Raw genomic sequence first — 56,686 nt, forward strand, 5'->3', positions numbered from 1 at the left:
GGTGCCGCCCCGGCGCGCGCCCCCCCCCCACCCCGAGGTCACATCACGTGCGGGAACGGGCCCCAGCCGTGGCCGAGCTGCTTGGGCGTGGAGAGCGCGAGGCCGTTGTTGGGGTAGTAGAGCAGGTCACCTGCGGCGTCGACGCCGAGCACGTCGGCGTGTCCGTCGCCGCTGAAGTCGGAGGCGAAGACCTGGCTGAACGGGCCCCAGCCGTGGCCGAGCTGCTTGGGCGTGGAGAGCGCGAGGCCGTTGTTGGGGTAGTAGAGCAGGTCACCTGCGGCGTCGACGCCGAGCACGTCGGCGTGCCCGTCGCCGCTGAAGTCGGAGGCGAAGACGTGCTTGAACGCGCCCCAGCCGTGGCCGAGCTGCTTGGGCGTGGAGAGTGCCAGTTTGTTGTTGGGGTAGTACCAGAGGTCGCCTCCGGCGTCGACGCCGAGCACGTCCGCGTGCCCGTCGCCGCTGAAGTCCGCGGCCATGACGTGCTTGAACCCGCCCCAGCCGTGCCCGATCTGCTTGGGCGTGGAGAGCGCGAGGCCGTTGTTCGGGTAGTAGAGCAGGTCACCTGCGGCGTCGACGCCGAGCACGTCCGCGTGCCCGTCGCCGCTGAAGTCGGCGGCCATGACCTGCTTGAAGGCAGCCCAGCCGTGCCCGATCTGCTTGGGCGTGGAGAGCGCGAGGCCGTTGTTCGGGTAGTAGAGCAAGTCACCGGCGGCGTTGACGCCGAGCACGTCGGAGTGGCCGTCACCGCTGAAGTCCGACACCCGTTCGAGGTCGGCCTCTTCGCCGCAGTTGCGGCTGGTGACGTTGCGCCAGGTTCGCGACGACCCGGTGTAGGTGACACCGTCGAACACCGCGGCGACGCGTTCCGCGCCCGCGTACCCCCAGGTGGCGCTGCCGTCGCCGTTGGCGTCGAAACCCTGCTCGTAGTGCAGGTGCGGGTGGCCGTTCGAGGTGGGCCCGCTCTTGCCGACCCGGCCGATCAGCTGGCCCTGCGCGACCCGTGCGCCGACCCCGACCGCACGCGAGTCCAGGTGCAGGTAGGTGGTGAAGTGGCCGCCGCCGTGGTTGATCTGGATCATGTGGCCGGCGTTGTCGTGGTAGGTGGACTTGTTCACCGTGCCGGCCGCCGGCGCCAGCAGCGCCGCGCCCAGCGTGCCCACCTGGTCCGGCTCGCGCACCATGTCCAGCGCGGGGCTGTGCGCCCAGGTGTCGAGCCGCCACTCCTGCCCGCACTCGAACGGCAGCTGGAACGACGGCGCCGCGTGCGCCGGTGACGCGAAGACGACGGCCGCCAGTCCGGTCGCGGCGACCAGACAAGCACTGGTGACGGCGCGGAATCGTGCCGTTCTCCCCCGTAACATTCGAGGTCCTCCCCATGGTCCTGTGATGCGTGGCAAGCCGGGCTCGTCCCGGCGGGCCACACCACAGTAGGAAGGCGACGACCGCTCGACTGTCCGGCGAACGCCCCACACCACGCCGGCTCAGTCGCGCCGGTCGTCCTTGGTCGCGCCGGTCTCGCGTTCCCGTTCGGTCGAGGCGAGGGCCTTCTCGGTCGTCTCGTCCGGGGGCACGCGGTGCTTGGCCGGCCGGAGGATCGAGAAGTGCGACTCGTCGCGCATCCGCTCCACCATGTGCGGGTAGTGCAGCTCGAACGCGGGCCGCTCGGACCGGATCCGCGGCAGCTCGGTGAAGTTGTGCCGCGGCGGCGGGCACGTCGTCGCCCATTCGAGCGAGTTGCCGAAGCCCCACGGGTCGTCGCGCTCGGCCGGGTCGCCGAACCGGTAGCTGCGCAGCACGTTCCACACGAACGGCAGCACGGACGCGCCCAGCAGGAACGCCCCGATCGTGGAGATCGTGTTCAGCAGCGTGAAGCCGTCGCTGGCGAGGTAGTCGGCGTACCGGCGCGGCATGCCGATGTTGCCCAGCCAGTGCTGGACCAGGAACGTCATGTGGAAGCCGAGGAACGTGGTCCAGAAGTGCAGCTTGCCCAGCGGCTCGTTGAGCATCCGCCCGGTCATCTTGGGGAACCAGAAGTAGATGCCCGCGTAGGTGGCGAACACGATCGTGCCGAACAGCACGTAGTGGAAGTGCGCCACCACGAAGTACGTGTCCGTGACGTGGAAGTCCAGCGGCGGTGAGGCCAGGATGATGCCGGTCAACCCGCCCAGCAGGAACGTGATCAGGAACCCGATGCTGAACAGCATCGGCGTCTCCAGCGTGATCTGCCCCTTCCACATGGTGCCGATCCAGTTGAAGAACTTGATGCCCGTCGGCACCGCGATCAGGAACGTCATCAGCGAGAAGAACGGCAGCAGCACCGCGCCGGTGGCGAACATGTGGTGCGCCCACACCGCCACCGACAGCGCGCCGATGGCGAACGTGGCGAAGACCAGCCCCTTGTAGCCGAACAGCGGTTTGCGGCTGAACACCGGGAAGATCTCGCTGACGATGCCGAAGAACGGCAACGCGACGATGTACACCTCCGGGTGGCCGAAGAACCAGAACAGGTGCTGCCACAGGATCACCCCGCCGTTCGCGGGGTCGAACACGTGCGCGCCCAGGTGCCGGTCGGCGGCCAGCCCCATCAGGGCCGCGGTGAGGATCGGGAACGCGATCAGGATCAGCAGGCTGGTGACGAAGATGTTCCAGGTGAAGATCGGCATCCGGAACATGGTCATGCCGGGTGCGCGCAGGCAGCACACCGTGGTCACCATGTTGACCCCGCCCAGGATCGTGCCGAGACCGGACACGGCCAGGCCCATGATCCACAGGTCCGGTCCGATGCCCGGCGCGTGCACCGCGCTGCTCAACGGCGTGTAGGCGGTCCAGCCGAAGTCCGCCGCGCCGCCCGGCGTGAGGAACCCGGCCATCACGGTCAGCCCGCCGAACAGGAACAGCCAGTACGAGAACGCGTTGAGCCGGGGGAACGCCACGTCCGGCGCGCCGATCTGCAGCGGCAGGATGTAGTTGGCGAAACCGAACAGGATCGGCGTCGCGTACAGCAGCAGCATGATCGTGCCGTGCATGGTGAACAGCTGGTTGTACTGCTCGGTCGACAGGAACTGCAGGCCCGGCCGGGCCAGCTCGCCCCGGATGAGCAGCGCCATCAGGCCGCCCGCCATGAAGAACATGAACGACGTCGTCAGGTAGAGCAGCCCGATCTGCTTCGGGTCCGTCGTCCTGAGCATGCCCAGCAGCACGGCGCCCTTCGACCGTCGACGGGCCGCGCCCGGATGGGTGATCACGGGTTCCGGCTTGAGCGCGGTCATGCCGCCTCCTTCTCACGACGACGTGAGCCAGACCACATGTTCCTCCGGTCCCGGGCGCGGGGCAAACGCTCAGCCCGGCCCCGGGGCCTTGACCTGCGGTTCCGTCCGGCTCTGCGGGATCGAACCCGGCGTCGCCGAGGGTGCGATCGAACCGGGCGCGATCGAACCGGGCGCGGTCGAACCGGGCGCGGTCGAGTCCGCTGTCGTCGAGTCCTGCGCGATCGCGCCGGAGGCCCGTTCGAGGAACCGCAGCAGCTCCACCGGGAACGGCAGCACCAGCGTCGAGTTCTTCTCCGCGGCCACCTCCACGATCGTCTGGAGGAGCCTCAGCTGGAGCGCGGCGGGCGTCTCGGCCATCGTGGCGGCGGCCTCGGACAGCTTCTTCGACGCCTGCAGCTCGCCGTCCGCGGTGATGACCCGCGCCCGCCGTTCCCGCTCGGCCTCGGCCTGCCGCGACATGGACCGCTTCATGGCCTCCGGCAGCGCCACGTCCTTGATCTCGACCCGGTCGATCTCGATGCCCCAGGCCAGCGCCGGGTTGTCGATCATCAGCTCCAGGCCCTGGTTGAGGCGTTCCCGGTTGGACAGCAGGTCGTCCAGCTCGCTCTTGCCGATGATCGAGCGCAACGACGTCTGCGCGACCTGGAGCATGGCGAACCGGTAGTCCTCGACGTTCACCACGGCCCGCACCGGGTCGACCACCTTGAAGTAGACGACCGCGTCCACGCGCACGGTGACGTTGTCGCGGGTGATGCCGTCCTGCGCCGGGATCGGCTGGGTGACGATCTGGAGGTTCACCTTCCTGAGCCGGTCGATACCCGGCACGACCATGGTCAGCCCCGGCCCGCGCAACGCGGGTCGCACCCTGCCGAAGCGGAAGACCAGGCCCTGTTCGTACTGCTTGACCACACGGGCGCTGCTCGCGAGCCCGACCGTGATCAGGCTCAGCACGCCGATGACGATGTCCAGGATCATGGCGACCATCTCCCTGGTCAGAGGGTACGCCCGGCATCCCGGCAGGCGGACGTTTCCTCCCCGGCTCGGAGGGGGAGTTAGGGTCGGTCGTATGCAGACCTGGTCATCAATTCCAGTCCCGCGGGTAGCGGGTGAGCCGCGTCCGCTGCGGCTGTTCGACACCGCCACCGGCGAGGTGCGCCCGACCGCCCCCGGTGACACCGCCAGGCTGTACGTCTGCGGCATCACCCCGTACGACGCGACCCACCTGGGGCACGCGGCCACGTACCTGGCGTTCGACCTGGTGCACCGGGTGTGGCTGGACAACGGCCACGACGTGCACTACGTGCAGAACGTCACCGACATCGACGACCCGCTGCTGGAGCGGGCCGAGCGGGACCAGGACGACTGGGTCGTCCTCGGCATGCGCGAGACCGCGCTGTTCCGCGAGGACATGGTGGCGCTGCGGGTGCTGCCGCCGCGCGAGTACATCGGGGCCGTCGAGGCGATCCCCGAGGTGGTCGAGGCCATCGCGAAGCTGCTGGCCGGCGGCGCCGCGTACAAGGTGGACGACCCGGAGTACCCGGACGTGTACTTCGACCGGTCGGCGACGGGTCGGTTCGGCTACGAGTCGAACTACGACCAGGAGACGATGAACCGGTACTTCGCCGAACGCGGCGGCGACCCGGACCGGCCCGGCAAGCGCCACCCGTTGGACGCCCTGCTGTGGCGTGCCGCCCGACCGGGTGAGCCGTCGTGGCCGTCCGAGCTGGGCGAGGGCAGGCCCGGCTGGCACATCGAGTGCAGCGCCATCGCGTTGAACCGGCTCGGCACGGCGTTCGACGTGCAGGGCGGCGGGTCGGACCTGATCTTCCCGCACCACGAGTTCTCCGCCGCGCACGCCGAGGCGATCACCGGCGAGCACCCGTTCGCGCGGCACTACGTGCACGCGGGCATGATCGGGCTGGACGGCGAGAAGATGTCCAAGTCCCGCGGCAACCTGGTGTTCGTGTCCAAGCTGCGGGCGGAGAAGGTCGACCCGAACGCGATCCGCCTGGCGTTGTTCGCGGGCCACTACCGCACCGACCGGCCGTGGAGCGCCGAACTGCTGGCGTCGGCCCGGTCCCGGCTGGCGACGTGGCGTCACGCGGCGTCCCTGCCAGCGGGCCCGAGCGCGGCGGACACCGTCGCCCGCCTCCGCGACCACCTGGGTGACGACCTCGACACGCCCCGCGCGTTGGCGGCGCTGGACGCGTGGGCGGCGGAGGCCCTGTCTTCCGGCGGCTCGGACGCCACCGGGCCGACGCTGTTCCGCGCGGCGGTCGACTCGCTGCTGGGTGTCGAGCTGTAGCGGTCGTTCTGTAGCGGTCGTTCGCCTCACGAGAATGGGGCCGCCCCCGAAGAGGCGGCCCCACACCCGTCAGTCGGCTCAGACGTCGAGCGTCCAGCTGTTGAGGGTGCCCGTGTCCAGCAGTGCCTGGTCACGGACGCGCAGCTTCCAGACACCCGCGGCGGCCTCGGACGAGGCGTTCACGGTGTAGGTCTGGTTGATGTTGTCGGTGCCACCGCCGGTGCGGTTGTGCAGGTTGTAGACCGTGCCGTCGGGTGCGACCAGGTCCACGATCAGGTCACCCTTGTAGGTGTGCCGGATGTCGACCGCCACGGTGGTGGTGGCCGACGCGGTGCCGCCGCAGTTCAGCGTGATCGAGCTGCTGACGTCGGAGTTGTCGCCGATGGCCACGTCCGTGCCGTTGGTCACCGGGTCGCACCCGCTGCCGACCGCCGCGACCGTCCACGTGAACGTGGTGGTGCCGGTGGCGGACGCCGAGTCGGTCACGGTCGCGGTCACCGAGGAGGAGCCGACGGTCGTCGGCGTGCCGCTGATCAGGCCGGAGGCGCTGATCGACAGGCCGGCGGGCAGCCCGGTGGCCGAGAACGCGTACGGCGCGGTGCCGCCGGCGGCGGTCAGCTGCAGGCTGACAGCGGTGCCGACGGTGGTCGTCTGGCTGCCCGGGTTGACCACTGACGGGGCGCCGGGGGCGCTGGTGCCGGTGTAGAGCAGCTTGTTCGGCGAGCCGGTGCCCGGACTGGTGACCTTGTCCGAGGTGGCGGCGGCGACGATCGCCGCGTTCACCGTCGGCGGGGTCGCCGTCGGGTTGTCCGCCAGGTACAGCGCGGCCGCGCCGGCGACGTGCGGCGACGCCATCGACGTGCCGCTGATCGTGTTGGTGGAGGTGTCGTTGGTCATCCACGCCGAGGTGATGCCCTCACCGGGCGCGAAAACGTCCGTGCAGGTGCCGAAGTTCGAGAACGAGGCACGCGCGTCGGTGCGGGTCGAGGCGTTCACGCTCAGCGCCTCGGCGACCCGCGCCGGCGAGTAGTTGCACGCGTTGGCGTTCGAGTTGCCCGACGCCACCGCGTACGTGATGCCCGCGGCGATGGAGTTGCGCACCGCGGTGTCCAGCGCGGTGTCCACGCCGCCGCCCAGCGACATGTTCGCGACCGCCGGCTTGACCGCGTTCTGGGTGACCCAGTTGACGCCGTTCACCACGCCCGCCGTGGTGCCGGAGCCGGAGCAGTTGAGCACCTTGACCGCGATGAGCTGCACGCCCTTGGCGACGCCGTGCGCGGTGCCGCCGACGGTGCCGGCGACGTGGGTGCCGTGGCCGTTGCAGTCGGTGTTGTTGGTGTCGACCGAGTTGAAGCCCCAGGTGGCCCGGCCGCCGAAGTCCTGGTGGGTGGTCCGGATACCGGTGTCGATGATGTACGCCCGCACGTTGCTCGCGGTCGTCGAGTAGTTGTAGGCGCTGTCCAGCGGCAGGTTGCGCTGGTCGATCCGGTCGATGCCCCACGACGGCGGGTTCGGCTGGACCGCGTCCACCGACACGGGCAGGTCGGCCTGCACGAACGCCACCCGCGGGTCGGCGGCGAGCCGCCTGGCCTGCGAGGCGGACAGGCTGGCGTGGAAGCCGTTGAGCGCGTGCTGCCAGGCCACCCGGACCCGGCCGCCGTACTGGTCGACCAGCGCGGACGCGGTCGACGCGGACGCCGACCTCGGCGACGCGGAGTCGTTCAGGGCCACGATGTAGGAACCGGGGACGGCGTCGTCGCGCTCGGCGCCGAGCACGGTGCCCTCGGCTGCCGCCACTCCGGTGTTCGCGAAGGCCAGCGCGGCGGCCGACACGGCGGCCAGGCCGAGCACGGCCAGTCTTCTGGTGGTTGTTCGAGCGTCTCCCATGGCAGGGTTCTCCCTCGGGCAGGGCTGCGCGGCCGTGCCTGGCGGGTGCGCCGGTCGGCCGAGCGTGCAGGGTTGGGGACGTTCGCGCGAACGAGTGGAGCGACCTGGTCACATGCATGGTCGGGACAAAACCGACCCACGAGTAGCCCCGTTAGTCGTAACTACGTCGAATCGGGACCGATCACTACGGTTCGACTCGCCCGAACGCCGGCGGGTCAGGAGCCCAGGTGCTCGTCCCGGTACGCCCGCCACTGCTTGAGCAGGTTCGGCAGCTGGCCGTGGACGAACTCGAAGAACATCAGCGTCTCGGCGATGCGCTTGCCGGCGGGCGTCTCGGCGCCGAGCGCGCCGATGCCCTCCCTGAGCGGTCCCTGCATGCGGCGCATCATCTCGTCCCGGCGGAACAGCGCCTCGTACCAGAGGTCGTCGAACAGGCGGTAGAGGTCACGGCGCGTGCCCGTCTCCCGTTCCCGGCTGACCAGGTTCACCTGGGTGAGGTACCGGATGGCACCGGAGATCGCGGCGGGCGACACCCGCAGCAGATCGGCGAGCTCGGCGGCGGTCATCTCACCGGAGTCGCTGGCCAGCAGGGCGACGAACACCCGTGACGGCATCCTCGGCATACCGGTCTGGGTGAACACCGAGGAGAAGCGCTCGATGAAGCGCAGCACCGCCTGGTCGTCCCGCTCGCCCACCTGTGTCACCGCCGGATCATCCCTTCGTGGTCCTCTGAACGGGTGGCAGTTTATACGCTTCCTTAACTTCACGACTTTGTGAATCGACTGTAGCTTGAGGCTCATGACAGCTGCGATATCCGTGTCGGGCCTGGTCAAGACGTTCGGCCCGACGCGTGCACTGGACGGTCTGGAGCTGACCGTCCGACAGGGGGAGGTGCACGGCTTCCTCGGCCCGAACGGGTCGGGCAAGTCGACGACTATCCGCGTCCTGCTGGGTCTGCTGCGCGCCGACGCGGGTTCCGCGTCGCTGCTGGGCGGCGATCCGTGGCGCGACACCGCCGAGCTGCACCGCAGGCTGGCCTACGTGCCGGGGGACGTGAGCCTGTGGCCGAACCTGACCGGCGGCGAGGTGATCGACCTGCTGGGCAGGCTGCGCGGCGGGCTGAACGAGAAGCGCCGGGCCGAGCTGCTGGAGCGCTTCGAGCTGGACCCGCGCAAGAAGGGCCGCACCTACTCCAAGGGCAACCGGCAGAAGGTGGCCCTGGTCGCGGCGCTGGCCTCGGACGTGGAGCTGCTGATCCTGGACGAGCCGACCTCCGGGCTGGACCCGCTGATGGAGGCCGTGTTCCAGGAGGCGGTCAACGAGTTGCGCGGCGAGCGGACCGTGCTGCTGTCCAGCCACATCCTGGCCGAGGTCGAGGCGCTGTGCGACCGGGTCAGCATCATCCGCAACGGCCGCACGGTCGAGACCGGCACGTTGGCCGACCTGCGCCACCTGACCCGCACCAGCGTCTCGGCGGAGCTGGTCGGCGCGCCCAACGGCCTGGCCGACCTGCCCGGCGTGCACGACCTGCGGGTGGAAGGGCTGCGGGTGCGGTTCGAGGTGGACACCGACCACCTGGACACCGCGCTGCGCGCGTTGGTCGGCAGCGGTGTCCGCACGCTGACCAGCCAGCCGCCCACGCTGGAAGAGCTGTTCCTGCGCCACTACGAGGACGAGCTGCCGGCCGGGGAAGTCAAGGGGGCGATGTCGTCGTGACCGGGCTCGGCTCGCTGGTGCGCCTGGCCCTGCGCCGCGACCGGCTGCTGCTCGCCGTCTGGATCGTCGGCATGGTCGGCATCACGCTGTCCACCGCGTCGACCGTGGGGGAGCTGTACGGCACGGCCGAGTCGCGACAGCAGTTGGGTGCCACGGCGGGCAGCAACCCGGCGTTCCTGGCGATGCTCGGCCCGCTGCACGACGCGTCGACCACCGGCGGCGTGCTGGCCTGGCGGTGGGGCGTGTTCGGCGCGCTGCTGGTCGGCCTGATGAGCATGTTCCTGGTCACCCGGCACACCAGGGCCGAGGAGGAGACCGGCCGGTTGGAGCTGATCGGCTCGGCCGTCGTCTCGCGGCACGCGCCGCTGGCCGCGGGCGTGGTGGTCGCGGTGCTGGCGAGCACGGTGATCGGCCTGCTCGTGGGGCTCGGCCTGGCCGGTCTGGGCCAGTCGTCGGCCGGGGCGTTCGCGTTCGGTCTGGCGTTCGCGTCCGTCGGCTGGGTGTTCGCCGGTGTGGGCGCGGTCAGCGCGCAGCTGTCGGAGAGCGCCCGCACGGCGAACTCGATCTCCGGCGGCGTGCTCGGCGTGGCCTACCTGCTGCGGGCCGTCGGCGACGCGGCGGGCGACCAGGGGCCGACGTGGCTGACCTGGCTGTCGCCGCTGGGCTGGCTGGAGCACACCAGGGCGTTCGCGGGGGACCGGTACTGGGTGTTGCTGCTCCCGGTGGCGTTGTTCGCGGTGCTGCTCGTGGTCGCCTCGACGTTGGTGACCAAGCGCGACATCGGCGGCGGCCTGGTGCCGACCAGGCTCGGCCCGGCCCGCGCGCCCGGCTCGTTGACCAGCGCGTTCGGCCTGGCCTGGCGGTTGCAGCGGGGCATGCTGATCGGCTGGACGATCAGCCTGTTCGTGCTCGGCGCGGTCTACGGGTCGGTCGCGCGCGGTGTGGAGGAGATGCTGGAGGCCAACCCGGCGCTGGAGAAGATCATCTCCCAGATGGGCGGCACCGGCGCGATCGTGGACGTCTACCTGGCGTCGATCATCGGCATCATCGCCCTGTTCAGCGCCATCTACGTGGTGCAGTCGACGTTGCGGCTGCGCGCCGAGGAGACCGAGTTCCGTGCCGAGCCGGTGCTGGCCACGCCGGTCAGCCGGTTCGCGTGGGTCGGCAGCCACCTGTTGTTCGCCACCGCCGGCACGGCCGTCGTGCTGGCCGCCGCCGGTGTGGGCGCGGGTCTGGTGCACGGCGCGCGGGTCGGTGACGTCGGCGGGCAGGTCGTCCGGCTGGCGGGCGCGGCGTTGACGCACGTGCCGGCGGTGTGGGTGGTCGCGGGCATCGCGTTGGTGCTGTTCGCGCTGGTGCCGAAGCTGTCGTCGGCGAGCTGGGCGGTGATCGTGGTGTTCCTGGTGCTCGGCCAACTCGGGCCGCTGCTCCAGCTCGACCAGTGGGCGATGGACCTCTCGCCGTTCACGCACATCCCGAAGGTGCCGGGCGCGGACGTGACCGCCGGGCCGCTGCTGTGGCTCACGGCGATCGCGGCGGCGTTGGTGGCGGTCGGGTTCGCCGGTTTCCGCCGGCGGGACGTCGGCTGAGGTCTGAAAGGACTCTTTCGAAAGAGTCCTTTCAGGTATACCGTCGGGGTAATGGATCTCCCACGGCCCCGACGGGTCACCGATGTCGACGCGCTGAAGGCGCTGGCCCACCCGCTGCGGGTGTCGCTGCTCAACCACCTCCTGGCGGTCGGTCCCCGTACGGCGAGCGAGTGCGCCGAGGCGGTCGGGTCGACCGCCTCCAACTGCAGTTGGCACCTGCGGCAGCTGGCGAAGTCCGGGTTCGTGGAGCGCGTCGAGGCCGGTGACGGGCGGGAACGGCCGTGGCGGGCCACCTCGGTCGGCTACGACGTCGGCGCGTTCGACGACGACCCGGAGGTCCGCACCCAGCAGGACGCCCTGCTCGCGCTGGGGCTCAACGAGGACAACCGGCTGGTGCAGCGGTTCCTGGACCGGCAGCACGAACTGCCGCGCGAGTGGCTGGAAGCCTCCGCGATGCACGGCTACACGGTCAACGTCACCGCCGAGGAGCTGATCGGCCTGCTCGGCATGATCGACGACATCCTGCGCCCGTACCTGGTGCCGGTGCGCGAGGACGTGCCCGAGGGCGCCCTGCCCGCCCACGTCGGTATCCGGGCCTTCCCGCGGTGAACGGGCCGCTGGGGGTGCCGGCCTTCCGCCGGCTGTGGATCGCGGGGTTCGTCTCCGAGATCGGCGACTGGGTGCTGCTGGTCGCCCTGCCGGTGTACGTGTACCAGCGCACCGGCTCCACGGCGGCGACCGCGACGACGTTCGTGGTGGCGCTGCTGCCGAGCCTGGCCCTGTCGCCGCTGGCCGGGGTGCTGGCCGACCGGTGGGACCGGCGGAAGCTGATGCTGCTGGTCAGCCTCGCCCAGGCGGTCACCCTGCTGCCGCTGCTCACCGGCGATCTGGTGCTGCTGAACGTGGTGATCGCGGTGCAGGCGGGGCTGGCCGCGTTGTTCGAGCCCGCCAAGAACGCGCTGCTGCCGACGCTCGTGCCGCGTGAGCAGGTGCCGGCGGCCAACGGGCTGGTGGGCCTGAACGGCAACCTGGCCCGGCTGGTCGGCGCGTCGCTGGGCGGCCTGGTCCTCGGGTACACCGGGCTGCCGGGTGTGGTGCTGGCGGACGTGGTGTCGTTCCTGCTCGCGGCGGCCTTGTTGGCGACGCTCGGCACCAGGGACCCGGCACGTGAGGCGGGGAAGCCCGCGTGGCGGGCCTGGCTGGACGGCCTGCGCGAGATCCGGGGCCCGCTGCGGCCGATGGTCGCCGTGGTCGGGCTGATGGCGACGAGCCAGGGCCTGTTCGTGGTGCTGTTCGTGGTGTTCGTGGCCGAACGGCTCGGTGGTGGCGCGGCCGAGGTGGGGCTCCTGCGCGGCGTCCAGGCGGTCGGCGGGTTGCTCGGCGGTCTGCTGGTCGGCGTGCTGGCGCGGAAACTCGCGCCGGGCAGGCTCCTGGGCGTCGCGTTGGTCGGCTTCGGCGTGGTCGCCGCGCTCGGCTGGAACGGGCCGCACCTGACCACCGCGCTGGTGTTCTATCTGGCCGCGTTCGTGGTGGTGGGCGTGCCGGGCGTGATCGCGGGCGCCGGGATGATGTCGGTGCTCCAACTGCACGCGGCCGACGAGGTGCGCGGCCGGGTGATGGCGACGTTCGTCAGCCTCTACGACGGCGGTCAGGCGCTCGGCATGGTGCTGGCCGGCGCCCTCACTCCCGTCCTCGGCCTGTCCGTGCTGCTCAACGCCCAGGCCGCGCTCTACCTCGCGGCCGGTGCGCTGGCACTGGCCACCCTCGACGTGAAGCCGCTGCCCGGTCGTCCCGGTCGTCTCAGCCGTCTCAGTCGTCGAGGAACGTGACGTCGACCCGGGCCGGCCGGTCCGGGTCGCTGACGATGTCGAGCGCGACGATCCGGCCGTGCGCGATGGCGCCACGTCACGTTCAGCGGCGCGCGGCGACCGTGTCAGGGCGTGACCGGTCGTGGTGGAGCAGCAGCACGGGTGGCACGGCCAGCACCAACCCGGCCGGCACGAGGAACGCGCTCACCGGGTCCAAGTGGTACAGCGGCACGAACGCCACCGGTGACACGGCACCGCCCAGGAACCGCAGCGACTGCACCACCGACACCGCACCGCCCCGGTTGCCGCCGTCCGCGGACAGCACCAGGGCGTTCAAGCCGACGATCACCGCCTGGCTGAACGCGCCCGCCACCGCCCACAGCACCCCGACCGCCACCACGGACGGCAGCACTCCGACACCGGCCAGCAGCACGCCGCCGACCGCCGCCCCGGACAACGCGCACCGCCGCGCCCCGAACCGGTCGATCGACCACCCGGTGAGCCGCGCGGTGAAGATCCCGACCAGCCCGAACCCGGTCAGCACCAGCCCGCGCTGCCCCGCGCTCAACCCGAACGAGTCACCGAGCCGCAGCGCCACCAGGAACGACAGCCCGCCCAGACACCCCCACGCCACGAACCCGACCGCGGCCAACCGCAGCGTCGGCAGCCGCCAGGCGCTGCGCAGACGTGGCCGGTCACCACCGCGCGGCGGGTCGGCGGGCAACCCCACCACCGCCAACGCGCCCGCCACCACCGCCGCGCCCACGAACGCCCACCGCCACGACGCCTCCGCCGCCAACCCGCTCAGCAGCGGCGCCGACGTCTGCCCGGCGGCCTGCATGGACGCGAACACACCCAGCGCGCGCCCCAGCCGGGCCTGCGGCGTCACCGCCGCGATCGTCGCCAACAGCAAGGGAGTGGTGAACGCGTTCGCCGCGCCCTGCAGGGCACGGCCGCCGATCAACACCGGGAACGACCACGCCACCGCGCACAGCACCGACGCCACGACGTACCCGCCGTACGCGAGCAGGACCGTCCGCCGTGCGCCCCACCGTTCACCGAACGTGCCCGACACCAGCATGAACAGCGCGAACGGCACCATGTACCCGGTCAACGTCGCCGCCGCCGACCCCGCCGAGACACCGAAGTCCGCACCGACCTCGGGCAGCACGGACGACGTCATCGCGCCGCCGAAGGGCCCCAGGAACCCGCCCGCGTACAGCGCCGCCAGCCGGACTCGGGCAGCCGGTCGCGGCTGGCCGGCCGGTAGGTCGCGGTCAGCCGGTCGCACCGGGTCACCCAATCACACCCGCTCAGCCGCTCGGATCCAGACAGCCGCTCGGACCCAGCTAACCGGTCGGTCGCGGGTCGGTCAGTTGGCCCTGGCGGCCGGTCGGACCAGGCAGTGGGAGTTGTCCACAGGAGCCGGCCTCACCGCCGAAATTGTCGGCCCCCTCTGGCAAAGTAAAAGCAGGGGTCCCCTTGGCGGGGACCCCTGCGAAGCCGTTGCGGTTCGCCGGTCAGGCGGCCCCAAGCGGCAGCCGGTCGGAGCCGGCTCACATACCGGTCGGCCCGCGCCCCGGCCCGCGTCCGCGCCGCCGCAGGTACCGCTCGAACTCGGCCGCGATGGCGTCACCGCTGGCCTCGGTGATCTGGATCTCCGCGTCCCCGCGCTCCTCCAGCGCCCGCACGTAGTTGCGCACGTCCTCGTCCTCGTCGGCCATCTCGCTGACCGTGCGCTCCCACTCCTCCGCCTGCTCCGGCAGCGCGCCCAGCGGCACCTCGACGTCCAGCACCTCTTCCACCCGGTGCAGCAACGCCAGCGTGGCCTTCGGCGAGGGCGGCTGGGACACGTAGTGCGGCACGGCGGCCCAGAACGAGATCGCCGGCACCCCGGCCTGCACGCACAGGTCCTGGAACACGCCGACGATGCCGGTGGGCCCCTCGTAGCGGGACCGCTCCAGCCCGTACTTCGCCGCCGCCGCCTCGTCGTACGCCGTGCCCGTCACCGGCACCGGGCGCGTGTGCGGAGTGTCCATCAACAGCGCACCCAACGTGACCACGGTGGTCACGCCCAGGTCCTCGATGTGGCCCAGCAGCTCGGCGGCGAACTTCCGCCACCGCATGTTCGGCTCGATCCCGTGCACCAGCACCACGTCGGTGGACGACCCCGGCGGGCGGCAGACCGACAACCGGGTAGTCGGAAATTCAACCCGTCGGGTGACGCCGTCCACCATGCGGACTGTGGGACGAGTCACCTGGAAGTCGTAGTAGTCGTCCGGGTCGATCTCCACCAGCGGCGTCGCATCCCACGTGAGTTGCAGGTGCTCGATCGCCGTGCTGGCGGCGTCGCCAGCATCGTTCCACCCCTCGAACGCCGCCACCATGATCGGATTGGTGAGCGGTTTGCTGGGGTCGAATGGGGTCTGGGCGGCCTCGTCCGGATCGGTCACGGCGTCAGACTACGACCACTGCCGCAGACGTGACGCCGTAGGCTTGGCGCATGTCGGATCGTGTCACGCCCCCTTTCCTGGGCGCGCTCGCCGACCGCGTGGTCGTCGCGGACGGCGCGATGGGCACCATGCTCCAGTCCGCCGACTTGACCTTGGACGACTTCGCAGGTCATGAGGGTTGCAACGAGATCCTGAACGTGACCCGGCCGGATGTCGTGCGGCAGGTGCACCGCGGTTACCTCGAAGCCGGCGCGGACGCCGTGGAGACCAACACCTTCGGTGCGAACCTGGCCAACCTCGCCGAGTACGGCATCGAGGACAAGATCTTCGAGCTGTCACGTCGGGGTGCCGAACTGGCGCGCGAAACGGCCGACGAGTTCGGCGGCAGGTTCGTGCTCGGCTCGGTCGGGCCCGGCACCAAGCTGCCCACCCTCGGGCACGCCCCGTTCGCCACTCTCCGTGACGCCTACGTCGAGCAGGTCAAGGGCCTGCTCGAAGGCGGCGTGGACGCGGTGATCGTGGAAACGTCCCAGGACCTGCTCCAGACCAAGGCCGCGATCACCGGCGCCAAGCGGGCGATGGCCGCGCACGGCGCCACCGTCCCGATCATCGCGCAGGTCACCGTCGAGACGACCGGCACGATGCTGCTCGGCTCGGAGATCGGCGCCGCGCTCACCGCCCTCGAACCGCTGGGCATCGACCTGATCGGGCTGAACTGCGCCACCGGCCCGGCCGAGATGAGCGAACACCTGCGGCAGCTCGCCAAGCACGCCCGCGTGCCGCTGTCGGTCATGCCGAACGCCGGCCTGCCCGAACTGGGCCCGAGGGGCGCGGTCTACCCGCTCGGCCCGGAAGAGCTGGCGCGTGCGCTGTCCGGGTTCGTCACCGAGTTCGGCGTCCGCCTGGTCGGCGGCTGCTGCGGCACGACCGCCGAGCACGTCCGCCAGGTCGTCGAAGCCGTCAAAGACCTCGGGCCCACGCCCCGCCGTCCGCGTCCCGAGCCGGGCGTGTCCTCGCTCTACCAGGCCGTTCCGTTCCGGCAGGACGCGTCGGTGCTGATGGTCGGCGAGCGCACCAACGCCAACGGCTCGAAGGCGTTCCGCGAGGCGATGCTCGCCGGCCGCTACGAGGACTGCGTCGAGATCGCCCGCGACCAGACCCGCGACGGCGCGCACCTGCTCGACCTCAACGTCGACTACGTCGGCCGTGACGGCGTGGCGGACATGCGCGCCCTCGCGACCCGCCTGGCCACCGCGTCCACGTTGCCGATCATGCTCGACTCGACCGAGCCGGACGTGCTCCGGGCCGGGCTGGAGTGCCTGGGCGGGCGCTGCGCGGTGAACTCGGTGAACTACGAGGACGGCGACGGCCCGGACTCCCGGTTCCAGCGGATCATGCGGCTGGTCCGCGAGCACGGCGCGGCGGTCGTCGGCCTGTGCATCGACGAGGAGGGCCAGGCCCGCACCGCCGAGTGGAAGGTCCGGGTCGCGACCCGCCTGATCGAGGACCTGACCGTGAACTGGGGCGTCCGGACCGGCGACATCATCATCGACGCGCTCACCTTCCCGATCTCGACCGGGCAGGAGGAGGTGCGCCGCGACGCCGTCGAGACCATCGAGGCGATCCGCGAGCTCAAGCGCCGCTACCCGGACGTGCAGACGACGCTGGGCATCTCGAACGTCTCGTTCGGCCTCGACCCGGCCGCCAGGCAGGTGCTGAACTCGGTGTTCCTGCACGAGTGCGTGCAGGCGGGCCTGGACACGGCGATCGTGCACGCCTCCAAGATCGTCCCGATGGCGCGCATCCCGGACGAGCAGCGCGCCGTGGCGCTCGACCTGGTCTACGACCGCCGCCGTGAGGGGTACGACCCGCTGCAAAGGCTCATGGAGCTGTTCGAGGGCGTCAGCACGTCGTCGAACAAGGCGTCCCGCGCCGAGGAACTGGCCGCGCTGCCCCTGTTCGCCCGCCTGGAGCGGCGGATCGTGGACGGCGAGCGCAACGGCCTGGAAACCGACCTGGACGCGGCGCTGCGCGAGCGGCCAGCGTTGCAGATCATCAACGACACCCTGCTCGCGGGCATGAAGACCGTCGGCGAGCTGTTCGGCTCCGGCCAGATGCAGCTGCCGTTCGTGCTCCAGTCCGCCGAGGTGATGAAGGCCGCCGTGGCGTACCTGGAGCCGCACATGGAGCGCTCCGACGACGACGGCAAGGGCCGCATCGTGCTGGCCACGGTCAAGGGCGACGTGCACGACATCGGCAAGAACCTGGTGGACATCATCCTGTCCAACAACGGCTACGACGTCGTCAACATCGGCATCAAACAGCCGGTCAACGCCATCCTCGACGCCGCCGAGGAGCACCGCGCCGACGCCATCGGCATGTCCGGCCTGCTGGTCAAGTCCACGGTGGTCATGAAGGAGAACCTGGAGGAGATGAACTCGCGCGGTGTCGCCGCGCGGTGGCCGGTCCTGCTCGGCGGCGCGGCGCTGACCCGCGCGTACGTCGAGAACGACCTCAGCGAGCTGTACCTGGGCGAGGTCCGGTACGCCCGCGACGCGTTCGAGGGCCTGCGGCTGATGGACGCGATCATGGCGGCCAAGCGCGGCGAGACGCCGACGGTCGACCCGGAGGGCGAGCGGAAGGCCGCCGAACGCAAGGCCCGCCGCGAGCGGTCGCTGCGCATCGCCGCCGAGCGCAAGGCCCTCCAGGAGGAACCCACCGCCACCGGCCGCTCGGACGTGGCGGTGGACGTGCCGATCCCGACGCCGCCGTTCTGGGGCACCAGGGTGGTCAAGGGCGTGCCGGTGGCCGAGTACTCGGCGATGCTCGACGAGCGCGCCACGTTCATGGGCCAGTGGGGTCTGAAGGGCTCCCGCGGCGGCAGCGGACCCACCTACGAGGAGCTGGTGGAGACCGACGGCAGGCCCCGGCTGCGGTACTGGCTGGACCGGCTCGCCACCGAAGGCGTGCTGGCGCACGCGGCCGTCGTCTACGGCTACTTCCCGTGCGTGTCCGAGGGCGACGACGTGGTGATCCTGAGCGAGCCCACGGTGGACGCGCCGGAACGCACCCGGTTCACGTTCCCCCGGCAGAAGCGGGACCGGCGGCTCTGCCTGGCCGACTTCTGGCGGCCCCGCGAGGCGGGCGAGGTGGACGTGATCGCGTTCCACCTGGTCACCATGGGGCAGCCGATCGCCGACTACGCCAACGAGCTGTTCGCCAAGGACTCCTACCGCGAGTACCTCGAGGTGCACGGCCTGGGCGTGCAGCTCACCGAGGCGCTGGCCGAGTACTGGCACCGGCGGATCCGCGAGGAACTGCACTGGGCGGACGGCGCGCCGGTCGCGGCGGAGGACCCGGACGACGTGGAGGAGTTCTTCAAGCTCGGCTACCGCGGCGCCCGCTACTCGCTGGGCTACGGCGCGTGCCCGGACATCGAGGACCGCACCAAGATCGTGGAGTTGCTCGAACCCGGCCGGATCGGGGTGGAGCTCTCCGAGGAGTGGCAGCTGCACCCCGAGCAGTCGACGGACGCGTTCGTGGCGCACCACCCGGAAGCCAAGTACTTCAACGCGTGACCACTGGGGGGAAGTCTTAGATGACGGTCGAGGCTGTGCTGTGGGACATGGACGGCACGCTGCTGGACTCGGAGAAGCTGTGGGACATCCCGCTCAACGAGTTCGTGGAGAAGCTGGGCGGCACGCTGTCGCACGAGACCCGGCAGGCGCTGGTGGGCTCCAGCACGGCCCGGACCATGGGGCTGCTGTTCGCCGAGGCGGGTGTCGTGCCGACGGACGAGGACCTCGTCGACGGCGCGGCGTGGATCAGTCGCCGCACCGAGGAGCTGTTCCGCTCCGGCCTGCCGTGGCGGCCGGGCGCGCCCGAGGCGCTGCGCGCGGTGCGGGACTCGGGTGCGCCGATGGCGCTGGTCACGTCGACCGAGCGGCGGCTGACCGAGGTCGCGCTGGACACCATCGGGCGGGACCTGTTCGACGTCACCGTGTGCGGTGACGAGGTCGACGGCCTCAACAAGCCGCTGCCCGAGCCGTACCTGAAGGCCGCACGGCTGCTCGGCGTCGACCCGACCCGCTGCGTCGCGGTCGAGGACTCGCCGACCGGGACGGCTTCCGCGGTGGCGGCCGGGTGCACGGTCCTCGTGGTGCCGTGCGACGTGCCGGTCGAGGAGGGCGAGCGCCGCGTGTTCCGCGAGTCCCTGATCGGGATGGACCTCGTGACGCTCGCCCAACTGCTCGACCGCTGAGCCGCTAGACCGCTGACACCTGCCGGGCTCGGCGCGTGGCCGGGTCGACCAGCAGGCCGAACACCACGCCGAGGCCGAGCCACAGCGTGGCCGTCTCGGCGAGTGAGGCCAACCGGAAGTCCCACAGCACGCTGCCCGGCATGTCCGCCGGGACCGCGTCCGGGGTGGCCGGGAACGCCACCAGCAGCACGACCACCGCCGCCACCACGGCCAACGCCACGGCGGTGCAGCGGACCGGCTGGGACAGGTGGCCCAACCGGGAGGCCAGGTAACTCGCGCCGAACGCGACCAGCAGCCCGGCCGCGATCAACCCCAGGTAGAGCACCGTGCGGTACTCCACCGTGTCCGGGTCACCCACCGCGGGCGGGTTCGCCGGGTACTTCACCGCCGGCAGCAACGCCGCCGTGCCGAACACCGCCGCCGACAGCGTCACCGCCCGGACGAACGGCGCCTTGGACGCGAACCAGCGCCGCGACCCCGCGTACGCGGTGGCGAACAACGCGCCGACGGCGACGCCCACCACCACCGCGGCGAGCACACCACCGACCACCTGCGTGCCGCGGCTGAACAACTCGCCGTGGTCGTGACCGGCGCCGGGCTCGGCCGGTCGTGCCTGTTCGACGGCCAGCGCCGCACGGATCGGCGCCTCGACCACGAACACCCCGACCAGGCCCGCGAGCAGCCCGGACACGGCACCCGCGCCGACACCGCGCAGCAGCAGCCCCTTGTACGTGGGCATGTCGTCCGGCCCTAGTGGCACGGGACGCCGAGCGCGTGGCGCCCGTCGTGGAAGAACTCGTGCACGGTCTCGGCGGCGTGGCCGAGCGCGATGCCGTTCTCCTGGAGCACCAGCCACGTCACGGTCAACGCGACCAGTGCGACGGCGTAGGCCCATTTGGGAATGGGAGTGACCCATTCGTCGGTAACTGCGGGGGTGTGCGCGGGGCTCGTCATGACGGCCTCCTCCATACCTCGTGGAAGGTCAACAACAACTCGCGCCGCAGCCGGTCTCCTGACTCCCGGATCGACACCGTCCCCGCGTCTTCCCAGCCGCTCCACGCGACCAGTGACGTTCTCGGCGGGTTGGCTCCCCGGTCACAGTGGCGAGGACCGCGCCGGATTCACACCGGCTTCCCGTCCACTGCGGCGCCCGAACCGTAGATGTCGATCGTGGGCCGGCACAACCGACCAGACGAGTTGTCGTCTTCGTCACGCCCCGGGGTCAGCGGGACGGCAGCGGGCAGTCGCCGCAGGTACCGCCGCCGTCGAGGCGGTAGTACAGGCAGCAGCTGCGCCGCCGGAACACGACCTCGCCGGGGAACGGGATGAACTCGCCGGTGCCCTTCAGCGGCGGGTCGGCGAACAGCTCCTCGCCCAACGCCACGCAGTCCGTCGCCATCCCGCTGCGGCTGATCGTGCGCAGCGCGCCCGCCATGGACGACGCCGCGTTGCCCCACAGCAGACCGCGCGCCACCGGCGTTGTCGAGCGCACCGCCTCCACCACCGGCTCCAGCGACTCGGCGATGTCCGTGCCCCCGACCGGATCCTTGAGGCGGACCTGGAGGCCGTCCGGGCCGTACCGCCACCACAGGTTGGCGGGCCGGATGTCGGGCGCGACCCCGTCGACCGCGCGTGCGGCGACCACCGGGGACAGCAGGCGGGCGGTGTAGCTCAGGAAGAACAGCGACGCGGCCACCCGCCGTTCGGACGTGCGGTACCGGGCGGCGATCCGGTCGAGCGCGTCGGGCAGGGCGGGGCCGTCCAGCAGCTCCGCGCCGTCGTGCCAGCCGCCGTCGGGCCGGCCGACGTCCAGGGCGAAGAACGGACTCAGGCCGCGGATCTGCCGCAGGGTGGCCAGGACTCGGGCGAACTCGGACACGTGGCCTAGTCTGCCGCCGTGGACGCACTGGGGTTGGGACTGGCCCTCGGCTTGGCCGCGAGCATCAGCCCCGGCCCGCTGTTGGTGCTGGTGGTGACGTCGGCGTTGCGCTCGGGCTGGAGGGCAGGCGCGCTGACCGCCTGCGCGCCGCTGTTGTCGGACGCCGTGGTCGTCGCCGTGACCCTGCTCCTGCTGGACCGCCTGCCCGCGCGGGCGCTGGGCGTGCTCGGGGTCGTGGGCGCGGTGTTCGTGGTGTGGAGCGGCGTGCAGACCGTCCGGGAGGCGCGGTCGGCTTCGCTGAACAGCACTCGTCCCGCGCCGGCCGAGCAAGCCGAAGCCGAGCAAACCGAGCACGCTGAGCAAGCCGAAGGCCATGCTTCGCAGGGGGCGCCGCCCAGGGGAACCCTGAATTCAATTCTACCGACGAGGTCCGACAATTCCGGTGCCCTTTCCGGCGCCGTCGCGCTCTCCCTGCGCCGAGCGGTGCTGGTGAACGTGCTCAGCCCGCACCCGTGGATCGCGTGGGCGACCGCGCTCGGCCCGCTGACCATCACCACCTGGCGTGAGTCGGCCGGCGCGGGCGCGGCGCTGCTGATCGGGTTCTACCTGACCCTGGTCGGCGGCAAAGTCGTGATCGCGCTGCTCGTCGCACGCGGGCGCCGCCACCTGGGCGACACCGGCTACCGCCGCGCACTCACCTGCGCCGGCGTGCTGCTCGTGCTCGCGGGCGTCGCGATGGGCGTCGAGTTCGCGTCCATCTGAACGCGCCGAACGAGCGGACACCGAATTACGGATGACACGCCCGCCGGCGTACCGATATGACCGACGAATGACCGACGAAATGTTCCTCGACCACGTCGCCGACCGGTTGGCCGCCCTGCCCGCCGTGCGCGCGGTCACCCTCGGCGGGTCGCGCGCCCAGGGCACCCACACCCCGGACAGCGACTGGGACTTCGCCGTCTACTACCGGGGCGGCTTCGACCCGGCCGACCTGCGCGCGGTCGGCTGGGAGGGCGAGGTCTCGGAACTCGGCGGTTGGGGCGGCGGAGTCTTCAACGGCGGCGCGTGGCTCACCGTCGACGGCCGGCGCGTCGACGTCCACTACCGCGACCTCGACGTGGTCGAACACGAACTGGCCGAAGCCGAGCAGGGCCGCTTCCACTGGGAGCCGCTGATGTTCCACCTCGCCGGCATCCCCAGCTACCTGATCGTCGGCGAACTCGCGCTGAACACGGTGCTGCGCGGCGGCCTCCCCCGCCCCACTTACCCGGAAAAGCTGCGTGCGGCGGCCCCGCCGGTGTGGCGCGGCAGGGCGGCCATGACGCTGCAGTACGCCCTCGCCGCGCACGCCCCGCACGGCCGGCTCGCCGAAGTCGCGGGCGCCCTGGTCACCGCCGCGATGCAGACGGCGCACGCGGTGCTGGCGGCACGCGGTCAGTGGACGACGAACGAGAAGCGACTGCTGGAACGGGCCGGTCTGCGCGGTGTCGACGCGATCGTGGCCGGGCTGCGGCCGGAGCCCGAGGCGCTGACAAGGGCGATCACCGAGGCGGAAGAGCTGTTCCAGACGGCCACCTAGTCGGCCGTGGGTTTCAGGGGATGTAGAACGTCATCAGGTCACCGCGCACCGGCGGGAACAGGGTGTGCATCAGGTCGGCGTTCGGGCCCGGGTAGACGTCCGGGAACCGGGCGGTCAGGCCCTTGAGGCCGTGCGGGCCGAACAGCAGTGACGCCAGCATGTCCGGGGCCACGCCCGCACCGCCCGCCGCGCCCGGCGCCTGCATGGTGCCGCCCGGCACGATCGGGCCGACCTCGCCCGCCTTGAACGGCAGCCGCACGTGCGAGCGGTAGAACGAGACCACCGCCTCGCCCTCCCGGTCGGCGAAACCGCCGTCCGCCAACCGCTTCCCGAACACCGGCCGCAGGTGCTCCAGCAGCGCGATCGGGTCACCGATCCGCACGTAGTACGAACTCGCGTCCTCCGGCGCGGGCCCGAGGAACGGCTCCAACGCCTCACCCGCGACCGTGCCCGGCCGCTCGTTCATCTCGGTGGCCCCGGTCAACGCCAGCAGCGCGTGCGCCGCGGCCTCGTCCACCGCCGCCGCCTCGCACAGCCGTGCGCCCTCCTCCGGTGGGGTGGTGCGACCGGTGGCGACCGGCACGCCGTCCCGCTCCACCAGCCACTCCGTGCTGCCGTCCCGCGCCACCAACCACCGCCACAGGCCGGGGGAGTGCGGCATCCGCAGGTCGGCACGGCCCTGCTCGGCGTCCTGGAGGCGGACCATGGTCGGGATGTCGTCCGCTGTGGCCTCACGCAGGGTGTGACCGGCGCCGTCGGGCCGACCTGTCACCGGCCGGGTGGCCGAGATCGGGATCGCGTAGGTGTAGCCGAACTGGCGGTAGAAGTACGGGATGCCGAGCATCACGTTCACCAGCTGACCGCGTGCGGCGGACCGTTCGTGCGCCCAGCCCATCAACGCGCGCACCAGCCCCCGGCCCTCGTAGGCGCGGTCGGTCGCGACCAGTTCGACCTGGCCCGCCGGGATCTCCAGCCCGTTGAGCACCAGCGTCTCGTCCAGCAGGGTCGCGGTGGACACGACCTTGTCACCGTCGACGACGACCGCGCACGCCTCCCAGCCCGCGTCCGGGTCCTCGACCACCAGGCGGTGGTCCACCGCGTCCGCCGGCTCACCCCGGTCGGTCAGCAGCGCGCCGATCTGGTCGAGGTCTTCCGGGCGCGCGGTCCGCAGCACCAGCCCATCGGTCATCGGTGCAGTGTCTCGGTGTGTCCCAGGTCGCGCCATCGGATTTTCGGTGGCGGTCCGGCCCGCGCCACCGCAGAATCCGCCCATGTCCTGGCTCCCCGCTGACTTCGCCCACCCGACCCGCGCCCCGCTCGACGCCGAACACCACCTGCGGCCCATCCGCGAGTCCGATGTGGACATCGACTACCCGGCCGTGATGGGTTCGCGGGAGCGGCTGTGGTCGCTGTACGGCGAGAAGTGGGGCTGGCCGCCCGCCGACATGCCCCACGAGGACGACCGCGTCGACCTGGCCCGGCACGAACGCGAGCAGGACGCGCACGAGTCGTTCAACTACGCCCTGTTCAACGCCGACGAGACCGAGCTGCTCGGGTGCGTCTACATCGACCCGGCCGACGACGCGCGGATCTCGTGGTGGGTCGTGGACGAGTACGTCGACACGGACCTGGAACGCGCGCTGGACGCGTTCGTGCCGAAGTGGATCGCCGAGGCGTGGCCCTTCACCAGCCCGGAGTACGGGATCTAGTGCGGTGACCACGTACGAGTCCTGCGGAACCGTGCGACACCCCGCCGCTCACAACACCGTTGGTCGGTGACTTGGGGCAGTCGTGTGCGGGAGTGTTCAGCGTCTTCCTGCGTGCTGAGACGAGCGGTGGTCCATGCGGCGGTTATGGGTTGTCGGAGTCGGCGTGCTGACCACTCTCGTGCTGCCGGTGACCGTCAACATCGCCACGGACACAAGGCCGTCCCGCGATACGTTTCCCTCTTCGTGATCGCACTTTCTTGCGGAGCGGTGGGCGCCCTGGGTGCATTTGCGGGAGACCCCGTACTCGGCGCTGTCTCTGCGGCGATTGCGGTACTTGTGACTTTTCTCCTCCACTGGGCGAAGCTCGGTGACGACTCGGCTCCGTCGGTGAATCCGCGCCGCTCCCGCGGCACCACGCTCAGGCTACTCCGAGCGATGCTCAAGGAGTTCGTGTCCGCACTGGCGGGTGGCATCATTATCGGTCTTCTGATGGGTTGGCTTTTGCCCTGGGAAGCGGGTGGGACGGCTTCCGGGGCGGGCTTGTGATGGGGTGTTGTCGCAGGCTGGGGATACGGCCTCGGGCGCGGGCTCGCCCGACCGTTCGACGGAAGCGACGGCCTGCCCATTGACGTCTCACGGGCCGCCGGCCCGGCTTCCGTGCTACGCGGCAACAGGAAGGCGACACTGGTGAGCGGTCTGACCGTCGGAATGGTGGGCGGGTTGTTCCTGGTGGCTGCAGAAAGCGTCGTAGCTTTCCCTGTTGCCCGGCTCTCCGGGTACGATCTCTCCGGTTATGACTTCGGCGCCGAGTTCGACGAATCTCTCCTGTCGGCCTTCGTGATATTTTCCCTCGTTTTTACATGCAGCTTTACGGTGGGGGACTGGTTCGAGTATCTCGTGGCCAAGTTGTGGTTGGCCGGCCGGGGTGTGCTGCCGTTGCGGCTGATGCGATTTCTTGACGACGCTCACCACCGAGGTGTGCTGCGCCAGGTTGGCGCGACCTATCGCTTCCGGCACGCCCGCCTGGAGAGCATGCTGGCCGCTCGCGTCGAACCTCGAGGGCTCGGGATATCGGCGAGAAACCCTCCGGCCCCTTCTGATCAAGCTTCGTGATGGTGTACCGCTCGAAAAGTCGTCGTCTGCGTGCCCTGGTCCGCGACGCGCGGCCGGTCCCGGTCTGACCGGGGTCCTGCCTGCCCGCGGCCGTTCGGGGGATGCGAGGATCAGACCCCGTGAAGACCTTCGACGAGCTGTTCGCCGAGCTGAGCGAACGCGCACGCACCCGCCCTGAGGGCTCCGCCACCGCCGCGGCTCTGGAGGCCGGGGTGCATGCGCAGGGCAAGAAGGTGCTGGAGGAGGCGGGCGAGGTCTGGATCGCCGCGGAGCACGAGTCCGACGAGCGCCTGGCCGAAGAGGTCTCCCAGCTGCTGTACCGCGTGCAGGTGCTGATGCTCGGCCGCGGGCTGACTCTCGAAGACGTCTACAAGCACCTGTGATCCTGGAGGCGGCGACGCTCGACGTCCGCCCCGGTCTGGAGGCGGACTTCGAGCACGCGTTCGGGGAGGCACGTGAGCTGATCGCGCGGTCGCCCGGGTTCGTCTCGCTGGACCTGCGGCGCTCGGTCGAGCGGCCGTCCCGGTACCTGCTGCTGGTGGGGTGGGAACGGCTGGAGGACCACACGGTCGGTTTCCGCGAGGGGCCGCTGTACCCGCGCTGGAAGGCGCTGCTGCACCACTTCTACGAGCCGTTCCCGACCGTCGAGCACTACCGCGAGGTCTGAGGTCAGCGGTCGCGCTGCCGGTGCCGTTGCAGCAGCTCGATGACCTGGTCGTCCGTGGTCTGGTCGAAGTACTCGTAGAACCGGCTGACCGCCCGGAAGTCGATGCGCGGGAGCGGGCACACCACCATGTCGGCGTCGGCGCGGAGTGCCGCCACCGAGTCCGCCGCGCCCACCGGCACGGCCAGCACCAGGCGGCGCGGGTCGTGGCCGCGGGCTTCGCGCAGCGCGGCGCGAGCGGTGACGCCGGTGGCCAGGCCGTCGTCCACGACCAGCACGTCACGGCCTTCGAGTCGCATCACGTCGTTCCCGTACAGCTCCAGCCGCCGCCGGGCCTCACGCTGTTCGGCCTCGCACGTCCTGGCCAGGTCGGCGGGGGTGAGGCCGAGGGTGCGCAGGGCGTGTTCGTCGAAGATCGGATCGCCCTCGGCGGTGACCGCACCGATGCCGAACTCGGGGTGGCCGGGTGCGCCGATCTTGCGTGCGACGGCCACGCCCAGTTCACCGCCCAGCGCCGAGGCGACCTCGAACGCGACCGGCACCCCGCCGCGGGCGAGGCCGAGCACCAGGGGATCTGTCCACGTCTCGCCGGCCAGCTCGCGGGCGAGCACCCGGCCGGCGTCGGATCGGTCCTTGAACCTCACGCCTTCCATGGTGCGCGTGTTGTGCGCGGACTGCGACCAGCGTCAGCGCTCCCGGACGAACAGCGACTGCGCGGTCCGCCCCGGCCGCTCCACCGACGCCGTCACGGTCAGCTCCGCCACCGGCACCGGCACCTCGAACACCACCCGCGACAGCAACGTCTCCGGCCGTGGCGCGCACCGCTCCAACGCCCGCACCAGCAGCGCCGACGGCGGCTCCAGGTGCCGGCTCTCGTTGCTGCACGGCCCGGGGGTGTGCCCGGTGGAGGCGAACCGGTCGTCGTCGAGCCGCTCGTAGAACGCGTCCACCAGTCGGCGCTCCATCAATCGGCTCGGTCCAACACCGTCTCCACCCCCGCGTCCGGCTCCGGCCAGCCCGGGTACGGCGGCGGTGTGCCGTCGAACGCCGGGCACAGCGCCTTGTGGTCGCAGTAGTCGCACAGCCTGCTCGGGTTCGGCCGGAAGTCGCCGGACTTCGCCGCGCGCAGGATGGCGTCCCAGATCGCCTCCAGCGTGCGCTCGAACCGGGTCAACTCCGCCTCGTCCGGCTGGTAGGCCAACGCCTGCCGGTCGGCCAGGTACATCAGCCGCAGCTGGCGCGGCACCTCGCCGCGCAGCCGCCACAGCACCAGCGCGTAGAACTTCATCTGGAACAACGCCTTGGCCTCGCCGATCTCGCGCGGCGCGGCGCCCGTCTTGTAGTCGACCACCCGGATCTCACCGGTCGGCGCCACGTCAACGCGGTCGATGTACCCGCGCAGCAGCACACCAGACGGCAGTTCCCACTCGACCAGCAGCTCGCGCGCGTCGGCGTCGAACCGGCGCGGGTCCTCCAGGCCGAAGTAGCCGTCCAGCAGGCCCTCCGCCGAGGCCAGCCACTCCTCCTGCTCCGGATCGCCCTCGGCGAACAGCTCCGCGAACTCCGGCCGCTCCGCCCGAACCCGCTCCCACGCCGGACCCACCAGCGCCCGCGCCGTCTCCGGCACCCGTTCGGCGGCGGGCAGCCCGAACAGGTCCTCCAGCACCGCGTGCACCACCGTGCCGCGCACCTGCGCTCTGGTCGGCTTCTCCGGCAACCGGTCGACGGCGCGGAAGCGGTAGAGCAGCGGGCACTGCTTGAAGTCGCCCGCTCGCGAGGGCGACAGCGCGGGCCTGCGAACAGGGCGCTCGGTGATCGTCGGCACTGCCATGGCCAGAACGATAGGCCAACCCCCCGACAAGATCGTTCCACGCACAGCGCCCACGGTGGTCAAACGGTGGCGTGTCCGTAGTCCCGCAGAGCGAGCTTGCTGCTGATGTCCTTGCCTGCCTTGAGCATGAGGTTGAGCAGGAATCGGTTGCCCAGCAAGCCGTTGCGCATGTGCAGGGCGAACTTGCTCGGCGGTGCCAGGAACTTCCCCGTGCGGTCACCACCTCGCTGGCACCCTTCCGCATAACCGCGCATGACGTCCTCGTAGCGCCGGTACGCGGCCTCGTGGTCGCCGTCCGCCGAGGCCAGTTCGCCCGCGAGCACGTAGGCGCCGACGATGGCGGTACCCGCGCCCATCCCGCCGATGGTGGCGCCGTGGGCGGCGTCCCCGACCAGCGCGACACGGCCCCGTGACCAGGGCTGGACGTCCACCCGGCTGATCGAGTCGAAGTACAGCTCCGTCGTGTGCTCCAGGGACGCCAGCAGCCGGGGCGTCTCCCAGCCCAACCCGCCGAACGCGTCGGTGAGCAACTTGCGCTGCCGGGCCAGGTCACGCCGGTCGTAGTGCAGGCGAGGTGACCTGAAGGCCACGAACGCGCCCGGCCGGTCCTGGTCGCCGCCGGTGGAGACGAGCCGTCCCGGCACGTTGTAGCTCAACGGCTCGAACGGGCCGCCGAGGTGGTCGGGCAGGTCCCAGCTCGCGACGTAGTAGCCGAGGTGGCTGACGAACCGCTCCTCCGGACCGAAGACGAGGCCGCGGACGCCCGAGTGGATCCCGTCGGCGCCGATGACCAGGTCGAACGTGCGCTGGGCCCCGGAGGTGAACGTCACGTCGACCCCGTGGGACGTCTCGGTCAACCCGGCGATGGAGTCGCCGAAGACGTAGTTCGCGAGGCCCTTGCTGTGCTCGTGCAGCACCCGCGAGAGGTCCGACCGCAGCACCTCCAACTCGCCTCCCGCGAAGTCCGCCGGCAGGTGGAGCAGGGTGCGCCCGTGCTCGTCGACGAACGTCATCGGGCTGCCGCCGGTCTGGATCTCACGCAGGCGGCCGAGCACGCCCATGCGTTCCAGCACCGTCATGTGGGTCTCGCCGCGGAAGTCCACGGCCGCGCCGCCGCCGCGCAGCGCGGGAGCGATCTCCACGACGGTCGGCTCGAAGCCGTGACGCGCCAGCCAGTAGGCCAGCGCCGGTCCCGCGACGCTCGCGCCCGAGATGAGGACCTGCTTGTTCGACATCGCCACCCCTAAACTGTGTCCACTGGAAGCAATTGCTTTTGTGTATGGTAGACACAGTTATTCGGCACGGGCAACCACGGAGGTGGCGATGGACTTGGCGGGCAGCCTCGAACTCCTGTGGGGTGACCGTCCGGGACCACGTCGCGGTCCCAAGCCCGCGCTCAGCCACGAACTCATCGCACGGACCGGCATCGGGATCGCCGACGCCGAAGGGCTGGCCGCCGTCTCGATGCAGCGCGTCGCCGCGGAACTGGGCTTCACCAAGATGTCCCTCTACCGCTACGTGCCCGGCAAGTCCGAGCTGGTCGCGCTCATGGCCGACCTGGCGATGGGCGCACCGCCCGCCGATCTGGGCGACGGCGACTGGTGCGACCGGCTCCGCGCGTGGACGCTGGCGCTGCTACCCGGTTTCCTGCGGCACCCGTGGGTCCTGGAGGTCACCACGGGTCCGCGCGTCGTCGGGCCCAACGAGCTGGCCTGGATGGAATCCGCGCTCGCCGTGCTCGACGGCACCGGCCTGGGCGGCGCCGAGCGGATGGACGCGCTGTCCGTGCTCGCCGGACACGCCCGCAACATCGCCCAGCAAGTGGCCACAACACCCGGCGGCGACCCCGGCACGCAACTCGGCGCGATCCTGTTCGAGGTAGTGCGCGAGCGAGGGGACCGTTACCCCGCCGTGCAGGCGGCGTTGACGGAGTCGATGGACGAGGGCGGTCAGGACAAGGGCCTCGACTTCGGCCTGGACCTCATCCTCGACGGCCTGCGCGCCCGCGTCGCAACCCGCGCCCGCTGGCCGACCAGCCACGATTCAACGACACTGCCGGCCACCCCCACCAAGATCAGCGACCCGTAACGCCCGCACAGCCCTCGCCGCGAGGTCGCCGTCGATCGTTCGCGACTCATTTTCCGGCGATCACGCTTTTCGATCGCCGGAAAATCAGGCGCGAGCGGTCGACCTCCCGGGCGACCGAGCCCGTCGTCTGCGGAGCAGCGACAATTCAACACAGCAATCCAACACAGGCAATACAACACTTCTACACCCCGGCCCCTAGGCTCTGCCCGTGGCGACGACGGGGAGTTGGCGGCGGCAGGTGGGTCGGGACGGCGGGCTGCCGTTGTTCCGCGCGGCCGGGATACCGGTGCTGCTCGCGCCGTCGTGGTGGCTCGGCTCGGCGGCCATCGTCGTGCTGTACGCGCCGCTGGTCGGCCAGATCGCGCCCGGCACGGGCGGGCTGACCGGCGTGGTCCTCGCCGCCACCTTCGCGATCTTCCTCGGCCTCTCGGTCCTGGCGCACGAACTCGGTCACAGCCTGGTCGCGCTGCGCTTGGGCCTGCCGGTGCGCCGGCTGCGGCTGTTCCTGCTCGGCGGCGTGTCCGAGGTGATGCGCACCCCGACCCGCCCCGGCCACGAGGGCGCGATCGCCGCCGCCGGACCGATCGTCTCGATCATCCTGGCCGGCATGTTCGCCCTGGCAGCCTCCGCCATCCCGCAGCCGGACGCCATCTGGCTGCTGATCGCGCAAACCGCCTTCGCCAACGCCGCCGTCGCCGTGTTCAACCTGCTCCCGGGCCTGCCCCTGGACGGTGGCCGCATCCTGCGTGCGGGCGTCTGGGCCGTCACGGGCCGCCGCGCGTCGGGCACGAAGGCCGCCGTCATCGGTGGCGGTGTCGTGGCCGCGCTGCTCGTCGTGTGGGCCGTCTGGGGTGTGCTGGAGAACGCCGAGGACCGCTGGATCCGCTTCGGCGTGTGCCTGCTGACCGCGTGGTTCGTGCTGGCCGGCGCACGTGGCGAGTTCACCGCCGAGCGCCGGAGCACCTGGCCGGACGGCCTGACGCTGGGCGAGCTCGTCCGCCCCGTGCTCCAACTGCCCGCCGAGAGCCCAGTGTCGGGCGCGCTCACCGCGTCCGCCGGCCGGGGCGTGGTCCTGGTACGCGCGGACGGTGTCGCGGCCGGACTGCTCGACCGGGAGATGGCCCGCCGCCTGGCCAGCACCTCGCCGCACGCGCCGGCCGAGCAGGCGGCCGTGCCGATCCGGCCGGAGACCGTGCTCCTGGAGAACGAGACCGGCGCGGAGGTGGTGGAACGCGTGCACGGCACCGCAGCCTGGGAGTACCTGGTGGTCGACCTCGAAGGACGGCCCGCGGGCGTGCTGCGCCGCGAAGACCTCAAGGCCGCGCTGGACCGCCGCTGACCTGGCCGCCGCTGACCTGGCCGCCGCCGACCTGGCCGCCCCTGGCCTGGCCGCCGCCGAGCAACCCGGCCTCCTGCGCCAGGATCGCCGCCTGCACCCGCGACCGCAGGTCCAGCTTCGTCAGCACCCGCGACACGTGCGTCTTCACCGTCGTCTCGCCGATGTGCAGCTTTCGCCCGATCTGGTGATTCGACAGGCCTTCACCGAGGCAGCGCAGCACATCCACCTCGCGCTCGGTCAACGAGTCCAACCCGGCCGGGCGCGATCGGGGCGCGGCCGAGGCGAACTCCCGCATCACCCGCCGCGTCACGCTCGGCGCGAGCACACCGTCACCGGCCGCGACCTGCCGCACCGCTTCCACCAGCGCGGGCGCCTCCACCGACTTGAGCAGGAATCCCGCCGCACCGGCCCGCAGCGCGCCGTGCACGTACTCGTCCAGGTCGAACGTGGTCAGCACCAGCACCTCGCACACGCCGCCGAGCTGCCTGGTCGCCTCGATGCCGTCCACACCGGGCATCCGGATGTCCATCAGCACCACGTCCGGCTTGAGCCGCGTCGCCAGCCGCACCGCCGCCGCGCCGTCCGCGGCCTCGCCGACCACCTCGACGTCGTCCGCGCCGCTGAGGATCATCACCAGGCCCGCGCGGATCGCCGCGTGGTCGTCGGCCACCAGCACCCGGATCACCGAGGGGGTCACAGCGGGAACTCCGCCCGCACGACCCAGTCGCCGTCGCCGTCCCGGCCCGCCGTGAACGTCCCGCCGACCACGTGGGCGCGTTCCGCCATGCTCACCAACCCGGTTCCCGACCCCTCCGGCCCACCTCGGGCCTCGTTGCGCACGACCACCACCAACCGCCTGATCTGCCGTTCCAGCACCACCGACGTGCGTGCGCCGGGCGCGTGCTTCAACGCGTTGGTCAACGCCTCCTGCACGATCCGGTACGCCGCGACGTCCACCCCCACCGGCAGCTCGTCCACGTCCGCGCCGCGGAACTCCACCTCCAGCCCGCCCGCGGCGGCCGACTCGACCAGCCTGCCCACGTCCGCCAGCCGCACCGCCACCGGTTCGTCCACCGGCTCGTCGGCCCGCAGCACGTCGATCATCATCCGCATCTCGGTCAACGACCGCACGCTGTTCTCGCGCACCGACTTCAGCACCGTCCGCACCGTCTCCGGATCGCCCTCGCGCATCGACAGCACCGCCTCGGACTGGATCGCGATCGCCGACAGGTGCCCGGCGACCACGTCGTGCAGGTCGCGGGCCATCCGGTTGCGCTCGGCGTTCACCGCGGCCCGCCGGTCCAGCTCCGCGATGCGGGTGATCTGCTCGGCGCTCTCCCGGTGCTGCCGCACGTTCGTCGCCCACCACACCGGCACCACCAGCAGCGAGAACACCTGCAACCCGGCGTAGAACGACAGCCGCCAGTCACCCATCACCGCGACCACCACCGTGACGCCGACCGTCGCCACCGCCACCGCACCGACGAGCGTCCGGTGCAACGCGCGCGACCCGTGCAGCGACGTCACGAACAGCACATCTATGAACACCATCAGCACCGGCATGCTCAGGCCGGCGTACATGTCGACCACCGTGGCACCCGTGACCACGACCAACGCCACCCACGGCGAACTGCGGCGGAACATCTGACCGGCGCACGCCACCGCCAGTGCCGCCACCCGGATCCCGAAAGGCGTGTCCGCGCCCGCACCGCCGAGCACCAGGTCCATGCCGAGGTGGTGGACCAGCAGCCCCACCGCGAGGAAGGCCACCGCGACCAGCACGTCACGGCGTCTCGGGGCGTTCACACCGGTCATCACAGCACACGGCCGGCGGACCGGGCGTCCTACGAACTGATGACGCGTGATCGATCGGCCCGACGACGCGCCGGCGTGCCCGCGGACCGCAGGCTTCAAGGCGTGGTTGAACCGCTGGTCGTCCTCATCGTGGCGTGCGAGATCGGGTTCTGGGTCGTGCTGGGCGCCGGGCTGCTGGCCCGGTACGCGCTGCGGATGCGCAGACTCGGCGCGGTCCTGCTGGTCTGCACCCCGTTGGTGGACGTGGTGCTGCTCGTCGCGACGGTCTTCGACCTGAGGGCGGGGGGTGAGGCGAAGACGGTCCACGGGATCGCCGCGATCTACCTGGGGATGAGCGTGGCGTTCGGGCACAGCATGTTGCGGTGGGCCGACCAGCGGGTGGCCCACCGGTTCGCCGGTGGGCCACCGCCGACCAAGCCGCCCCGGGAAGGACCGGCGAAGGTCCGCTACGAGTGGCGCGAGTGGGGCAAGTTCGCGCTGGCCTGGGCCATCGCGTGCGGGGTGATGCTGCTGCTGATGTACGTGGTCGGCACGCCCGAGCGCACGCAGGTGCTGTGGGGGCAGATGCGCCTGATGACGATCGTCGGCGTGGTCTGGCTGCTCGGCTGGCCCGTCTGGCACACGGTCGGGGAAGTGATCAACGGCAAGCCCGCCGAGAAGGTCACCGACAAGGGGGAGTGATGCGGGAGATCGTCGGAATCATCATGCTCGTGCCGCAGGGGCTGGTGCCCCTCGTGCTCATGGCGCTGGACGTGGACAGCGAGAGCTGGTTCGTGGTGATGCACCTGCCGCCGTGGGCCAGGCTGCCCGCCGCGCTCGGGTTCGTCGTCGTCGGCGCGGCGCTGACCTACTCGGGGATGCGTTCGGAGAAGTCCCGCCAGTAGGCCGCCACGGGACGCGTGCGGCTGTCGTGCGACCATCGTGCGCTGTTGACACGCGTTTTAGCAGGAGGTTCGCCGCGGTGAGCACCGCCAGTGGTCCGTTCCAACCGGGTGACCGGGTGCAGTTGACCGACCCGAAGGGACGGCACTACACGATCGTGCTCGAACCGGGCAAGGAGTACCACACCCACCGCGGCGCGTTGTCGCACGACAAGCTGATCGGGCAGCCCGAGGGGTCCGTCGTCGTCTCCGTCGGCGGCACGTCGTTCCTGGCGCTGCGGCCCCTGCTGGCCGACTACGTGCTGTCCATGCCGCGCGGCGCGCAGGTGATCTACCCCAAGGACGCCGCCCAGATCGTCATGTACGGCGACGTGTTCCCCGGCGCGCGGGTGCTGGAGGCGGGGGCCGGATCGGGCGCGCTGACCTGCTCGTTGCTGCGCGCGGTGGGGGAGAAGGGCAGCGTGACGTCGTACGAGGTCCGCCAGGACCACGCCGACCACGCCATCCGCAACGTCGAGCAGTTCTTCGGCGAACGGCCGGGCAACTGGTCGCTGACCGTGAGCGACGTCAACGAGCACGAGGGCGAGGTCGACCGGGTCATCCTCGACATGCTCGCGCCGTGGGACGTGCTGCCCGCCGTGTCCCGCAGCCTCATCCCGGGCGGCGTGCTCGTGGTGTACGTGGCGACCACAACCCAGCTGTCGAAGGTCACCGAGGCGATCCGGGAGCAGCAGCACTGGACCGAGCCGCAGGCGTGGGAAACCCTCGTCCGGCCGTGGCACGTGGTGGGCCTGGCGGTGCGGCCGGAACACCGGATGATCGCGCACACCGCGTTCCTGCTCACCACCCGCAGGCTCGCCGACGGCGTCACCCCGCCCCGGCCGCAGCGCCGCCCGTCCAAGGGCTGACCGACACGCTGAACAGCGAAAACGGCCCCGCGCGCCAGGCGTGCGGGGCCGTTCGGTCTTCGTGGGGGATCAGCTCTTCGGGCAGGCGACCCAACCGTTGTCGGTCTTCTTGAGCGGCAGCTCGTCGCTCTGGTCCTTCACGTATTCCTTCATGCTCTCCGGCACGCCGGTGAACTTGAGCGAGACGGTGGCGGTGGCCTCGGTGTCGCTCTTCTCCTCGACCTTGTCGAGGGTCAGGTTGACCTTGATGTTCTTCGCCTCTTCCTGGGCCTTCTGGACCTGCTCCTTGAACTCCGGGGGCAGGTTCTCGAGCTCCTTCTCCAGCTCCGCGGCGAAGGCGCCCGGGTCGGTGGCCTTCTTGATGTCCTCGATCGTGCCCTGCTTCTCGGTGCAGGTCAGGGCGGTGAGCTTGTCGAAGTCACGCGAGTTGACGGCCGCGACGTAGCCGTCGGCGGCGTCCTTCGCGGTGCTGTTGCCGCCACCGCCCAGCGTCATGATCAAGACCACCACCACGCCGATCACGACGACGGCGCCGACGCCGCCCAGGATCCACGGGAGGGGGCTCTTCTTGCGCGGCGCGCCGTAAGGGTCGCCGAAACCACCCGGTTGGCCGTAACCGGGCTGGTTGAACTGGCCGGGCTGGCCGTAAGGCTGCTGGCCGTAATCGGGCTGACCAGGCTGTCCGGGCTGACCCGGACCCGGCTGACCGGGCTGCGGGTAGCCGCCCGGAGGCGTGCCGTAGCCGGGCTGCTGCCCACCCTGTGGGAAGCCCTGGCCGGGCGGCGGATATCCGCCGGGCTGCTGGCCGTACCCCGGCTGCTGGCCGAATTGGCCTGGTTGCTGGCCAAATTGACCCGGCTGCTGACCGTAGGGACCCGGCTGCTGCGGCGGGACGGACATCACGTTCTCCTAGAACTTTCCGCTGGTGGCAGTGGACACTGCCCGGACCACTCACGTGGGACTCGTACTGGACGCACGGTAGCGGGTAGGAGGTACCGGTTGACACCGGTATGGAGCAGTTGGTCCGGCCGAGCGGGCGGTTGTGTGATCACACGACGCCCGGGAACTCGCTGGGTGGCGGCTTTTGTCGGTGATCGCCGGTACCGTTGTGGGACGAACACGGGAGGAGGGTGCCGACATGCAGCACGGTCATCCCGGCAGCCAGCCCGATGAGGGTGGCGAGCTGAACAAGGGCAACAACTCTGGTGAGCTGACTGCGCAGATCCGGTTCCTCGAGGACGAGATCGCATTGCTGCGCCGCAAGTTGACGGAATCCCCACGACACGTCCGGCTGCTGGAGCAGCGGTTGGCGGAGGCGACGGAGCGCGTCAGCCAACTGACCGAGCGCAACACGAAGCTCATCGACACCCTTCGAGAAGCACGGAGCCAACTCCTCGCGCTGCGCGAGGAAGTGGACCGACTCGCCCAGCCGCCCAGCGGCTACGGCGTGTTCCTGGGGCGGTTCGAGGACGGCACGGTGGACGTGTTCACCTCCGGCCGTCGCATGCGGGTCTCGGTCTCGCCCGCGGTCGAGACGCCGTCGTTGGTCCTGGGCCAGTCGGTGCGCCTCAACGAGGCGTTGACCGTGGTCGAGGGCGGCGACTTCGAGCGCACCGGCGAGGTCTGCACGCTGCGTGAGGTGTTGCAGTCCGAAACCGCCGACAGCTCGATCGGCCGCGCCCTGGTCGTGGGCCACGCCGACGAGGAGCGGGTCGTCTGGCTCGCTCAGCCCCTGATGGACTCGCCGTTGAAGGCGGGCGACTCCCTGCTGGTCGACTCGAAGGCGGGCTTCGCGTACGAGCGCGTGCCGAAGGCCGAGGTCGAGGACCTGGTGCTGGAGGAGGTGCCCGATGTCAAGTACGAGGACATCGGCGGCCTGTTCCGGCAGATCGAGCAGATCCGCGACGCCGTGGAGCTGCCGTTCCTGCACGCCGACCTGTTCCGCGAGTACAAGCTCCGCCCACCGAAGGGCGTGCTGCTGTACGGCCCTCCCGGCTGCGGGAAGACGCTCATCGCGAAAGCGGTGGCGAACTCCCTGGCCAAGCAGGTCAGCGCCGCCCGTGGCGAGGACCACCGCGAAGCCAAGAGCTACTTCCTCAACATCAAGGGTCCCGAACTGCTCAACAAGTTCGTGGGCGAAACCGAGCGCCACATCCGGCTGATCTTCCAGCGGGCCAGGGAGAAGGCCTCCGAGGGCACCCCGGTGATCGTGTTCTTCGACGAGATGGACTCGATCTTCCGGACCCGCGGCAGTGGTGTGTCGTCGGACGTCGAGACCACGATCGTGCCCCAGCTCCTCAGCGAGATCGACGGCGTCGAGGGCCTGGAGAACGTGATCGTGATCGGCGCCTCCAACCGCGAGGACATGATCGACCCGGCCATCCTGCGTCCCGGCCGGCTCGACGTGAAGATCAAGATCGAGCGCCCGGACGCCGAAGGCGCGAAGGACATCTTCAACAAGTACCTCACGCCCGACCTGCCGTTGCACGCCGACGACCTGGCCGAGTTCGGCGGCGACCCGGTGGCCTGCATCGACGGCATGGTGCAGCACACGGTCGAGCGGATGTACGAGGAGTCCGAGGAGAACCGGTTCCTCGAGGTCACCTACGCCAACGGTGACAAGGAGGTCCTGTACTTCCGGGACTTCAACTCGGGCGCCATGATCCAGAACATCGTCGACCGCGCGAAGAAGGCGGCCATCAAGAGCCTGCTGGACACCAAGCAGCCGGGCTTGTCGGTGCGCCACCTGCTGGACGCGATCGTGGACGAGTTCGCCGAGAACGAGGACCTGCCCAACACCACGAACCCGGACGACTGGGCCAGGATCTCGGGCAAGAAGGGCGAGCGGATCGTCTACATCCGCACGCTCGTGACCGGTAAGAACCAGGAGTCGGGTCGAGCCATCGACACGGCCACGAACACCGGCCAGTACCTGTAAACACCACCGCCACGACGGCAACCCGCCGGGAGAGCCCGCCCAGCCACTCGGCTGGGCGGGCTCTCCGTTTTCCGGGGCCTCAGGTCCCCGGAGTTCAGGACCGGGCGGTGACCAGGCCGGACTCGTAGGCGGCGATCACCAGTTGGGCCCGGTCGCGGGCTTGGAGCTTGTGCAGCAGGCGGCCGATGTGGGTCTTCACCGTGCCGACCGACAGGTGCAGCTCGCGCATGATCTCGGCGTTGGACAACCCGCGTGCGATCAACGTCAGCACCTCTTGCTCACGCTCCGTGATTCCGTCCAGGCGGACCGCACGAGGCGAGTGGGTGCGGGAGAACTCGGCCACCAGCCGACGGGTCACCGAGGGTGACAGCAGGGCGTCGCCGGCGGCCACCACGCGGATCGCGGCCAGCAGGTCGGCCGGGGGAGTGTCCTTCAGCAGGAACCCGCTCGCACCGGCCCGCAGCGCCGAGTACACGTACTCGTCCAGGTCGAACGTGGTCAGGATCAGCACCCTGGCGGTCGAGAACGAGCTGATCTCCCGGGTGGCCGTGATGCCGTCCACGCCCGGCATCCGGATGTCCATCAGCACCACGTCCGGCGACGCCGACCGCACCACGGACACGGCTTCGGCCCCGTCACCGGCCTCACCGACCACCCGCAGGCCGGGCGCCGAGTCCACGAGCACCCGGAAGCTGCCCCGGAGCAGCGCCTGGTCGTCCACGACCACCACGTCGATCACGACAGGGGCACCTCGGCGCGCACGGCGAACCCGCCGCCGGCCAGCGGCCCGGCCGAGAACGTCCCGCCGTACACCGCCACCCGCTCCCGCATCCCGAGCAACCCGTGCCCCCCACCGCCACCGGCCAACACCCGCTCACCGGGGCCGTCGTCGACCACGGAGATCATGACGGAAGCATTCTCCACGACGATCGACACCGTGCAGGAGGCCGGGGCCGCGTGCTTGACCACGTTGGTCACCGACTCCTGCACGATCCGGTACACGGTCAGCCCCAGCCGCTCGGGCAGCGATCCGGACACCGACAACGACACCGACACCCCGGCCAGCGACGCCCGTGTCACCAACTCGGGCAGATCGTCCATACCGGGCATGGGCGCCAGTTCGGTCGTGGTGTCCTCCGACCGCAGCACGCCCAGCAACCGCCGCATCTCGACCAGGGTGCTCCGGGAGGTGCTCTCGATCACCTGCAACGCCTCCTGGGCCTCCTCGGGCTGTGACGACGCCACGTGCGCGGCGACACCGGCCTTGACCGTGATCAGGCTCAGGCTGTGCGCGACCACGTCGTGCAGTTCGCGGGCGATCCGCATCCGCTCGTCGGCGACGGCCTTGGACGCCGCCTCGACGGCCTTCCGAGCCTCGTAGGACCGCCGGATCCGCGCGGTGTAGCCGAGCGCCCACATCGCGCTGCACACCGCCGCCAGGAACACGACCAGCCCGGCGTCGTCCGGCCACGGCTCGCCGATGAACACCGCCACCGACGCCAACCCCAGCGCGCCGCCCAGCGCGCCCAGGGCCACCCGCCGCGGACAGGTCAAAGCGACCGTGTACAGGGCGAACGCGGTCGGGATGTACGGCTCCAGCGTGATGTGGGCGACCGTGGCGACGTTCTGGGCCACCAGCACGATCCCGAGCGACACGAGGGGCTTGCTGCGCCGCAACGCCAGCGGCGCCCCGACCAGCAGCGCCACCGGATAGCCCAGCCACAACGGCGCGGTGCTCATCTCGGCGAACGCCAGGTACACCATGACCACGACCACGGCGGCGGCCGTGTCCAGCGTGTACGGGTAGGCGGTCTGCAGGAACCGCAGGACTCGCGAGGTCACGATCGGCACGGTAACCGGCGTGCGCGCGGGTGGCGTCCGACCACGGTCCGACCACCGATTGCGGACCACGGTCCGATCCGCCGGGCCTCCCGACCGAGCACGCTCGTCCCATGATCGAAGTGAGGCAGCTGACCAAGCGCTACCGGACCACCCGGGCCGTGGACGGGCTCTCGTTCGAGGTGAAACCCGGCTACGTGGCGGGCTTCCTCGGCCCCAACGGCGCGGGCAAGTCCACCACCATGCGGGCGGTCCTCGGCCTGGACCGCCCGACCAGCGGCGAGGCCCTGGTCGACGGTCGCCGTTACGCCGACATCCGCAGACCCATGCACCACGTCGGCGCGCTGCTGGACGCGGGCGCGGTGCACGGCGGCCGATCGGCCTACGACCACCTCCGCGTGCTGGCCCGCAGCAACGGCATCAAGGACAGGCGGGTCGTCGCCACCCTCGAACAGGTGGGCCTGGCGGGTGTGGCGGACAGACGCGTCGGGTCGCTGTCCTTGGGCATGAAGCAACGCCTCGGTGTGGCGGCGGCCCTGCTCGGCGATCCCGGCGTGCTGCTGTTCGACGAACCGGTGAACGGCCTGGACCCGGAGGGCATCCGCTGGATCCGCCACCTGATGCGCGACCTGGCCCGGGAAGGCCGCACGGTCCTCGTGTCCAGCCACCTGATGAGCGAGATGGCCCTGACCGCCGACCGGGTGATCGTGATCGGCCGGGGCAAGCTGATCCTGGAGGCGTCCATGCAGGACCTCCAGGAGAAGTTCAAGAAGGACGTGCTGGTCCGCTCGACCACGCCGGACGCACTCGTCGCCGTCCTCACCGCAGCCGGCGCGACGGCCCGGTCCGAGGACGGCGCGCTGTTCGTGCAGGGCCTCGACGCCCCGGACATCGCCGACCTCGCGGCACGCCACCGCATCCCGATCCACGAACTCACCCCGCGCAGCGCGTCCCTGGAGGACGCCTACCTCGAGCTGACCGAGGAGAGCGTGGAGTACCGCACCAAGGAGACCGGCCGATGACCGACGTGCTGAACTCGGAGTGGCTGAAGCTCCGATCCGTCCGCTCGACCACCTACGTCCTGCTCGCGATCGCCGTCGCCCTGCTCGGCGGCGCGCTGGTCTCGTACCTGATGACGGCCGACTGGGACACCTCGCCGCCGGACCTCCAGCAGAAGTTCGGCGCCGCCGACCCGGGCGTGATGGTGGTCCCGTTCGCCCAGTTCTGCCTCGGCGTGCTCGGCGCGCTGGCGATTACCTCGGAGTACGGCAGCGGCATGATCCGCACCGCCCTCGTCTCCGTGCCGCGCCGCAAGGCCTACCTGCTGGCCAAGACGGTCGTGGTGGCCGGTGTGTCCCTGGTCGTCGCGCTCGTCACGACCCTGCTCGCCTACCAGGCGGGCGAGCTGATCACGGGGGACCGGCCCCGGCCCATCTCGGCGTACGACTCGTTCGGCGACGCCGTACCGACCCTGCTGGCGAACACGGCGTCGCTGGTGCTGCTCGGCTTAGTCGGGCTGGGCCTGGGCTTCCTGCTCCGGTCGACGGCGGGCGCGCTGGTGACCCTGTGCGGGCTGCTGTTCGTGCTGCCGACGCTCACGCTGCTGCTGCCGTACCCGTGGAACGACCGGGTGTACTCGGTGATGCTCCCGGTGCTCGCGCCGCAACTGTCCGGTGAGCTGCCGGACCCGCCGTTGTCCCCGGTGGGCGCCGGTCTGGTGATGATCGCCTACCTGGTGCTGGCGTTGGGCGCGGGTGCGGCCGCGCTCCTGCGTCGTGACGCCTGAGGTCTTGACGTGTGCGGAGCGTGGTCGTTACGGTGCCAGCAATGGTAAGGAAACTTCCTTAACTAATTCCAACGGGTTGTCGCCGCCCAGACCGAGAGGAGCGAGCCGCATGGCAAGGCTCAAGACCCTGGTGGCACTGCTGGCCGCGTTAACGCTGCCCGCCACGCTCGTCGGCGCGGCCCAGGCGGCGCCGTCCACCGACGTCGTCGCGATGGCGCCGCCCGCCGGGTCACCGGCCGCGATCAACGGTCAACTGCGGGTGTGCGGCGTGAAGCTGTGCAACCAGTACGGCAAGCAGATCCAGCTCAGGGGCATGAGCACGCACGGCATCCAGTGGTACGCGCAGTGCGTGAAGCCGGCGTCGCTGGACGCGCTGGCGAACGACTGGAAGGCCGACGTCCTGCGCATCTCGATGTACATCCAGGAGGGCGGGTACGAGACGAACCCGCGCAAGTTCACCGACCTGGTGCACGGCTACATCGAGGAGGCCACCAAGCGCGGTATGTACGCGCTGGTCGACTGGCACCAGCTCTCGCCGGGCGACCCGAACCACAACACCTCGCGCGCCAAGACGTTCTTCAAGGAGATCGCCAACCGGCACAAGGACAAGACCAACATCATCTACGACATCGCCAACGAGCCGAACGGCGTGACGTGGTCGCGGGTCAAGTCCTACGCCGAGCAGGTCATCCCGGTGATCCGGGCGGAGGACTCGGACAGCCTGGTGCTGGTCGGCACGCACGGCTGGTCGACGTTCGGCCTGTCCGACGGCCGCGACCCGCAGGAAGTGGTGAACAACAAGGTCAGCGCGTCGAACGTGATGTACACGTTCCACTTCTACGCGGCCTCGCACGGCACCGAGTACCTCAACACGCTGTCGAAGGTTGCCGACCAGGTGCCGGTGTTCGTGACCGAGTTCGGCACGCAGACCGCGTCCGGTGACGGGTCGAACAACTTCACCCGGTCCCAGCAGTACATCGACCTGATGAACCAGAAGAAAATCAGTTGGGTGAACTGGAACTTCTCCGACGACCACCGGTCGGGCGCGGTGTTCAAGGAAGGCACCTGCTCGGGTGGTTCGTTCTCCGGGACGGGCGTGCTGAAGCCGGCCGGTGTGTGGGTGCGCGACCGCATCCGCACCGCAGACAACTTCCCCACCCGGTAGCTCCCGGCGCCTCCCGTAACGCTGATCATGGTGACCGGCGGCCTTCCGGGTCGCCGGTTACCGTGTCGGCGTGTCGGATTTCGCCCTAGGCCTGGCCGCCCTCGGCCGCCCCGCGTACATCAACCTCGGCCGTGAGCACGCGCTGCCCGACCACCGGGACGTGGCCTCCATGCGCGCGCAGTGCCACGCCGTCCTGGACGCCGCCTATGCGGCGGGCGTGCGCCGGGTGGACGCGGCCCGTTCCTACGGTCGGGCGGAGGAGTTCCTGGCCCAGTGGTTGTCCACGCGCGGTCACCGGGACGTGCGGGTGTCCAGCAAGTGGGGGTACGCCTACGTCGCGGACTGGCGGCGGGACGTGGCCACGCACGAGGTGAAGGAGCACTCGGTCGACCGGTTCACCCGGCAGTGGCGGGAGACGAGGCACCTGCTGGGTGCGCACGTCGGGCTCTACAAGGTGCACTCGCTGACATCCGACAGCCCGCTGTTCGGCGACCCCGACCTGCTCCTCGCCCTCGGCGAGCTGCGCGATTCGGGCGTCCGCGTCGGTTTCTCCACGTCCGGCCCGGACCAGGCCGACACGGTGCGACGGGCGTTCGAACTGGAGGTCGAGGGGCGGCGGCTGTTCGACAGCGTCCAGTCGACCTGGAACGTCCTGGAGACGTCGGTGGGCCCGGCACTGGCGTTCGCCCGGCAATCCGGCGCGGAGGTGTTCGTCAAGGAGGGCATGGCGAACGGCAGGCTGGCCGTCGATCCTCCTCCACGCGTGCGTGAGCTGGCCGCCGAGCACGGCGTGGGGCCGGACGCGATCGCGTTGGCCGCCGTGCGCGCCCAACCGTGGGCCGACGTGGTCCTGTCCGGCGCGGCGAGCACGGAACAGCTGCACGCGAACCTGAAGGCCCGCGACGTCGACCTGGACCCGGACGAGTTGGCCGACCTGGCCGAGCCGGCCGAGCAGTACTGGGCTACTCGGGCGTCGCTGGCTTGGGAGTGAGGAGCACGGTCCGCGCACCCAACCGCCGCCAGCCGACGAGGCCGGTCAACCCACGGGACCACGACGGACCCGCCGCCTGCCGACGAGGCCGCCAATCCCCGCGCCCCACAACCCACCGTCGGGAGCCGGACCCAACCCCGGGGCGTTAACGCCCCCGAACATCAGGCCCATGACGAGAACCACTTCCGGATCAGGACCCGGCCGTCCGGCACGACCGGCCACTCGGGGTCTTCCGCCTTCGTCCGCACCTCGTCCAGCCCCATCCAGCCGCCCCAGGCCACTTCCTCCGGCTGGTGGGTGAACGGTCCGTCGCTGCGCACGTCGTAAACGTGCGCGACATAGCGGATGGTTCCGTCCACGAACGGTGTCTTGAACCGGAACTCCGGCACCGCCGTGATCCCCAGCTCCTCGGCCAACTCACGCACCGCGCACTCGTCCGGTGTCTCACCCGCCGCGACGACACCGCCGCACGTCGGGTCGTACAGACCGGGGTAGACGTCCTTGGTGTCGGTGCGTCGGTGCACGTACACCCGCGTCCCGTCGAGCGAGCGCACCACGATCGCCGCGCACGCGTGCCACAGCCCTTCAGCACGCATCCGAGCGCGCGTCGCCGTGCCGATGGGCGTGCCGTCGGGATCCACCACTAGCACCTGTTCCACACCAAGATCCTCCCCAGGTAGCACCGGCGAGTGCTACCTCGGGCCGACGACTGCCGACGTCCCGGCTTCCTAACGTCGTGGCGTTCGCGTCACGAGGAGGAGTTGTGCCCACATCCCTGCGGCTCGCGGTCGCCGAGTTCCGCAATCGACCCGGTCGCGCCGTGCTGCCCGGTGTCGCCCTGGTCGTCGGCGTCGCGTGCCTGCTGGCCGCCCTGATGCTCAGCGACGCGATGGTTCGCGCCACGAACGAGGGCGAGCCCGTCGTGCCCTCCGGCGTCGACCTCGTCGTCCGCGTGTCCTACGGCTCGGACGCGGTGCTCGACCAGGCGACCGCCGATCGGGTCGCGAAGGCCGCCGGGGTGAAGCAGGTGCTCCCGGTCCGCGAGGTCCGCACCGACCTGCTGCTGGACGACGGCCGGGCGAACGACCGCCGGGCCACCGCCGACATCGAGGTGGACCGCGACGGCCTGCGCCGCGTGCCGATCCTGGAGGGCCGCTCGCCCGGCCCGGACGGCGAGATCGCGATCGACCGGGTCACCGCCTACGAGCACGGGCTCAAGCCCGGCGCCTCCGTCAAGCTCGCCGACGCGGCGGGCAAGCCGCTGGACGTGGTCGTCCGGGGCATCACCAAACGCGGCTCGCGCGGCGAGGAGCCGATGATCGTGGTCGGGGAGGGGCTGGCGGCCAAGCTCGGCGGCACGCCCCGGTTCAACTCGCTGCACGTGGTCGGCGGCGACTGGAACGCCGTCGCACAGGCCGCGGGCGAGGGCTACCGGGTGGACACCAGGGCGGCGGTCGCCGCGGAGCCGCCGAACAACGACCTGGCGGCCGTGCTGCTGCCGTTCAGCATCCTGGCGCTGGCCACGTCGGTGTTCGTCGCCTCGGCCACCTACCGCGCCGTCTACGCGCAACGCCAGCGGCACACCGCGCTGCTGCGCTGCCTCGGCGCGCACCGGGGCCCGCTGGTCTGGGCGAACCTCTTCGAAGCGCTGCTGACGGGCGCCGTCGCCGGTGCGGTGGGCGCGGTGCTCGGCGGGTCGGTGGCGTGGCTGCTGGCCAGGCTGTTCGACACCACCGGCCTGTCCGCGCTGCTCGGCGCGGTGGAGCTGAGCCCGTCGCTGCTGCCCTCGGTCGGTCAGTTGGTCATCGGGGTCGTCACGGCGTCCACGCTCAGCGCGTTCGCCGCGGTCCGGCCCGCGTTGGCCGCCGCGCGCATCTCGCCGCTCGCCGCGCTGCGGACATCCGAAGGCCAGACGCCGGACCGGGCCGTGGTGCGCCGTCGGCGGGTTTTCGGCATCACCCTGGTGGCCGTCGCGGCGGTCATGGCCGCGCTGGCGGTGCTCGCCAAGGGGACGCTCGCGGCCATCTTCCTGGTCCTGTTCTCCGGCATCATCGCCGTGTTCGGCCTGTTCGGCGTGCTCGGACCGGTCATCGTGCCCGCGCTCGGCCGGATCTTCGGCTCGGTCGCGAGCCGCTTCGGCGGCGCGCAGTGGAAGCTGGCCGCGGCCGAGGTGCGGCGGGTGCCGCAGCGGTCGGCGTCCGTGGCGATGCCGCTGCTGCTGGCCGCCGCGATGGTCACGTTCTTCGCCGTCACGGTCGGTTCGGCGCAGCGCTTGGAGGACGAGCTCGGCAACGAGCCGCGGCCCGACGCCGTGGTGGCGGACTCCGGCGGGCGCGCGCTCGACGGATCCGTCGGCGCGGCGGCCAACCGGCCGGAGGCGGCGAGCACCGTCGTCCTGCACGGCGTGGAGGTGGACAAGAGCGACGAAGAGGGCTTCACGTTCCCGGTGCAGGTCGTCGGCGCCGACCCCGACCGCATGCGCGAGTGGCTGACCAGGCAGAACGTGAACGCCGCCGACTTCCGCGCGGGCACCGTGCTGCTCGACGACTGGTACGCCGAGCGGTTCGGCGCGCAGATCGGCCAGGCGTTCACCGTCGAGGGCCTGCCCGGCGGGGCGCGCACGGCCACGGTCGTCGGCACGTTCGCCGGCTCGCTGCTCGACGGCGCGGACGTGGTGCTCCCCGACCCGGGCCTGGCGGCCCCGTCCAAGGTCCTGGTGGCGTTCCGGCCGGGCGCGGACCCGGCGGCGTACCAGGCGGGCGTGCGGGCGTCCCTGGCCGGTTCACCCACCGTTCTGGTGGAAACCAAGGCCGATGCGACTGCACGGAGTCAGCGCTATCTCGATCTGGGAATCGTGATGCTGATGGTGCTCCTGGGACTGTCCGTCGCGGTCGCCGTGACCGGTATCGGGACCGCGTTGACGATCTCCGTGCAGGAGCGTCGCAAGGAGCTGGCACTGCGGCGCGCGCTGGGCGTGACCAAGGGTGGGCTGCAAGGCGGCGTGGTGGCCGAAGCGGTGCTGTTGGCGCTGGTAGGCGTGCTGGGCGGCGGTGTCTTCGGGCTCATCTACGCGGAGCTGACGCTGGCCGCGGTCGGCCTGTTCGTGTGGCCCACGGCCGCATTGCTCCCGCTGCTGGTCGGCGGGGCCGGCGTGGTCGTGCTGGCGGTCGTCGCGGCGTTCGGACCGGCCCGGGGCGCGTCCCGGATCCGGCCCGCCGCCGGACTCGCGGCCGGCTGAAACGTGACCCAGCTCCCGGCGGTGTGTCGGTGGTAGGTCGTAGGCTGCGGTGTATGCGGCGGATCATGGGAACCGAAGTGGAGTACGGCATCTCGGTGCCGGGTGACGCGACGGCGAACCCGGTGCTCACCTCGACACAGGTGGTGCTCGCCTACGCGGCCGCCGCCGACATACCGCGGGCGCGCCGGGCGCGCTGGGACTACGAGGTCGAATCGCCGCTGCGCGACGCGCGCGGCTTCGACCTCGGCACGCCCGGCGGCCACCCCGGCGACAGCGATGTCGAGGACCTGGGCGCGGCCAACGTCATCCTCACCAACGGCGCGCGCCTCTACGTCGACCACGCGCACCCGGAGTACTCCGCGCCCGAGGTCACCAACGCGCGCGACGCGGTGATCTGGGACAAGGCGGGGGAGCGGGTCATGGAGGAGGCCGCGATGCGCGCGGCCACCGTCCCCGGCCAGCCCCGGCTCCAGCTCTACAAGAACAACGTGGACGGCAAGGGCGCCAGCTACGGCACCCACGAGAACTACCTGATGCAGCGCAGCACGCCGTTCACCGCGGTGATCGCCGGGCTCACGCCGTTCTTCGTGTCCCGCCAGGTCATCACCGGCTCCGGCCGGGTCGGCATCGGCGCGGCGGGCGAGGAGGCCGGCTACCAGCTGTCCCAGCGCTCGGACTACATCGAGGTCGAGGTCGGCCTGGAGACCACGCTCAAGCGCGGCATCATCAACACCCGCGACGAGCCGCACGCCGACGCGGACAAGTACCGCCGGCTGCACGTCATCATCGGCGACGCGAACCTCGCCGAGTACTCCACGTACATCAAGTGCGGCTCCACGTCCCTGGTGCTCGACATGATCGAGGCCGGCCGCCGGTTCGACGACCTGCGGTTGCAGGACCCGGTCCGCGCGGTGCACCAGATCAGCCACGACCCGACGCTGAAGACGAAGGTCGACCTGGCGGGCGGCCGCAAGTTCACCGGTTTGGACCTGCAGTTCGCCTACTACGAGCGCGCCGCCGAGTTCGTGGAGAAGGAGGGCTACGGCGACCGCGACGTGCTGCGCGTGTGGGGCGAGGTGCTGGACGCGCTGGCCCGCGACCCGCAGGAGTGCGCCGACCGGCTCGACTGGGTGGCCAAGCTGCGGCTGCTGGAGGGCTACCGCGCCCGGGACGGCCTGGCCTGGGGCTCGCCCCGGCTGTCGCTGGTCGACCTGCAGTACTCCGACGTGCGGCTGGACAAGGGCCTGTACAACCGCCTGGTGGCGCGCGGCTCGATGAAACGCCTGGTCAGCGAGGAGGAGGTCCGTGCGGCCATCCTCTCGCCGCCCGAGGACACCCGCGCCTACTTCCGCGGTCGCTGCCTGGAGCGCTACCCCACCTCGGTGGCCGCGGCGTCGTGGGATTCGGTGATCTTCGACCTGGGTCGTGAATCGCTGGTCCGAATCCCCACCCTGGAGCCCCTTCGCGGCACGAAAGCGCACGTCGGAGCCCTGTTGGAGGCCTCCGACACGGCCGAGCAGCTGGTGGAGGCGCTGACCAGGGGCTGATCAACAGACCCGAGTGGCAGGCGCAAAATGTCGTACCTGGTGGGTAGTGTTTAACTCGCAGGACCCGAAGACCGGGAGGTCGACATGGCCCAGGAACAGGTTCAGCGCCAAGGCGGCGGTGACGGCGACGAGAGCGGCGACGGCGCGGCGGCGGCCGGGCAGGAGCGGCGGGAGAAGCTCGGCGAGGACGTCGACGCCATTCTCGACGAGATCGACGACGTGCTCGAGGAGAACGCCGAGGACTTCGTCCGCGCGTACGTGCAAAAGGGCGGCGAGTAAGAAGCCGCCGGCGGGACAGGAGAACAACGAACACATGGACCACAGCTCGACCGGGCATTACCCGGCCGCGTCGCTGCCCCCGGCCTACCTCAGGCCGGGGTCGTCGTCTTTCACCGATTTCCTCCGCGCCCAGGCCCCCGAACTGCTACCGTCGAGCCGCAAACTGCCCGAGGGCAGCGCGGTGCAGGCTCCGCACGGCACCACCATCGTCGCGCTCACGTTCAAGGGCGGCGTGGTGATCGCGGGCGACCGGCGCGCCACGATGGGCAACGTGATCGCCCAGCGGGACATGAAGAAGGTGTTCATCACCGACGACTACTCGGCGGTGGGCATCGCGGGCACGGCGGGCATCGCGGTCGAGATCGTCCGGCTCTACGCGGTCGAGCTCCGGCACTACGAGAAGATCGAGGGCGTCTCGCTGTCGTTGGACGGCAAGGCGAACCGGCTCTCGGCGATGATCAAGGGCAACCTGGACGCCGCGCTGGCGGGCCTCGCCGTCGTGCCGCTGTTCGCGGGCTTCGACATCGACGCGGTCGACCCGGAGCGCGCGGGCCGCATCGTGTCCTACGACGTGACCGGCGGGCGGTACGAGGAGTCGCAGGGCTACCAGGCCGTCGGCTCGGGCTCGCTGTTCGCGAAGTCGGCGCTGAAGAAGCTCTACGACCCGGACGCGGACGCGGAGCTGGCCGCCAGGACGGCGATCGAGGCGCTGTACGACGCGGCCGACGACGACTCGGGCACCGGCGGTCCGGACGTGATCCGCAAGATCTACCCCGTCGTCGTGACGATCACCGCCGAGGGCGCGGCGCACCTGTCCGACGAGCGGACGGCCACGCTGGCCGAGTCGGTCGTCGAGGGCCGCCGCTCCAAGCCGGCGGGCTGAGCGCCGTGTCGAGCCCCCTCCCCAACCCCACCCGCATCCGCCGAGCCCGGGAGCCGCAGCAGTGACGATGCCGTTGTACGCCTCACCCGAGCAGATCCTCCGCGATCGCGCGGAGTACGCCCGGAAGGGCATCGCCCGCGGCCGGAGCGTCGTCGTGCTCCGGTACGCCGACGGGGTGCTGTTCGTGGCGGAGAACCCGTCCGCCACCCTGCACAAGGTGTCCGAGATCTACGACCGCATCGCGTTCGCCGCGGTCGGCCGCTACAGCGAGTTCGAGAACCTGCGGCAGGCGGGCATCCGGTTCGCCGACATCCGCGGGTACCAGAACGACCCGCGCGACGTGACCGGCAGGTCACTGGCGAACGTGTACGCCCAGACCCTGGGCTCGATCTTCGCCGAGCAGATCAAGCCGCTCGAGGTGGAGATCTGCGTGGCCGAGGTCGGCACCGAGCCCGAGCAGGACACGTTGTACCGGCTGACCTACGACGGTTCGATCGTGGAGGAGCCGCAGTACGTCGTGATGGGCGGCCAGGCCGAGGCGACGGGCACCGCGTTGAAGGACGCGTACACCGACGGCCAGCCCCTGGCCGACGCCGTGCGCGTCGCGGTGAAGGCCCTGAGCGCGGGCAGCATCACCACCGGCAACGGCAAGCCGGACCTGTTGGACCGCGGCAAGCTCGAAGTGGCGGTCCTGCAACGCGACCGCCCGCGCCGCGCGTTCCGCCGCATCACGGGCGCCGCCCTGGCGGCCCTGCTCCCCGGCGACGAGCCCGCACCCGAGGCGGCCGAAACCGAGGAACCGGCCCCGCCCGGCAAGGGCGGCAAGAAGCCGGTGACGGACGTGAACCTGCCCCCGAACGACGACAAGGCGTAGGTTCCCGCACGACAGAGAGGCCCTCGGCGTGTGCCGGGGGCCTTCGTCGTACGTGGAGAGCATGCGGGCGGGCGTTGGGTGATGTCGGCGGTCCGCGTGGCCGGCACTCCGGCTGCGCGACCCCGCGCGGACATCACCCGCTCGCTCGTCCTCTACACGATGGCCTTGGCCAAGAACCGGCCCGTGCGCTCACGCACCGAAGGCGTGTCCAGCCCGCGCACCACGACCGTGGTCCGCCGCCGCAGCACGTCGTCCACCTCGGTCGCCCACTCGTACCGCTGGGCGTGCGCCACCTGGGCCCAGATGTCCGGCCCGTCGGGGTGCACCCGGTCGAGCAACGACGGGTCGTCCAGTGCCAGCGCCAGCACCTCGTGGCTCACCGTGCCGTAGTGCGTGGCGAGGTGCCGGAGCACGTCCTCCGGCAACGACGGCAGCTCACGACCCAGCTGTGCGCTCACCCGTTCGGGTAGAGCCGCACCCGGCAAGGCCGCCGGTACGCCGTCGAACGCGTGCGCCAGATCGCGCCCCAACGCCTCGCCGACCCGGGCCAGAACCGAAGCGCCGATGCGGCGGAACGTGGTCCACTTGCCGCCCGCCACGCTGATCATCCCGCCGCGCCCGCTGGTGATCACGGTCTCGCGCTTGGCGTGGCTGGTGTCGCCGGACCCGCCGGGCAGCACCCGCAGCCCCGCGAACGTGTACGCCAACCGGGAGCGGTCCAGGGCCTCGGGGGAGATGCCCACCGACGCCTCGCCCAGGATCTGGTCGATGTCGGCCTGCGAGCACCGCACGTCGGCCGGGTCGCCCTCGTACGCCTCGTCGGTCGTGCCGAGCAGCAACTGCCCTTCCCACGGGATGGCGAACGACACCCGCACGTCGTCCACCGGGATGGTCATCGCCGCACGCCACGGCGTGTCCGTCCGGAGCACCAGGTGCGCGCCCTTGGACAGCCGGATGCTCGGCGCGGCCGACGCGTCCTCCATCCGCCGCAACGCGTCCAGCCACGGCCCGGTCGCGTTGACCACCACCGACGCGTCCAGGTCGAACGCCGAGCCGTCCACGCGATCGCGCAGCTCGACACCGGTCACCAGAGCACCGCGCTTGCGCAGCCCCACCACCTCGACGTGGTTGAGCAGCACCGCACCGGCCTCGGCCGCCGCCCGTGCCGCCGTGATGGCCACGCGCGAGTCGTTCATCTGGTGGTCGTAGTACAGCGCCGCCCCGCGCAAGCCATCGGTCCGCAGGTGTGGCACGTACTCGACCGCCCGCCGCGCCGACAGCACCTTGCCCATGCCGTCGCCGAACCCGGACAGCGCCGAGTACAGCATCACCCCCGCACCGAGCACCGGCCGAGAGTGCGGCCCGCCCCGGTACACCGGCACCAGGAACGGCAGCGGCCGGACCAGGTGCGGCGCCAGGTGGTCGCCCAACGCGCGCCGCTCGGCGTGGTTCTCCCGCACCATCGGCACCGCGCTCGGGCCCATCGCCAGGTACCGCAGCCCGCCGTGCACGAGCTTGGACGACGCGCTGGACGTGGCGCCGGCGAAGTCGCCCGCCTCCACCAGCGCCACCCGCAGGCCCGACCGGGCCGCCGCCCACGTGGTGGCGATGCCCAGCGCACCGCCACCGATCACGACCAGGTCGAAGGCGCCGTGTCCCAGCGCCTCGCGCGCCCTGGCCCGTTGCTCACTCATCGTTGTCGTCCTCGTCAATCCAGCCGACGGTCCGCTCGACCGCCTTCTTCCACTTGCGGTAGCCCTTGTCGCGCGTCTTCGCGTCCATGGTCGGCAGCCACTCGGCGGCCTTGTGCCAGTTCGCCCGCAACGTCTCGGTGTCCGACCAGTAGCCGACCGCGAGCCCCGCCGCGTAGGCCGCGCCCAGGCACGTGGTCTCGGCGACGATCGGCCGCACCACCGGCACGTCCAGCACGTCCGACAGGAAGCCCATGAGCAGGTTGTTCGCCGTCATGCCGCCGTCGACCTTCAACGCGACCAGCTCGACGCCCGAGTCGGCGTTCATCGCGTCCACGACCTCGCGGGTCTGCCACGCGGTCGCCTCCAGCACCGCGCGGGCGATGTGGCCCTTGTCGATGTAGCCGGTCAGTCCCGCGATGATGCCGCGCGCGTCCGACCGCCAGTGCGGCGCGAACAGGCCGGAGAACGCGGGCACGAAGTACGCGCCGCCGTTGTCCTCGACGGACCGGGCGAGCGTCTCGATCTCGGGAGCGCTGGAGATCAGCCCCATCTTGTCCCGGAACCACTGCACCAGCGCGCCGGTCACCGCGATCGCGCCTTCCAGCGCGTACGCCGCGGGCTGGTCGCCGATCTTGTAGCCGACCGTGGTGAGCAGGCCGTTCTCCGAGACGACCGGCTTGTCACCGGTGTTGACCAGCAGGAAGCTGCCGGTGCCGTAGGTGCACTTGCCCTCACCGGGCGAGTAGCAGGTCTGGCCGAACAGCGCCGCCTGCTGGTCGCCGAGCGCGGACGCCACCGGGACGCCTTCCAGCGTGCCGGTCGCGGTGCCGTAGACCTCGGCGGACGAGCGGATCTCCGGCAGCATCGCCTTGGGCACGCCGATCGCGTCGACCAGCTCGTCGTCCCAGTCCAGCGTCTCCAGGTTCATCAGCATGGTGCGGCTGGCGTTGGTGACGTCGGTGACGTGGCGGCCGGTGAGCTTCCAGATCAGCCAGGTGTCCATGGTGCCGAACAGCACCTCGCCGCGTTCGCCGCGCTCGCGCAGGCCGTCGACGTGGTCGAGCAGCCAGCGGACCTTGGGGCCGGAGAAGTAGGTGGCCAGCGGCAGGCCGCACTTCTCCCGGAACCGGTTCTGCTCGCCCAGTTCCTTGACCAGCTGGTCGGTGCGGGTGTCCTGCCAGACGATCGCGTTGTGCACGGGCTTGCCGGTGGCCTTGTCCCACACCAGCGTGGTCTCGCGCTGGTTGGTGATGCCGACGGCGGCCAGGTCGTGCACGGTCAGCGACGCCTTCTGCAGCGCGCCGTGCACGACGTCCAGCACGTTGGCCCAGATCTCCTCGGCGTCGTGCTCGACCCAGCCGGGCTTGGGGAAGATCTGCCGGTGCTCCTTCTGCGCCACGGACACGATCGCGCCCCCGTGGTCGAAGACGATGCACCGGGACGAGGTGGTGCCCTGGTCGATGGCGGCGATGTAGGTGCTCACGGGCTTGCTCCTCATTGGCTCAGAAGACGGCGATGTCGACGAGACCGGCGATTGCTCCACCGATCAGCGGACCAACGACGGGGATCCAGGCGTATCCCCAGTCCGATGCACCCTTCCCGGGGATCGGCAGGACGGCGTGCGCGATGCGGGGACCGAGGTCGCGCGCGGGGTTGATGGCGTAGCCGGTGGGCCCGCCGAGGGACATGCCGATGCCGACGACCAGCAGGGCGACGATCAGCACACCGGTGCCGGAGGTCTCCAGGCCCTTGGTCTGGCCGGTCGCCAGGATGACGAACACCAGCACGAACGTGGCGATGACCTCGGTGGTCAGGTTCTGCGCGCGGTGGCGGATCTCGGGGCCGGTGGCGAAGATGCCGAGCACTTCGCCGGTGTTGGCGCGGAACTGGCCGAGGTAGGCGAGGTAGCACAGGACGGCGCCGGTGAACGCGCCGAGGAACTGGGCGGCCAGGTACAGCGGGACGGTGCTCCAGTCGCCGTTGTGGATGGCCAGGCCGAGCGTGACGGCCGGGTTGAGGTGCGCGCCGGACAGCGGTGCGACGGCGTAGGCGCCCGCGAGCACCGCGAAGCCCCAGCCGAACGTGATCACCACCCAGCCCGCGCCGTTCGACTTGGACTTCGCCAACACCACGCCCGCGACGACGCCGTTGCCGAGCAGCAACAGCAGTGCGGTGCCCAGGAACTCACCGATGAAGATCGACTGGTTGGTCATCCACGCGCCCTCTCTGGCCTGAATGCCGTTCGACAATGTCGTACGGTGCGCGTGAATCCTGTGCCGACGCTCACAAGATGTCAACCCTTCGGAAACGCCGCTTTTACCAGGGGATGGCGCCGAGCTCACGCGAGATGGACCGCGCGGCCTCGCGCACGTAGGACACCAGTTCGGTGCGCGGCTGCTTCTTCTCGTCGCACAGCCGCTCGACCGGTCCCGATATCCCGACCGCGCCCACGGTCACCGCCCGCCGGTCCCGGATGGGTGCCGCCAGCGACACCTCGCCCTCGACCAGCTCTTCGACGTCCGATGCCCAGCCACGCTGTCTGACCTGCTCCAACGCCTCGCCGAGCCGGTCGAGGTCGGTGATCGTGGCGGGGGTGTAGGCCTTGAGCGGTTCGTCGTCGGTGAGGCCGACGGGGTCGTCGGCGAGCAGGACCTTGCCCAGCGCGCTGGCGTGCGAGGGGAGCAGGGCGCCGACTTCGAGGACCTGGCGGGAGTTGTCCGGCCGGAACACGTGGTGCACGACCAGGACCTGGTTCTCGTGCAGGGTGCCGATGCGGACGCTCTCCATGCTGCGCGAGGCCAGCGAGTCCGACCAGTTCAGCGCACGTGTGCGCAGCTCGTTGCCGTCCAGGTAGCTGCTGCCGATGTGGAACAGCGCCGCGCCGAGCTGGTACTTGCCCGTGTCCGGCGACTGCTCCACGAACCCGACCAGCTGCAACGTCCGCAATATCCCGTGCACGGTCGGTTTGGGCAGTCCGAGCGCTCGGGCGAGCTCCGCGACCCCCATCCGACGCGCACCACTGGCCAGCAGCCGCAACACCGCGGCTGCCCGTTCGATGGATTGGATGGGGCCGGGCACGGGATCACTCTAGCGCGAAACTGTTCGACTATGTCGAATGCTGCTGGGTCAGTGCCCCGAGTGCGGCGACACGTACTTCAGTCACCGCTCGTCACGAAGGTCGACGTACGGGTGGTACAGGGCGATCGGTGACCGCCGGTGTGCCACGGGTCAGAGGTCGAGTGACCAGGTCTGTGCCTCCACGTCACGGCCGAATCGACGTTCCGGGGTGCTCTTGTCCAACGTGAAGCCGACCTTCTCGTAGATGTGCCGTGACGCCGCCGGCCCGCTCACGGTCCACAGCACCATCCGCTCGTACCCGACCCGGCGGGCGAAGCGGAGGCATTCGTCCACCAGGCGCGCACCGATGCCCAGACCCCGCGCGGAGGGCTCGACCAGCAGCATGCGCAGCTTGGCGGTCCGGTCGTCCGCCCGCACGCAGAAGATCGACCCCACCGGCTCGCCGTCGATCTCGGCGATCCACGCCGCCTCGTGGTCGGGGGAGTGGTTCTCGACGTACTCGCCCGCGACCCGCGCCACCATCGCCTCGAAGGTCTGGTCGAAGCCGTGCTCCTCCGCGTACCGCACCCCGTGCCGGTTCACCACCCACCCGATGTCACCCGGCCGCAGGGGGCGCAGCAGGTAGGCGCGGGGCGCGGCGGTGAGCAGGCGTTCGATCTTGCGCATGGCGGCGACCAGGTCCGAGCGGTCCGAGGGCGACAGCTTGTCCAGCAGCGCGCCGATCTCGGCGTCGGAACGGGCGTTCAGCTCGGCGAACACCGACTTCCCACGCGAGGTCAACGTGACGACGTGGCGGCGCGAGTCACGCGAGGACGGTGCGCGGGTGACCAGGCCGTCACGGTCGAAGCCGGTCAGGATGCGGCTGAGGTAGCCGGCGTCGAGGTTCAGGGCGGCCCGCAGCGCCGGCACCTCGCACGGGCCGGTGGCCAGTTCGAACAGCACCCGGACCTCGGTCAGCGAGTACGGCGACGCGAGGTAGCTCCGGTCCAGCACGCCGATCACGCCGGTGTAGAAGCGGTTGAACGCCCGCACTTCCGCGACCGCCATCGTTGACTCCCTCAACATGACCGTTGACTTGGTCAACTATAACCCGGTGGTCGGTGGCCCGCCAAAGCGGCCAACCGAGGGCGGAAACCCTTCTGTGCCAGCTGAAACCTCCTTTACGGGGGTCGCCCAACCGGGCTGGATCGATGGCCGCGTTAGGCCGTTCGGAGCAGACTCGCCAAGGGTGTGGTCTACGAGTGGCTTCCGAAAGGAGTCGATGGATGAGGACCCGAGTA

Annotated in this window: 54 protein-coding genes and 1 riboswitch; of the genes, 28 read left to right on the forward strand and 26 right to left on the reverse strand. The window is 70.9% G+C overall.

Features of this window, described 5'->3' with window-relative positions; all coding sequences use genetic code 11:
* Positions 1-38: 38 nt before the first annotated feature.
* The 3 genes from FM051_RS07850 to FM051_RS07860 all read right to left on the reverse strand — a co-directional run bounded on the left by FM051_RS07850 (position 39) and on the right by FM051_RS07860 (position 4,244).
* The gene (locus tag FM051_RS07850) at positions 39-1,361 is read right to left on the reverse strand and encodes an FG-GAP-like repeat-containing protein (protein ID WP_158842214.1); all 1,323 of its coding nucleotides are present in this window, start codon (positions 1,359-1,361) and stop codon (positions 39-41) included.
* 120 nt (positions 1,362-1,481) lie between these two features.
* Positions 1,482-3,269, reverse strand: coding sequence for an aa3-type cytochrome oxidase subunit I (ctaD, locus tag FM051_RS07855; protein WP_158842216.1), 1,788 nt, complete (start codon positions 3,267-3,269; stop codon positions 1,482-1,484).
* A gap of 69 nt (positions 3,270-3,338) precedes the next feature.
* The gene (locus FM051_RS07860) at positions 3,339-4,244 is read right to left on the reverse strand and encodes a slipin family protein (protein WP_158842385.1); all 906 of its coding nucleotides are present in this window, start codon (positions 4,242-4,244) and stop codon (positions 3,339-3,341) included.
* Positions 4,245-4,335: 91 nt separating this feature from the next.
* On the opposite strand from FM051_RS07860, the gene mshC reads away from it, so the two are divergent.
* A complete protein-coding gene (gene mshC, locus FM051_RS07865; RefSeq protein ID WP_158842218.1) occupies positions 4,336-5,574 on the forward strand; it encodes a cysteine--1-D-myo-inosityl 2-amino-2-deoxy-alpha-D-glucopyranoside ligase in 1,239 nt (412 codons plus the stop codon).
* A 78-nt stretch (positions 5,575-5,652) separates the two neighbouring features.
* On the opposite strand, the gene FM051_RS07870 is transcribed toward mshC, so the two are convergent.
* Positions 5,653-7,461 (reverse strand): S8 family peptidase, encoded by a 1,809-nt coding sequence (locus FM051_RS07870; protein WP_158842220.1) that lies wholly within the window; start codon positions 7,459-7,461, stop codon positions 5,653-5,655.
* Positions 7,462-7,676: 215 nt separating this feature from the next.
* The gene (locus FM051_RS07875; RefSeq protein ID WP_158842222.1) at positions 7,677-8,165 is read right to left on the reverse strand and encodes a GbsR/MarR family transcriptional regulator; all 489 of its coding nucleotides are present in this window, start codon (positions 8,163-8,165) and stop codon (positions 7,677-7,679) included.
* A 94-nt stretch (positions 8,166-8,259) separates the two neighbouring features.
* On the opposite strand from FM051_RS07875, the gene FM051_RS07880 reads away from it, so the two are divergent.
* The 4 genes from FM051_RS07880 to FM051_RS07895 are packed head-to-tail and all read left to right on the forward strand — an operon-like array spanning position 8,260 to position 12,595.
* Complete coding sequence (locus FM051_RS07880; protein ID WP_158842224.1) at positions 8,260-9,177, forward strand: ABC transporter ATP-binding protein; 918 nt, start codon at positions 8,260-8,262, stop codon at positions 9,175-9,177.
* The gene (locus tag FM051_RS07885; protein ID WP_158842226.1) at positions 9,174-10,766 is read left to right on the forward strand and encodes an ABC transporter permease; all 1,593 of its coding nucleotides are present in this window, start codon (positions 9,174-9,176) and stop codon (positions 10,764-10,766) included. The genes FM051_RS07880 and FM051_RS07885 overlap by 4 nt, the downstream gene beginning before the upstream one ends.
* 51 nt (positions 10,767-10,817) lie before the next feature.
* On the forward strand, positions 10,818-11,375 hold the full coding sequence (locus FM051_RS07890; RefSeq protein ID WP_158842228.1) for an ArsR/SmtB family transcription factor: 558 nt from the start codon (positions 10,818-10,820) through the stop codon (positions 11,373-11,375).
* The gene (locus FM051_RS07895; RefSeq protein ID WP_158842230.1) at positions 11,372-12,595 is read left to right on the forward strand and encodes an MFS transporter; all 1,224 of its coding nucleotides are present in this window, start codon (positions 11,372-11,374) and stop codon (positions 12,593-12,595) included. The genes FM051_RS07890 and FM051_RS07895 overlap by 4 nt, the downstream gene beginning before the upstream one ends.
* Before the next feature lie 82 nt (positions 12,596-12,677).
* Here FM051_RS07895 and FM051_RS07900 read toward each other — a convergent pair whose 3' ends face one another.
* Both FM051_RS07900 and FM051_RS07905 read right to left on the reverse strand, forming a co-directional pair.
* Positions 12,678-13,865 (reverse strand): MFS transporter, encoded by a 1,188-nt coding sequence (locus tag FM051_RS07900; RefSeq protein ID WP_238412220.1) that lies wholly within the window; start codon positions 13,863-13,865, stop codon positions 12,678-12,680.
* Positions 13,866-14,130: 265 nt separating this feature from the next.
* Positions 14,131-15,027: a PAC2 family protein gene (locus FM051_RS07905; protein ID WP_077009162.1), complete on the reverse strand. Its 897-nt coding sequence runs from the start codon at positions 15,025-15,027 to the stop codon at positions 14,131-14,133.
* Positions 15,028-15,077: 50 nt separating this feature from the next.
* Here FM051_RS07905 and metH point away from each other — a divergent pair, with 50 nt between their 5' ends.
* Together metH and FM051_RS07915 are read left to right on the forward strand one after the other, a co-directional pair.
* A complete protein-coding gene (metH, locus tag FM051_RS07910; protein ID WP_158842232.1) occupies positions 15,078-18,605 on the forward strand; it encodes a methionine synthase in 3,528 nt (1,175 codons plus the stop codon).
* Positions 18,606-18,625: 20 nt separating this feature from the next.
* The gene (locus FM051_RS07915) at positions 18,626-19,288 is read left to right on the forward strand and encodes an HAD family hydrolase (RefSeq protein WP_158842234.1); all 663 of its coding nucleotides are present in this window, start codon (positions 18,626-18,628) and stop codon (positions 19,286-19,288) included.
* 4 nt (positions 19,289-19,292) lie between these two features.
* Here the strand turns inward: FM051_RS07915 and FM051_RS07920 are convergent, their stop codons facing one another.
* The 3 genes from FM051_RS07920 to FM051_RS07930 form a co-directional block, all read right to left on the reverse strand.
* Positions 19,293-20,027: a CbtA family protein gene (locus tag FM051_RS07920; RefSeq protein WP_158842236.1), complete on the reverse strand. Its 735-nt coding sequence runs from the start codon at positions 20,025-20,027 to the stop codon at positions 19,293-19,295.
* An 11-nt stretch (positions 20,028-20,038) separates the two neighbouring features.
* Positions 20,039-20,242, reverse strand: coding sequence for a CbtB-domain containing protein (locus FM051_RS07925; RefSeq protein WP_158842238.1), 204 nt, complete (start codon positions 20,240-20,242; stop codon positions 20,039-20,041).
* A gap of 31 nt (positions 20,243-20,273) precedes the next feature.
* A riboswitch (cobalamin riboswitch) is annotated at positions 20,274-20,449 on the reverse strand.
* 61 nt (positions 20,450-20,510) lie between these two features.
* The gene (locus tag FM051_RS07930; RefSeq protein ID WP_158842240.1) at positions 20,511-21,167 is read right to left on the reverse strand and encodes a (2Fe-2S)-binding protein; all 657 of its coding nucleotides are present in this window, start codon (positions 21,165-21,167) and stop codon (positions 20,511-20,513) included.
* A gap of 18 nt (positions 21,168-21,185) precedes the next feature.
* On the opposite strand from FM051_RS07930, the gene FM051_RS07935 reads away from it, so the two are divergent.
* On the forward strand, positions 21,186-21,929 hold the full coding sequence (locus FM051_RS07935; RefSeq protein ID WP_158842242.1) for a LysE family transporter: 744 nt from the start codon (positions 21,186-21,188) through the stop codon (positions 21,927-21,929).
* A 67-nt stretch (positions 21,930-21,996) separates the two neighbouring features.
* A complete protein-coding gene (locus FM051_RS07940; RefSeq protein ID WP_158842244.1) occupies positions 21,997-22,746 on the forward strand; it encodes a nucleotidyltransferase family protein in 750 nt (249 codons plus the stop codon).
* 13 nt (positions 22,747-22,759) lie between these two features.
* Here FM051_RS07940 and FM051_RS07945 read toward each other — a convergent pair whose 3' ends face one another.
* Positions 22,760-23,935, reverse strand: coding sequence for a GNAT family N-acetyltransferase (locus tag FM051_RS07945; RefSeq protein ID WP_158842246.1), 1,176 nt, complete (start codon positions 23,933-23,935; stop codon positions 22,760-22,762).
* A gap of 82 nt (positions 23,936-24,017) precedes the next feature.
* Here FM051_RS07945 and FM051_RS07950 point away from each other — a divergent pair, with 82 nt between their 5' ends.
* From FM051_RS07950 to FM051_RS07965, 4 genes are all read left to right on the forward strand, one after another.
* Entirely contained in the window at positions 24,018-24,455 is a 438-nt protein-coding gene (locus tag FM051_RS07950) for a GNAT family N-acetyltransferase (protein ID WP_158842248.1), read from the forward strand.
* A gap of 687 nt (positions 24,456-25,142) precedes the next feature.
* Positions 25,143-25,568, forward strand: coding sequence for a hypothetical protein (locus FM051_RS07955; protein ID WP_158842250.1), 426 nt, complete (start codon positions 25,143-25,145; stop codon positions 25,566-25,568).
* A gap of 119 nt (positions 25,569-25,687) precedes the next feature.
* Positions 25,688-25,951, forward strand: a complete 264-nt coding sequence (locus tag FM051_RS07960; RefSeq protein ID WP_033434999.1) for a phosphoribosyl-ATP diphosphatase — start codon at positions 25,688-25,690, stop codon at positions 25,949-25,951.
* Positions 25,948-26,235 carry an antibiotic biosynthesis monooxygenase family protein gene (locus FM051_RS07965; protein ID WP_158842252.1) on the forward strand — a complete coding sequence of 96 codons (288 nt, stop codon included), beginning with the start codon at positions 25,948-25,950 and terminating at the stop codon, positions 26,233-26,235. The genes FM051_RS07960 and FM051_RS07965 overlap by 4 nt, the downstream gene beginning before the upstream one ends.
* A 2-nt stretch (positions 26,236-26,237) precedes the next feature.
* Here FM051_RS07965 and FM051_RS07970 read toward each other — a convergent pair whose 3' ends face one another.
* From FM051_RS07970 to FM051_RS07985, 4 genes are read right to left on the reverse strand one after another with little or no spacing between them, the layout of a single operon-like run.
* Positions 26,238-26,885 carry a phosphoribosyltransferase gene (locus tag FM051_RS07970; RefSeq protein WP_158842253.1) on the reverse strand — a complete coding sequence of 216 codons (648 nt, stop codon included), beginning with the start codon at positions 26,883-26,885 and terminating at the stop codon, positions 26,238-26,240.
* Between the two features lie 33 nt (positions 26,886-26,918).
* A complete protein-coding gene (locus FM051_RS07975; protein ID WP_158842254.1) occupies positions 26,919-27,197 on the reverse strand; it encodes an acyl-CoA thioesterase domain-containing protein in 279 nt (92 codons plus the stop codon).
* Complete coding sequence (locus FM051_RS07980; protein WP_158842255.1) at positions 27,197-28,063, reverse strand: RecB family exonuclease; 867 nt, start codon at positions 28,061-28,063, stop codon at positions 27,197-27,199. The genes FM051_RS07975 and FM051_RS07980 overlap by 1 nt, the downstream gene beginning before the upstream one ends.
* 59 nt (positions 28,064-28,122) lie before the next feature.
* Positions 28,123-29,298 carry an FAD-dependent monooxygenase gene (locus FM051_RS07985; RefSeq protein WP_158842387.1) on the reverse strand — a complete coding sequence of 392 codons (1,176 nt, stop codon included), beginning with the start codon at positions 29,296-29,298 and terminating at the stop codon, positions 28,123-28,125.
* 88 nt (positions 29,299-29,386) lie between these two features.
* Here FM051_RS07985 and FM051_RS07990 point away from each other — a divergent pair, with 88 nt between their 5' ends.
* Together FM051_RS07990 and FM051_RS07995 are read left to right on the forward strand one after the other, a co-directional pair.
* A complete protein-coding gene (locus tag FM051_RS07990; RefSeq protein WP_158842256.1) occupies positions 29,387-30,151 on the forward strand; it encodes a TetR/AcrR family transcriptional regulator in 765 nt (254 codons plus the stop codon).
* Between the two features lie 238 nt (positions 30,152-30,389).
* Complete coding sequence (locus FM051_RS07995; protein ID WP_162470688.1) at positions 30,390-31,490, forward strand: site-2 protease family protein; 1,101 nt, start codon at positions 30,390-30,392, stop codon at positions 31,488-31,490.
* Here FM051_RS07995 and FM051_RS08000 read toward each other — a convergent pair.
* Both FM051_RS08000 and FM051_RS53060 read right to left on the reverse strand, forming a co-directional pair.
* Positions 31,465-32,187, reverse strand: a complete 723-nt coding sequence (locus tag FM051_RS08000) for a response regulator (protein ID WP_274383507.1) — start codon at positions 32,185-32,187, stop codon at positions 31,465-31,467. The genes FM051_RS07995 and FM051_RS08000 overlap by 26 nt on opposite strands.
* Positions 32,184-33,296 carry a sensor histidine kinase gene (locus tag FM051_RS53060; protein WP_274383509.1) on the reverse strand — a complete coding sequence of 371 codons (1,113 nt, stop codon included), beginning with the start codon at positions 33,294-33,296 and terminating at the stop codon, positions 32,184-32,186. Before FM051_RS53060 ends, FM051_RS08000 begins: the two co-directional genes overlap by 4 nt.
* A 111-nt stretch (positions 33,297-33,407) precedes the next feature.
* On the opposite strand from FM051_RS53060, the gene FM051_RS08010 reads away from it, so the two are divergent.
* From FM051_RS08010 to FM051_RS08020, 3 genes are all read left to right on the forward strand, one after another.
* Positions 33,408-33,986: a hypothetical protein gene (locus FM051_RS08010; RefSeq protein ID WP_158842259.1), complete on the forward strand. Its 579-nt coding sequence runs from the start codon at positions 33,408-33,410 to the stop codon at positions 33,984-33,986.
* Entirely contained in the window at positions 33,986-34,189 is a 204-nt protein-coding gene (locus FM051_RS08015; protein WP_158842260.1) for a hypothetical protein, read from the forward strand. The genes FM051_RS08010 and FM051_RS08015 overlap by 1 nt, the downstream gene beginning before the upstream one ends.
* Positions 34,190-34,266: 77 nt before the next feature.
* Positions 34,267-35,094, forward strand: a complete 828-nt coding sequence (locus FM051_RS08020) for a tRNA (adenine-N1)-methyltransferase (RefSeq protein WP_158842261.1) — start codon at positions 34,267-34,269, stop codon at positions 35,092-35,094.
* A 69-nt stretch (positions 35,095-35,163) separates the two neighbouring features.
* Here the strand turns inward: FM051_RS08020 and FM051_RS08025 are convergent, their stop codons facing one another.
* On the reverse strand, positions 35,164-35,994 hold the full coding sequence (locus tag FM051_RS08025; protein ID WP_158842262.1) for an Rv0361 family membrane protein: 831 nt from the start codon (positions 35,992-35,994) through the stop codon (positions 35,164-35,166).
* Positions 35,995-36,232: 238 nt separating this feature from the next.
* Between FM051_RS08025 and arc the strand changes: the two genes are divergently transcribed.
* Positions 36,233-38,032 (forward strand): proteasome ATPase, encoded by a 1,800-nt coding sequence (arc, locus tag FM051_RS08030; RefSeq protein ID WP_158842263.1) that lies wholly within the window; start codon positions 36,233-36,235, stop codon positions 38,030-38,032.
* Between the two features lie 94 nt (positions 38,033-38,126).
* Here the strand turns inward: arc and FM051_RS08035 are convergent, their stop codons facing one another.
* Both FM051_RS08035 and FM051_RS08040 read right to left on the reverse strand, forming a co-directional pair.
* Positions 38,127-38,771 carry a response regulator gene (locus FM051_RS08035; protein ID WP_158842264.1) on the reverse strand — a complete coding sequence of 215 codons (645 nt, stop codon included), beginning with the start codon at positions 38,769-38,771 and terminating at the stop codon, positions 38,127-38,129.
* Positions 38,768-39,874 (reverse strand): sensor histidine kinase, encoded by a 1,107-nt coding sequence (locus FM051_RS08040; protein WP_158842265.1) that lies wholly within the window; start codon positions 39,872-39,874, stop codon positions 38,768-38,770. Before FM051_RS08040 ends, FM051_RS08035 begins: the two co-directional genes overlap by 4 nt.
* A gap of 110 nt (positions 39,875-39,984) precedes the next feature.
* Here FM051_RS08040 and FM051_RS08045 point away from each other — a divergent pair, with 110 nt between their 5' ends.
* The 4 genes from FM051_RS08045 (at position 39,985) to FM051_RS08060 (ending at position 43,813) form a co-directional block, all read left to right on the forward strand.
* Positions 39,985-40,893, forward strand: a complete 909-nt coding sequence (locus FM051_RS08045) for an ABC transporter ATP-binding protein (RefSeq protein WP_158842266.1) — start codon at positions 39,985-39,987, stop codon at positions 40,891-40,893.
* Positions 40,890-41,657, forward strand: coding sequence for an ABC transporter permease (locus FM051_RS08050; protein WP_158842267.1), 768 nt, complete (start codon positions 40,890-40,892; stop codon positions 41,655-41,657). The genes FM051_RS08045 and FM051_RS08050 overlap by 4 nt, the downstream gene beginning before the upstream one ends.
* Before the next feature lie 109 nt (positions 41,658-41,766).
* On the forward strand, positions 41,767-42,822 hold the full coding sequence (locus FM051_RS08055; protein WP_158842268.1) for a glycoside hydrolase family 5 protein: 1,056 nt from the start codon (positions 41,767-41,769) through the stop codon (positions 42,820-42,822).
* Positions 42,823-42,892: 70 nt separating this feature from the next.
* The gene (locus tag FM051_RS08060; protein WP_158842269.1) at positions 42,893-43,813 is read left to right on the forward strand and encodes an aldo/keto reductase; all 921 of its coding nucleotides are present in this window, start codon (positions 42,893-42,895) and stop codon (positions 43,811-43,813) included.
* A 161-nt stretch (positions 43,814-43,974) separates the two neighbouring features.
* On the opposite strand, the gene FM051_RS08065 is transcribed toward FM051_RS08060, so the two are convergent.
* Complete coding sequence (locus tag FM051_RS08065; protein WP_158842270.1) at positions 43,975-44,472, reverse strand: NUDIX hydrolase; 498 nt, start codon at positions 44,470-44,472, stop codon at positions 43,975-43,977.
* A gap of 104 nt (positions 44,473-44,576) precedes the next feature.
* Here FM051_RS08065 and FM051_RS08070 point away from each other — a divergent pair, with 104 nt between their 5' ends.
* The 5 genes from FM051_RS08070 (at position 44,577) to prcA (ending at position 50,634) form a co-directional block, all read left to right on the forward strand.
* Complete coding sequence (locus FM051_RS08070; protein WP_158842271.1) at positions 44,577-47,051, forward strand: FtsX-like permease family protein; 2,475 nt, start codon at positions 44,577-44,579, stop codon at positions 47,049-47,051.
* 53 nt (positions 47,052-47,104) lie between these two features.
* Positions 47,105-48,598: a depupylase/deamidase Dop gene (gene dop, locus FM051_RS08075; RefSeq protein ID WP_158842272.1), complete on the forward strand. Its 1,494-nt coding sequence runs from the start codon at positions 47,105-47,107 to the stop codon at positions 48,596-48,598.
* 84 nt (positions 48,599-48,682) lie between these two features.
* Positions 48,683-48,877 carry a ubiquitin-like protein Pup gene (locus tag FM051_RS08080; RefSeq protein WP_077009137.1) on the forward strand — a complete coding sequence of 65 codons (195 nt, stop codon included), beginning with the start codon at positions 48,683-48,685 and terminating at the stop codon, positions 48,875-48,877.
* A gap of 34 nt (positions 48,878-48,911) precedes the next feature.
* A complete protein-coding gene (prcB, locus tag FM051_RS08085) occupies positions 48,912-49,760 on the forward strand; it encodes a proteasome subunit beta (protein WP_158842273.1) in 849 nt (282 codons plus the stop codon).
* 61 nt (positions 49,761-49,821) lie between these two features.
* Positions 49,822-50,634: a proteasome subunit alpha gene (gene prcA, locus FM051_RS08090; protein ID WP_158842274.1), complete on the forward strand. Its 813-nt coding sequence runs from the start codon at positions 49,822-49,824 to the stop codon at positions 50,632-50,634.
* Between the two features lie 152 nt (positions 50,635-50,786).
* Here the strand turns inward: prcA and FM051_RS08095 are convergent, their stop codons facing one another.
* The 5 genes from FM051_RS08095 to FM051_RS08115 form a co-directional block, all read right to left on the reverse strand.
* Positions 50,787-52,328: a glycerol-3-phosphate dehydrogenase/oxidase gene (locus FM051_RS08095; RefSeq protein WP_158842275.1), complete on the reverse strand. Its 1,542-nt coding sequence runs from the start codon at positions 52,326-52,328 to the stop codon at positions 50,787-50,789.
* On the reverse strand, positions 52,321-53,811 hold the full coding sequence (gene glpK, locus FM051_RS08100) for a glycerol kinase GlpK (protein WP_238412222.1): 1,491 nt from the start codon (positions 53,809-53,811) through the stop codon (positions 52,321-52,323). Before glpK ends, FM051_RS08095 begins: the two co-directional genes overlap by 8 nt.
* 19 nt (positions 53,812-53,830) lie before the next feature.
* Positions 53,831-54,577 carry an MIP/aquaporin family protein gene (locus FM051_RS08105; protein WP_338019462.1) on the reverse strand — a complete coding sequence of 249 codons (747 nt, stop codon included), beginning with the start codon at positions 54,575-54,577 and terminating at the stop codon, positions 53,831-53,833.
* A 67-nt stretch (positions 54,578-54,644) separates the two neighbouring features.
* Positions 54,645-55,406 (reverse strand): IclR family transcriptional regulator, encoded by a 762-nt coding sequence (locus FM051_RS08110; RefSeq protein ID WP_158842277.1) that lies wholly within the window; start codon positions 55,404-55,406, stop codon positions 54,645-54,647.
* Positions 55,407-55,556: 150 nt separating this feature from the next.
* Positions 55,557-56,453 (reverse strand): bifunctional helix-turn-helix transcriptional regulator/GNAT family N-acetyltransferase, encoded by an 897-nt coding sequence (locus FM051_RS08115; protein ID WP_158842278.1) that lies wholly within the window; start codon positions 56,451-56,453, stop codon positions 55,557-55,559.
* Positions 56,454-56,686 lie beyond the last annotated feature (233 nt).

Origin of the sequence: Saccharothrix deserti, assembly GCF_009769385.1 — a bacterium.
Lineage (GTDB): Bacteria > Actinomycetota > Actinomycetes > Mycobacteriales > Pseudonocardiaceae > Actinosynnema > Actinosynnema deserti.

What these genes read in the sequence shown, in the direction of transcription:
- FM051_RS08045 (WP_158842266.1), top strand. Translation starts at nt 39,985, where the DNA reads ATGATCGAAGTGAGGCAGCTGACCAAGCGCTACCGGACCACCCGGGCC.
- FM051_RS07980 (WP_158842255.1), bottom strand. Translation starts at nt 28,063, where the DNA reads ATGGCAGTGCCGACGATCACCGAGCGCCCTGTTCGCAGGCCCGCGCTG.
- FM051_RS07860 (WP_158842385.1), bottom strand. Translation starts at nt 4,244, where the DNA reads ATGATCCTGGACATCGTCATCGGCGTGCTGAGCCTGATCACGGTCGGG.
- FM051_RS07990 (WP_158842256.1), top strand. Translation starts at nt 29,387, where the DNA reads ATGGACTTGGCGGGCAGCCTCGAACTCCTGTGGGGTGACCGTCCGGGA.
- prcB (WP_158842273.1), top strand. Translation starts at nt 48,912, where the DNA reads ATGGACCACAGCTCGACCGGGCATTACCCGGCCGCGTCGCTGCCCCCG.
- FM051_RS07970 (WP_158842253.1), bottom strand. Translation starts at nt 26,885, where the DNA reads ATGGAAGGCGTGAGGTTCAAGGACCGATCCGACGCCGGCCGGGTGCTC.
- mshC (WP_158842218.1), top strand. Translation starts at nt 4,336, where the DNA reads ATGCAGACCTGGTCATCAATTCCAGTCCCGCGGGTAGCGGGTGAGCCG.
- FM051_RS08095 (WP_158842275.1), bottom strand. Translation starts at nt 52,328, where the DNA reads ATGAGTGAGCAACGGGCCAGGGCGCGCGAGGCGCTGGGACACGGCGCC.
- FM051_RS07940 (WP_158842244.1), top strand. Translation starts at nt 21,997, where the DNA reads ATGACCGACGAAATGTTCCTCGACCACGTCGCCGACCGGTTGGCCGCC.
- FM051_RS07975 (WP_158842254.1), bottom strand. Translation starts at nt 27,197, where the DNA reads ATGGAGCGCCGACTGGTGGACGCGTTCTACGAGCGGCTCGACGACGAC.
- FM051_RS07870 (WP_158842220.1), bottom strand. Translation starts at nt 7,461, where the DNA reads ATGGGAGACGCTCGAACAACCACCAGAAGACTGGCCGTGCTCGGCCTG.
- FM051_RS08015 (WP_158842260.1), top strand. Translation starts at nt 33,986, where the DNA reads ATGCGGGAGATCGTCGGAATCATCATGCTCGTGCCGCAGGGGCTGGTG.
- FM051_RS08115 (WP_158842278.1), bottom strand. Translation starts at nt 56,453, where the DNA reads ATGGCGGTCGCGGAAGTGCGGGCGTTCAACCGCTTCTACACCGGCGTG.
- FM051_RS07985 (WP_158842387.1), bottom strand. Translation starts at nt 29,298, where the DNA reads ATGTCGAACAAGCAGGTCCTCATCTCGGGCGCGAGCGTCGCGGGACCG.
- FM051_RS07890 (WP_158842228.1), top strand. Translation starts at nt 10,818, where the DNA reads ATGGATCTCCCACGGCCCCGACGGGTCACCGATGTCGACGCGCTGAAG.
- FM051_RS07925 (WP_158842238.1), bottom strand. Translation starts at nt 20,242, where the DNA reads ATGACGAGCCCCGCGCACACCCCCGCAGTTACCGACGAATGGGTCACT.
- arc (WP_158842263.1), top strand. Translation starts at nt 36,233, where the DNA reads ATGCAGCACGGTCATCCCGGCAGCCAGCCCGATGAGGGTGGCGAGCTG.
- metH (WP_158842232.1), top strand. Translation starts at nt 15,078, where the DNA reads ATGTCGGATCGTGTCACGCCCCCTTTCCTGGGCGCGCTCGCCGACCGC.
- FM051_RS07920 (WP_158842236.1), bottom strand. Translation starts at nt 20,027, where the DNA reads ATGCCCACGTACAAGGGGCTGCTGCTGCGCGGTGTCGGCGCGGGTGCC.
- FM051_RS08050 (WP_158842267.1), top strand. Translation starts at nt 40,890, where the DNA reads ATGACCGACGTGCTGAACTCGGAGTGGCTGAAGCTCCGATCCGTCCGC.
- FM051_RS07880 (WP_158842224.1), top strand. Translation starts at nt 8,260, where the DNA reads ATGACAGCTGCGATATCCGTGTCGGGCCTGGTCAAGACGTTCGGCCCG.
- FM051_RS07915 (WP_158842234.1), top strand. Translation starts at nt 18,626, where the DNA reads ATGACGGTCGAGGCTGTGCTGTGGGACATGGACGGCACGCTGCTGGAC.
- dop (WP_158842272.1), top strand. Translation starts at nt 47,105, where the DNA reads ATGCGGCGGATCATGGGAACCGAAGTGGAGTACGGCATCTCGGTGCCG.
- FM051_RS07950 (WP_158842248.1), top strand. Translation starts at nt 24,018, where the DNA reads ATGTCCTGGCTCCCCGCTGACTTCGCCCACCCGACCCGCGCCCCGCTC.
- ctaD (WP_158842216.1), bottom strand. Translation starts at nt 3,269, where the DNA reads ATGACCGCGCTCAAGCCGGAACCCGTGATCACCCATCCGGGCGCGGCC.
- FM051_RS08080 (WP_077009137.1), top strand. Translation starts at nt 48,683, where the DNA reads ATGGCCCAGGAACAGGTTCAGCGCCAAGGCGGCGGTGACGGCGACGAG.
- FM051_RS08025 (WP_158842262.1), bottom strand. Translation starts at nt 35,994, where the DNA reads ATGTCCGTCCCGCCGCAGCAGCCGGGTCCCTACGGTCAGCAGCCGGGT.
- FM051_RS08055 (WP_158842268.1), top strand. Translation starts at nt 41,767, where the DNA reads ATGGCAAGGCTCAAGACCCTGGTGGCACTGCTGGCCGCGTTAACGCTG.
- FM051_RS07945 (WP_158842246.1), bottom strand. Translation starts at nt 23,935, where the DNA reads ATGACCGATGGGCTGGTGCTGCGGACCGCGCGCCCGGAAGACCTCGAC.
- FM051_RS07850 (WP_158842214.1), bottom strand. Translation starts at nt 1,361, where the DNA reads ATGTTACGGGGGAGAACGGCACGATTCCGCGCCGTCACCAGTGCTTGT.